Source organism: Microvirga sesbaniae (genome assembly GCF_025460805.1).
GTDB classification, from domain to species: Bacteria; Pseudomonadota; Alphaproteobacteria; order Rhizobiales; family Beijerinckiaceae; genus Microvirga; species Microvirga sesbaniae.
Genome location: NZ_JAMXFJ010000031.1, coordinates 1 through 44070, shown reverse-complemented (window position 1 = coordinate 44070; position 44070 = coordinate 1). Strand labels below are relative to the sequence as shown.

36 protein-coding genes and 1 pseudogene are annotated in these 44070 nt (G+C 68.0%); 20 read left to right on the top strand and 17 right to left on the bottom strand.

What is annotated here, in order from left to right:
* The 6 genes and pseudogenes from OCW50_RS26280 to hutI all read right to left on the bottom strand — a co-directional run.
* Positions 1-111, bottom strand: a pseudogene (locus OCW50_RS26280) (IS5/IS1182 family transposase); the annotation flags it as partial.
* 68 nt (positions 112-179) lie between these two features.
* Positions 180-758 carry a HutD/Ves family protein gene (locus OCW50_RS26275; RefSeq protein WP_262299608.1) on the bottom strand — a complete coding sequence of 193 codons (579 nt, stop codon included), beginning with the start codon at positions 756-758 and terminating at the stop codon, positions 180-182.
* Entirely contained in the window at positions 758-2422 is a 1665-nt protein-coding gene (gene hutU / locus OCW50_RS26270; protein WP_262299607.1) for a urocanate hydratase, read from the bottom strand. The genes OCW50_RS26275 and hutU overlap by 1 nt, the downstream gene beginning before the upstream one ends.
* 16 nt (positions 2423-2438) lie before the next feature.
* On the bottom strand, positions 2439-3269 hold the full coding sequence (gene hutG, locus OCW50_RS26265) for an N-formylglutamate deformylase (protein ID WP_262299606.1): 831 nt from the start codon (positions 3267-3269) through the stop codon (positions 2439-2441).
* The gene (hutH, locus tag OCW50_RS26260; protein WP_262299612.1) at positions 3266-4801 is read right to left on the bottom strand and encodes a histidine ammonia-lyase; all 1536 of its coding nucleotides are present in this window, start codon (positions 4799-4801) and stop codon (positions 3266-3268) included. The genes hutG and hutH overlap by 4 nt, the downstream gene beginning before the upstream one ends.
* An 11-nt stretch (positions 4802-4812) precedes the next feature.
* Entirely contained in the window at positions 4813-6015 is a 1203-nt protein-coding gene (hutI, locus tag OCW50_RS26255; RefSeq protein WP_262299605.1) for an imidazolonepropionase, read from the bottom strand.
* Between the two features lie 149 nt (positions 6016-6164).
* On the opposite strand from hutI, the gene OCW50_RS26250 reads away from it, so the two are divergent.
* Complete coding sequence (locus OCW50_RS26250) at positions 6165-7523, top strand: formimidoylglutamate deiminase (protein WP_262299604.1); 1359 nt, start codon at positions 6165-6167, stop codon at positions 7521-7523.
* A 7-nt stretch (positions 7524-7530) separates the two neighbouring features.
* Complete coding sequence (hutC, locus tag OCW50_RS26245) at positions 7531-8235, top strand: histidine utilization transcriptional repressor HutC (RefSeq protein ID WP_262268579.1); 705 nt, start codon at positions 7531-7533, stop codon at positions 8233-8235.
* 241 nt (positions 8236-8476) lie between these two features.
* On the opposite strand, the gene OCW50_RS26240 is transcribed toward hutC, so the two are convergent.
* The 4 genes from OCW50_RS26240 to OCW50_RS26215 all read right to left on the bottom strand — a co-directional run bounded on the left by OCW50_RS26240 (position 8477) and on the right by OCW50_RS26215 (position 15989).
* Positions 8477-9637: a cystathionine gamma-synthase gene (locus tag OCW50_RS26240; RefSeq protein ID WP_262299603.1), complete on the bottom strand. Its 1161-nt coding sequence runs from the start codon at positions 9635-9637 to the stop codon at positions 8477-8479.
* On the bottom strand, positions 9637-11010 hold the full coding sequence (locus tag OCW50_RS26235) for a pyridoxal-phosphate dependent enzyme (protein ID WP_262299602.1): 1374 nt from the start codon (positions 11008-11010) through the stop codon (positions 9637-9639). The genes OCW50_RS26240 and OCW50_RS26235 overlap by 1 nt, the downstream gene beginning before the upstream one ends.
* Before the next feature lie 448 nt (positions 11011-11458).
* Entirely contained in the window at positions 11459-15214 is a 3756-nt protein-coding gene (locus OCW50_RS33260) for a hypothetical protein (RefSeq protein WP_315974480.1), read from the bottom strand.
* Between the two features lie 469 nt (positions 15215-15683).
* A complete protein-coding gene (locus OCW50_RS26215) occupies positions 15684-15989 on the bottom strand; it encodes a hypothetical protein (RefSeq protein ID WP_262299601.1) in 306 nt (101 codons plus the stop codon).
* 114 nt (positions 15990-16103) lie between these two features.
* On the opposite strand from OCW50_RS26215, the gene galE reads away from it, so the two are divergent.
* The 5 genes from galE (at position 16104) to tyrS (ending at position 21990) form a co-directional block, all read left to right on the top strand.
* Positions 16104-17096: a UDP-glucose 4-epimerase GalE gene (gene galE / locus OCW50_RS26210; protein ID WP_262299600.1), complete on the top strand. Its 993-nt coding sequence runs from the start codon at positions 16104-16106 to the stop codon at positions 17094-17096.
* Positions 17097-17213: 117 nt separating this feature from the next.
* Positions 17214-17780: a DoxX family protein gene (locus OCW50_RS26205; protein WP_262299599.1), complete on the top strand. Its 567-nt coding sequence runs from the start codon at positions 17214-17216 to the stop codon at positions 17778-17780.
* A gap of 162 nt (positions 17781-17942) precedes the next feature.
* On the top strand, positions 17943-19070 hold the full coding sequence (locus OCW50_RS26200; protein ID WP_262299598.1) for an outer-membrane lipoprotein carrier protein LolA: 1128 nt from the start codon (positions 17943-17945) through the stop codon (positions 19068-19070).
* A 484-nt stretch (positions 19071-19554) separates the two neighbouring features.
* On the top strand, positions 19555-20529 hold the full coding sequence (locus OCW50_RS26195) for a phosphoribosylaminoimidazolesuccinocarboxamide synthase (protein WP_262299597.1): 975 nt from the start codon (positions 19555-19557) through the stop codon (positions 20527-20529).
* Positions 20530-20736: 207 nt separating this feature from the next.
* Positions 20737-21990: a tyrosine--tRNA ligase gene (tyrS, locus tag OCW50_RS26190; protein WP_262299596.1), complete on the top strand. Its 1254-nt coding sequence runs from the start codon at positions 20737-20739 to the stop codon at positions 21988-21990.
* Positions 21991-22215: 225 nt separating this feature from the next.
* Here the strand turns inward: tyrS and OCW50_RS26185 are convergent, their stop codons facing one another.
* The 3 genes from OCW50_RS26185 to OCW50_RS26175 all read right to left on the bottom strand — a co-directional run bounded on the left by OCW50_RS26185 (position 22216) and on the right by OCW50_RS26175 (position 24500).
* Entirely contained in the window at positions 22216-22908 is a 693-nt protein-coding gene (locus tag OCW50_RS26185) for an EAL domain-containing protein (RefSeq protein ID WP_262299610.1), read from the bottom strand.
* A gap of 279 nt (positions 22909-23187) precedes the next feature.
* The gene (locus tag OCW50_RS26180) at positions 23188-23571 is read right to left on the bottom strand and encodes a DUF1622 domain-containing protein (protein ID WP_262268569.1); all 384 of its coding nucleotides are present in this window, start codon (positions 23569-23571) and stop codon (positions 23188-23190) included.
* Positions 23572-23801: 230 nt separating this feature from the next.
* Positions 23802-24500 (bottom strand): L,D-transpeptidase, encoded by a 699-nt coding sequence (locus OCW50_RS26175; protein WP_262268568.1) that lies wholly within the window; start codon positions 24498-24500, stop codon positions 23802-23804.
* A gap of 292 nt (positions 24501-24792) precedes the next feature.
* Between OCW50_RS26175 and OCW50_RS26170 the strand changes: the two genes are divergently transcribed.
* Positions 24793-25371 (top strand): tyrosine phosphatase family protein, encoded by a 579-nt coding sequence (locus OCW50_RS26170; RefSeq protein ID WP_262299595.1) that lies wholly within the window; start codon positions 24793-24795, stop codon positions 25369-25371.
* Between the two features lie 257 nt (positions 25372-25628).
* On the opposite strand, the gene cueR is transcribed toward OCW50_RS26170, so the two are convergent.
* Positions 25629-26084: a Cu(I)-responsive transcriptional regulator gene (gene cueR / locus OCW50_RS26165; RefSeq protein WP_262299594.1), complete on the bottom strand. Its 456-nt coding sequence runs from the start codon at positions 26082-26084 to the stop codon at positions 25629-25631.
* Positions 26081-28402: a heavy metal translocating P-type ATPase gene (locus tag OCW50_RS26160; protein WP_262299593.1), complete on the bottom strand. Its 2322-nt coding sequence runs from the start codon at positions 28400-28402 to the stop codon at positions 26081-26083. Before OCW50_RS26160 ends, cueR begins: the two co-directional genes overlap by 4 nt.
* A 276-nt stretch (positions 28403-28678) precedes the next feature.
* On the opposite strand from OCW50_RS26160, the gene OCW50_RS26155 reads away from it, so the two are divergent.
* A complete protein-coding gene (locus OCW50_RS26155) occupies positions 28679-29488 on the top strand; it encodes an endonuclease/exonuclease/phosphatase family protein (protein ID WP_262299592.1) in 810 nt (269 codons plus the stop codon).
* Positions 29489-29591: 103 nt separating this feature from the next.
* Positions 29592-30389 carry a glycosyltransferase family 2 protein gene (locus OCW50_RS26150; RefSeq protein WP_262299591.1) on the top strand — a complete coding sequence of 266 codons (798 nt, stop codon included), beginning with the start codon at positions 29592-29594 and terminating at the stop codon, positions 30387-30389.
* Positions 30390-30402: 13 nt separating this feature from the next.
* Here OCW50_RS26150 and OCW50_RS26145 read toward each other — a convergent pair whose 3' ends face one another.
* Positions 30403-30756 (bottom strand): RidA family protein, encoded by a 354-nt coding sequence (locus OCW50_RS26145; protein ID WP_262299590.1) that lies wholly within the window; start codon positions 30754-30756, stop codon positions 30403-30405.
* Between the two features lie 434 nt (positions 30757-31190).
* Positions 31191-32249 carry a LacI family DNA-binding transcriptional regulator gene (locus tag OCW50_RS26140; RefSeq protein ID WP_262299589.1) on the bottom strand — a complete coding sequence of 353 codons (1059 nt, stop codon included), beginning with the start codon at positions 32247-32249 and terminating at the stop codon, positions 31191-31193.
* Between the two features lie 288 nt (positions 32250-32537).
* On the opposite strand from OCW50_RS26140, the gene OCW50_RS26135 reads away from it, so the two are divergent.
* The 10 genes from OCW50_RS26135 to OCW50_RS26090 all read left to right on the top strand — a co-directional run bounded on the left by OCW50_RS26135 (position 32538) and on the right by OCW50_RS26090 (position 43938).
* The gene (locus tag OCW50_RS26135; protein WP_262299588.1) at positions 32538-33611 is read left to right on the top strand and encodes an ABC transporter ATP-binding protein; all 1074 of its coding nucleotides are present in this window, start codon (positions 32538-32540) and stop codon (positions 33609-33611) included.
* 68 nt (positions 33612-33679) lie between these two features.
* The gene (locus OCW50_RS26130) at positions 33680-34936 is read left to right on the top strand and encodes an ABC transporter substrate-binding protein (protein ID WP_262299609.1); all 1257 of its coding nucleotides are present in this window, start codon (positions 33680-33682) and stop codon (positions 34934-34936) included.
* Between the two features lie 186 nt (positions 34937-35122).
* A complete protein-coding gene (locus OCW50_RS26125; protein WP_262268559.1) occupies positions 35123-36061 on the top strand; it encodes a carbohydrate ABC transporter permease in 939 nt (312 codons plus the stop codon).
* Positions 36062-36066: 5 nt separating this feature from the next.
* On the top strand, positions 36067-36918 hold the full coding sequence (locus OCW50_RS26120; protein WP_262268558.1) for a carbohydrate ABC transporter permease: 852 nt from the start codon (positions 36067-36069) through the stop codon (positions 36916-36918).
* 6 nt (positions 36919-36924) lie between these two features.
* Entirely contained in the window at positions 36925-38664 is a 1740-nt protein-coding gene (gene araD, locus OCW50_RS26115; RefSeq protein ID WP_262299587.1) for an L-arabinonate dehydratase, read from the top strand.
* A 9-nt stretch (positions 38665-38673) separates the two neighbouring features.
* Positions 38674-39480, top strand: coding sequence for an HpcH/HpaI aldolase family protein (locus OCW50_RS26110; protein ID WP_262268556.1), 807 nt, complete (start codon positions 38674-38676; stop codon positions 39478-39480).
* Between the two features lie 11 nt (positions 39481-39491).
* Entirely contained in the window at positions 39492-40373 is an 882-nt protein-coding gene (locus tag OCW50_RS26105; RefSeq protein ID WP_262299586.1) for an SMP-30/gluconolactonase/LRE family protein, read from the top strand.
* A gap of 12 nt (positions 40374-40385) precedes the next feature.
* The gene (locus tag OCW50_RS26100) at positions 40386-41150 is read left to right on the top strand and encodes an SDR family NAD(P)-dependent oxidoreductase (protein WP_262299585.1); all 765 of its coding nucleotides are present in this window, start codon (positions 40386-40388) and stop codon (positions 41148-41150) included.
* 10 nt (positions 41151-41160) lie between these two features.
* The gene (locus OCW50_RS26095; RefSeq protein ID WP_262299584.1) at positions 41161-43164 is read left to right on the top strand and encodes an alpha-glucosidase; all 2004 of its coding nucleotides are present in this window, start codon (positions 41161-41163) and stop codon (positions 43162-43164) included.
* 3 nt (positions 43165-43167) lie between these two features.
* The gene (locus tag OCW50_RS26090; RefSeq protein ID WP_262299583.1) at positions 43168-43938 is read left to right on the top strand and encodes a sulfite exporter TauE/SafE family protein; all 771 of its coding nucleotides are present in this window, start codon (positions 43168-43170) and stop codon (positions 43936-43938) included.
* Positions 43939-44070 lie beyond the last annotated feature (132 nt).

Below are 44070 nucleotides of genomic sequence, written 5' to 3'. Positions count from 1 at the left end.
CATCCGATTGTCCCGGCCCGTCGAGCCTTTCTGATCCGGGCGCCCGATGATCAGCGGCGCAATCCGCTCCCACTGAGCATCGCTCAGCACCAAACGATCCAACACGCCCAAGACCGCCTCCCAAAAACAGTCTTGAATCACGTCCTGACGCAAAAGGGAATCCTAAGAGTCCACAGAGCCTAGGGCAGGTCGGGGGCGATCTCCACGAGGATCGCGCGGCCGGTCCCGGACAGGGCGATGAGATCCTGCGTCCCGTCGAGCCTCAGGGCGTCGAGCACCCCGAGCGAATGGATCGCCGAATCGACCGTGATGTCGAAGGAGCCGTCGAGCGGGACGATGAAGGCCACGTCCGTGTCCTCCGACAGCAGGGCGACCCCGGATTCCGCGAACCGGGTGCGGTGCCGGAACTGCCCGCGGCGCGTCATCACGTTGAGGTCGCGGATCGGCCCGGACAGGAGGCGCCCGGCGGTGACGTCGTCGCCCGGGAACGAGAGCGTCGGCGTGTCCCGGTCCAAAAGGTACGACACGCCCTCCAGGTCGAGCGCGATGCCCTCGCCCTCGACCACGATCAGGGTGCGGTCGATCCCGGGAAAGAGCGAGAACGGCCCGTCGGACGCCACATCCGCCATGCTGACGCGCCAGCCGAAGGTCTCGAAGCCCGAGCCGTCCGGAAACGCCGCGACCTCCGCGGTGGTGCCGCCCCCGTTCTTCCACGGAACGCGGACGAGATCGTGATGGCGGATGACGCGCGCGGCCATCAGGGCAGGCTCGGCAGGTTGAGGCCGTGCTCCCGGGCGCAGTCGACCGCGATGTCGTAGCCCGCATCGGCGTGGCGCATCACGCCCGTCGCCGGATCGTTCCACAGCACGCGCTCGATGCGCCGGGCCGCCTCCGGGGTGCCGTCGCAGACGATCACCATGCCGGAATGCTGCGAGAACCCCATGCCGACGCCGCCGCCGTGGTGCAGCGACACCCAGGTGGCCCCGGACGCGCAGTTGAGGAGCGCGTTGAGGAGCGGCCAGTCGGACACGGCGTCCGAGCCGTCCTTCATGGACTCGGTCTCGCGGTTCGGGCTCGCGACCGAGCCGGAATCGAGATGGTCGCGGCCGATCACGACCGGCGCCTTCAGCTCGCCCTTCGCCACCATCTCGTTGAAGGCGAGGCCGAGGCGATGCCGGTCGCCGAGGCCGACCCAGCAGATGCGGGCCGGCAGGCCCTGGAACTGGATGCGCTCCCGGGCCATGTCGAGCCAGTTGTGCAGGTGCTTGTTGTCGGGCAGCAGCTCCTTCACCCGGGCGTCGGTCCTGAAGATGTCCTCGGGATCGCCGGAGAGCGCCGCCCAGCGGAACGGCCCGATGCCGCGGCAGAAGAGCGGCCGGATATAGGCCGGCACGAAGCCCGGGAAGTCGAAGGCGTCGTCGACCCCTTCCTCCTTGGCCATCTGGCGGATGTTGTTGCCGTAATCGAGGGTCGGCACGCCGGCCTTGTGGAAGTCGAGCATGGCGCGCACGTGCTCGGCCATGGATCGCCTGGCGGCATGCTCCACCGCCTTGGGGTCGGTCTCGCGCCGGGCCTCCCACTCGGCGAGGGTCCAGCCCTTCGGCAGGTAGCCGTTGATCGGGTCGTGCGCGGAGGTCTGGTCCGTGACCGCGTCGGGACGGATCCCGCGCCGGTAGATTTCCGGGAAGATCTCGGCCGCGTTGCCGAGGAGGCCGACCGACACGGGCTTCCCGTCGCGGCGGGCCTGCTCGATGATCGCCAGGGCCTCGTCGAGGGTGTCGGCGCGCCGGTCGAGATAGCCGGTGCGCAGGCGCATCTCGATGCGGCTCAGCTGGCATTCGACCGCCAGGCACGAGGCGCCCGCCATGGTGGCGGCGAGCGGCTGCGCGCCGCCCATGCCGCCGAGGCCGCCCGTGAGGATCCAGCGGCCGGAGAGATCGCCGCCGTAATGCTGGCGGCCCACCTCCACGAAGGTCTCGTAGGTGCCCTGCACGATGCCCTGCGTGCCGATATAGATCCAGGAGCCGGCCGTCATCTGGCCGTACATCATCAGCCCCTTGCGATCGAGCTCGTGGAACTTGTCCCAGGTGGCCCAGTGCGGCACCAGATTGGAATTGGCGATCAGCACGCGCGGCGCATCCGCATGGGTGCGGAACACGCCGACCGGCTTGCCTGACTGCACGAGGAGCGTCTCGTCGGCCTCCAGGGTCTTCAGGGCCGCGACGATCCGGTCGAAGCTCTCCCAGTCGCGCGCCGCGCGGCCGATGCCGCCATAGACCACGAGCTCGCCGGGCTTCTCGGCGACGTTGGGATCGAGGTTGTTCATCAGCATGCGCAGGGGCGCTTCCGTCAGCCAGCTCTTGGCCGACAGGTCGGTGCCGTGGGGAGCGCGGATCACGCGGGCGTTGTCGATGCGGGTCATGGGACGGGTCCTCGGATCAGGCTTTGGACGGGGTGAAGGTGAGGCAGGCTTGAAGGATGCGGGTGAGCGCGGCCCGCATGGGCGCCGCATGATCCTCGTCATACGGCGTCGGCCATTCGCCGTCCGTGACGGGGCCGAGGGGTTCCTTCATGTAGCCGCGGCAGGCGAGCTCCATCTGGACAGCATGGACGCCGGTCTCCGGGCGTCCGAGGCTGCGCGTGATGAAGCCGCCCTTGAAGCGGCCATTGACCACGTGGGTGAAGCCGCTGCCGGCGCAGATCGCCGCGATGGCGTCGCTCAGGGCCGGCGCGCAGGTGCGTCCGCCATCGGTGCCGATGTTGAAGTGGGGCAGGGTGCCGTCGAAGAGACGGGGAATGACCGAGCGGATCGAGTGGCAATCGTAGACCACCACATGGTCATGTCGGGAGCGCAGACGCTCGATCTCGCCGCGAAGCGTCGCGTGATAGGGATCGAAGAAGCGGGCGCGGCGCTCGGCGATCTCCGCTTTGGTCGGCTCGGCGCCCGGCTCGTAGAGCGGCTCGCCGTCGAAGGTGGTGGTCGGGCACAGCTCGGTGGTCGCCTGTCCCGGATAGAGCGAGACGCCGGAGGGGTCGCGGTTCACGTCGATCACCGTGCGGGAGATCGCGGTGCGGATCACGGTGGCGCCGAGCCCGGCGGAAAAACCGTAGAGCCGCTCGATCCACCAATCCGCGTCCTTGCGCGCCAGCCAGGGCGACACGAGGCCGCGTTCGTACGCGGCGGGAATTTCGGTGCCCGTATGCGGCAGGCTCACCACGAGAGGCGCATCGCCGCGAACCACCGTGAGCCAGTCCGGATATGCGCTCATGCCCGGACCTCATCCGTCACGAGGGGCAGCACGTCGGCACCGGCGGCATCCGCGAGCGCGCCCGAGACGACGAGCGCCGTCGCCTGCGCCATGTCGGGCGCCATGTGCCGGTCGTCGTCGAGATGCGGCACCGCCCCGCGCAGCAGGGCGCGGGCCCGCTCCAGGCGCTCGCTCGACCGCATGGGCGCATGGAAGTCGCAGCCCTGGACGGCCGCGAGCAGCTCGATGCCGATCACGTTCGCGGCATTCGCCGCCATGGGGAGCAGGCGCCGCGCCCCGTGCGTGGCCATGGACACATGGTCCTCCTGGTTGGCGGAGGTCGGGATCGAATCCACGCTCGCCGGATAGGCGCGCTGCTTGTTCTCCGAGACGAGCGCGGCCGCCGTCACCTGCGGGATCATGAAGCCGGAATTCAGGCCCGGCTTCGGGGTGAGGAAGGCCGGCAGGCCCGACAGGGCGGGGTCGACCAGCATGGCGATGCGCCGCTCCGCGAGCGAGCCGATCTCGCACAGGGCCATGGCGATCATGTCGGCCGCGAAGGCCACCGGCTCCGCATGGAAGTTGCCGCCCGAGATGACCTCGCCGGTCTCCGAGAAGACGAGCGGGTTGTCCGAGACGCCGTTCGCCTCCGTGCCGAGCGTCCCGCCGGCCTGCCGCAGCAGGTCGAGCACCGCGCCCATCACCTGCGGCTGGCAGCGCAGGCAGTACGGGTCCTGGACGCGGTCGTCGTTGGTGAGGTGGGAGGCGCGAATGGCGCTCCCCTGCATCAGCGCGCGCAAGGACGCGGCGACCTCGATCTGCCCGCGATGGCGCCGCAGCGTCTGGATGCGCGCGTCGAACGGCCCGTCCGATCCCTTGGCGGCGTCGGTGGCGAGCGCTCCCGTCACGAGGCCCGCCTGGAACACGCGCTCGGCCTCGAACAATCCGGCGAGCGCCAGGGCGGTCGAGACCTGGGTGCCGTTGAGAAGCGCCAGACCCTCCTTGGGCCCGAGCGTCAGGGGCGTGAGGCCCGTCCGGCTCAGCGCCTCCTGGGCCGGCAGGCGGCTGCCGTCGACGAAGAACTCGCCGACGCCCATGAGGGCCGCCGTCATGTGGGCCAGGGGGGCGAGATCGCCCGACGCGCCCACGGACCCCTGACCGGGAACGACCGGAACGAGATCCGCCCGGAGGCAGGCGGCCAGGTGCTCGATGGTCGACCAGCGCACCCCGGAGGCGCCCTGGGCGAGGCTCGCGAGCTTGAGGGCCATGACGAGCCGCACCACCGCGGGCGGCAGCGGCTCGCCGGTCCCGGCCGCATGCGACAGCACGATGTTGCGCTGGAGCGTCGCCAGATCCGCCGCGCCGATGCGCACGCTCGCGAGCTTCCCGAAGCCCGTGTTGATGCCGTAGACCGGTTCGCCCTTGGCGACGATCGCCTCGATGGTCCGGGCGCCGGCCTCGATGGCGGCGCGGCAATCCTGATCGAGCGCCACCGCGGCGCCGAAATAGACCAGGCGCCAATCGGCGAGCGCGACGGAGCCGGGCTGAAGCATGATGGTCTGTGTCACTGTCCCCTCCAGACACGGGCGTGAAGCGGGTTGAAGCCGATGCGGTAGACGAGCTCCGCCGGCCGTTCGATGGTCCAGATCGCGAGATCGCAGGACTTGCCGATCTCGAGCGTGCCGATCTCGTCGAGCCGTCCGAGGGCCCGGGCCGCCTCGCGGGTGACGCCCGCGATGCATTCCTCCACGGTCATGCGGAACAGGGTCGCGCCCATGTTCATGGTGAGCAGGAGCGAGGTCAGGGGCGACGTGCCCGGGTTGCAATCGGTCGCCAGCGCCATGCGCGTGCCGGCCTCGCGGAAGGCGGCGATCGGCGGAACTTTCGTCTCGCGCAGCATGTAGAAGGCGCCCGGCAGCAGCACCGCGACGGTGCCGGCCTTCGCCATCGCGGCGGCGCCCTCCCGGTCCGTGTATTCGAGATGATCGGCCGAGAGCGCGCCGTATTCGGCCGCGAGCTTCGCGCCGTGCAGGTTCGAGAGCTGGTCGGCGTGCAGCTTGACGGCGAGCCCCTGCGCCCGGGCGGCGTCGAACACGCGGGCGGTCTGCTCGGGCGAGAACGCGATGCCCTCGCAGAAGGCGTCGACCGCATCGGCCAGACCTTCGCGGGCGAGCGCCGGCAGCATCTCGCGGCACAATGTGTCGATGAAAGCGTCCTTGTCGCCGTTCGCCTCCGGCGGCAGGGCATGGGCGCCGAGGAACGTGGTCACGATGGAGACGGGGCGCTCCCCGGCGAGGCGCCGCGCGGCGCGCAGGGAACGCACCTCGGTGTCGAGGTCGAGCCCGTAGCCGGACTTGATCTCGACCGTGGTGCAGCCCTCGGCGATGAGGTGATCGAGGCGGGGCAGGGCGCTCGCCACCAGGTCGTCCTCGCTCGCGGCGCGGGTCGCCTTCACGGTGGACAGGATGCCGCCGCCCGCGCGGGCGATCTCCTCGTAGCTCGCGCCCTTCAGGCGCAGCTCGAACTCGTGCGCCCGGTCGCCGCCATGAACCAGGTGCGTGTGACAATCGACGAGGCCGGGGGTGATCCAGCGGCCCTCGCAATCGATCCGCTCGGCAAAATCCCAGCCGGCGGGCAGCGCGTCCGCCGGCCCGGCGAAGGCGATCCGGCCGTCCTTCGCGGCGACGGCGCCGCTCTCGACGATCCCGAGACCGTCCCCTGTGAGCGTGGCGAGGCGGGCGTTGAACCAGACCCGGTCGAAGCGCATGGTCCTGCTCCGGTGAGGTTGCGATAATGTCTATACATAATCGCGGTTCGCGGGTATTGTCTAGACTTATTCGATCGGTTCCGATGGTCCGGCCCCGGCGTGGCCTTTTGGCGGCGGCGTCCCGGGGCATCGACAGCGAAGGTGTCAGCATGCGCAGGCTCATTCTCGATCACGCCCTGCTGCCGGAAGGCTGGGCGCAGCAGGTGGGGGTCGATATCGACGGCGGGACGATCATGGCCGTCCGGCCGCATGATGCGCCCGAAGGTCGCGAGCGCGTCGCCGGGATCACGCTGCCCGGCCTGCCGAACCTGCACTCCCACACGTTCCAGCGCGGCATGGCGGGACTGGCCGAAACGAGAGGGCCGGAAGGGGACAGCTTCTGGACCTGGCGGCAGGTGATGTACCGGTTCCTCGGCTCGCTGACGCCCGACGACGTGGAGGCCATCGCGGCCTTCGCCATGATGGAGATGCTGGAGGGCGGCTTCACGGCCCTCGCCGAGTTCCACTACCTGCACCACGACGCGGACGGACGCCCCTATGCCGACATGGCGGAGCTCTCCGGCCGCATCGCGGCCGCCGCTCGGGAGACCGGCATGGGCCTGACGCTGCTGCCGGTGTTCTACGCCCAGGGCGGTTTCGGCGGCCTGGCGCCCGGCGAGGGCCAGCGGCGCTTCATCACCGATCCGGAGAGCTATTCCCGCCTGCTCGACGGGGCGCGCCGCGCCGTGGCCGGTCTCGACGACGCGGTCGTCGGCATCGCGCCGCACAGCCTGCGGGCCGTCACGCCGGACAGCCTGCGCGAGGTCCTGACCCTCGCCGGCGAGGGGCCGGTCCACATCCACATCGCCGAGCAGGTGAAGGAGGTCGAGGACTGCCTCGCCTGGTCGGGACGGCGCCCCGTCGCCTGGCTGCTCGACCATGCGCCCGTGGATGGTCGCTGGTGCCTCATCCACGCGACCCATCTCGATGCGCGCGAGGTCGAAGGAATCGCCGGACGCGACGCGGTGGCGGGCCTGTGCCCCATCACGGAGGCCAATCTCGGCGACGGCCTCTTCGAGGGCGTCGATTTCCTCGCGGCCGGCGGCCGGTTCGGGGTCGGGTCCGATTCGAACATCGAGATCTCCGCTCCGGGAGAGCTCAAGCAGTTCGAATACAGCCAGCGCCTCAAGCACCGGGCCCGCAACGTGCTGGCCGCACGCGAGGGCCGGTCGACCGGGCGCAGCCTCTACGACGCGGCGCTGGCGGGCGGCGCCCGGGCCCTGGGCCGCCGCATCGGGGCGATCGCCGCCGGGCATCGCGCCGATCTCGTGGCGCTCGACGCCGGCCATCCGGATCTCGCCGCCGTCTCGGGGGATCGCTGGATCGATGCCTACGTGTTCGTGGCCGGCAAGGCGGCGATCGACACGGTGGTGGTCGCGGGGCGGGACAGGGTCAGGAACGGCCGGCACGTGGACCGGGAGGCGATCCGCGCCCGCTATGCGCGCGCCCTGGCGCATCTTGTGGCATGAGCGACCCATGAAGCATCTGCACCAGCGCATCCGGGACGACATCGAGGCCAGGATCATGTCCGGCGAATGGCCGCCGGGTCACCGCATTCCCTTCGAGCACGAGCTGATGGCCACATACGGCTGCTCGCGCATGACCGTGAACAAGGTGCTCTCCACCCTCGCGGCCAACGGCCTCATCACGCGCCGGCGCCGCGCCGGCACGGTGGTGGCGGAGCCGAGCAGCCAGCAGGCCGTGCTGCAGATCCAGGATTTCGCCCTCGAGGCGGCCCGGGCCGGAATCGACTACCGGTTCAAGATCCTGCATCGCGCCGTCGAGCCCATCGACGCCGCGGCCGCGCAGCGCACGGGGCTGCCGGCCGGCACGACGATGCTCTGCCTGTCCACCCTTCACGTGATGGACGACGTGCCGCAGGCCTTCGAGCAGCGCCTGATCAACCTCGCCACCGTGCCCGAGGCGGACGGGGAGACGTTCCAGGACGATCCGCCGGGCACCTGGCTGCTGCGGCGCGTGCCGTGGACGGATGCGGAGCATATCGTGCGCGCCGTCAGCGCCGACAGCGCCATGGCGAAGCGGCTGCGGGTCCAGACCGGTGCCGCCTGCCTGGTGCTGGAGCGGCGCACCTGGCAGGCCGGCGCGTTCGTCACCGAGGCGCGCATCACCTATCCGGGCGACCGGCATCAGCTCGTGGGACGGTTCTCGCCGGTGGCGTGACCGGATTGTGCCGGCCCGGGCGGTCGCGAGACCCGAGGGATACCCACCGCCCTCTCACGTCATGGCACCCTCCGCCCGTCCCGCCACCCTCCGCCCGTCCCGCCACCCTCCCACGTCATGGCCGGCCTTGTGCCGGCCATCCCGATCGGAAGGGCGCGGCGCTTCACAGAAGCGGGATCACCGGCACAAGGCCGGTGATGACGTGGAGAGGGACGGGGCGAGGGGCGGACCCGCGGGCGTTCTACGACAGGGCCGACCGCAGGTCCTCGATCAGGTCGTCGGCGTCCTCGATGCCGACCGACAGGCGCACGAGGCCGTCGTCGATTCCGAGCTCGGCGCGCACCTCCGCCGGCACGGAGGCGTGGGTCATGATCGCCGGATGCTCGATCAGGCTCTCGACGCCCCCGAGGCTTTCCGCCAGCGTGAAGAGCTGGCAGCGTTCGAGGAAGCGCGTCGCGCCCTCGAGGCCGCCCGCGATGCGGGCCGTGATGATGCCGCCGAAGCCGCGCATCTGGCGCCGGGCCAGCTCGTGCTGCGGGTGCGAGGCCAGGCCCGGATAGATCACCCCGTCCACGCCGGGATGGGTCTCCAGGAACTGGGCGATCCTGAGCGCCGAGGCGCAGTGCCGCTCCATGCGCAGGGACAGGGTCTTCAGGCCGCGCAGGGCCAGGAAGCTGTCGAAGGGGCCGGACACGGACCCGACGGCGTTCTGCAGGAACGCGATCTTCTCGCGGATCTCCTGGTTCTGGCCCACGATCACCACGCCGCCGACCATGTCGGAATGGCCGTTGAGGTACTTGGTGGTGGAATGCACCACGATGTCGAAGCCGAATTCGAGCGGGCGCTGCACCCACGGGCTCGCGAAGGTGTTGTCGGCGACGAGCCAGGTCCCGTGGCCCCGGGCGGCGGCCGCGATGGCCTCGAGATCGGCGAGCTTCAGGAGCGGATTGGTGGGCGTCTCGACCCAGACCAGCCTGGTGTTGGGGCGCAGGGCCGCCTTCACGGCATCCGGGTTCCCGAGATCCACATAGGTGATGTCGAGACCGGCGGACTTCCGGCGCACCCGCTCGAAGAGGCGGCGCGTGCCGCCGTAGAGGTCGTCCGAGGCGACGATGTGCGAGCCGTGCTCCAGCATGTCGAGCACGGTGGCGCTCGCGGCGAGGCCCGACGAGAACGCGAAGGCCGCGGCGCCGCCCTCCAGGTCCGCGATGCAGCGCTCGAACGCCATGCGGGTCGGGTTCTGCGAGCGGGCGTATTCGAAGCCCTTGTGAACGCCGGGGCTGTCCTGTGCGAAGGTGGATGTGGCGTAGATCGGCATCATCACCGCGCCCGTGGTGGGATCCGGCGACTGGCCGGCATGGATGCAGCGGGTGGCGAAATCGAGCTGGTTGCGAGCGGTCATCAGGGGTGGATCCGGAAATAGTTGATGAGGTCGATGCGGGTGGCGAGGCCGACGAAGGACTCGCCGTCCATGATCACCGGAACGAGGCCGGCGGCGAAGAGCGGCAGAAGCTCCCTGACCGGCGCGTCGGCGGCGATCGTCTGGAGGCGCGAGACCATCACGTCCCGCACGGGCCGGGCGAACACGCTCTGGGGGGCGCCCTCGTGGGCGACGAGCGCGTCCAGGATGTCGCTCTCGTCGACCAGGCCGACCACGCGGCCGTCATCGATCACCGGCAGCTGCGAGACGTCCGAGAAGCGCATGCGGGCGAAGGCCGAGCGCAGGGTCTCGCCCGGCGAGACGAAGATGGTGGCGCCTTCGCCGAACGGGTTGATCACCACGTCGCGCGCGGTGCCGGTGGTCCGCCGGTCGAGCCATCCCTCCTGGGCGATGAAGGCATCGTTGAACACCTTCGACAGGTATTTGGCGCCCGTGTCGCACACCAGCGTGACGACGCGCTTGGGCTCCGTCTGCTCGCGGCAATAGCGCAGGGCCGCCGCGAGCAGCGTGCCGGACGAGGAGCCCGCCAGGATGCCCTCCCGGCGCAGCAGATCGCGCGCCGCCGAGAAGCTCTCCTTGTCGCCGATGGAATAGGCCTTCTTCACCAGGGACAGGTCGCAGTTCGGCGGCACGAAGTCCTCGCCGATGCCTTCGACCGCCCAGGAGCCGGCCTCGGTCATCTCTCCGGTCTCGACCAGCGGGGCGAGGATCGACCCGGCCGGATCGGCCAGCACCATGGCGGTCTTGGGCGAGGCCTTCCTCAGATAGCGCCCGACGCCCGACAGGGTGCCGCCGGATCCGACGCCGACCACCACGGCGTCCACGTCGCCGCCCATCCCGTCGAGGATCTCGGGGCCGGTGCTCGCCTCGTGGGCGGCCGGGTTCGCCGGGTTCTCGAACTGGTTGATGTAGACGGCCCCCGGGGTCTTGTCGGTGAGGGCCTGGGCGAGGTCCTGGTAATAGTCCGGGTGGCCCTTGCCCACGTCCGAGCGGGTGATCACCACCTCGGCCCCGAGCGCCTTGGCGTGCAGGACCTTCTCACGGCTCATCTTGTCCGGCACCACCAGGAGGGTGCGATAGCCCTTGCTGGCGCCCACCAGGGCCAGCCCGACGCCGGTATTGCCGGCCGTCGCCTCGATGATGGTGCCGCCCGGCTTCAGGCGCCCGTCGGCTTCCGCCGCCTCGATCATAGCGCGGGCCGGCCGGTCCTTGATCGAGCCGCTCGGGTTGGCGCTCTCGAGCTTGAGGAAGAGCGTGCAGGGACCGGTATCCAGTCTCGTGACCTCGACCAGGGGGGTCTTTCCGATCAGGTCCAGGGCTCCGTGAGCGACCATTTCGCATCTTTCCGATGTAGAATAGAATATTTGTTTCTTTTTATACGTGAAACAGAGTGGTTCTTATAGCTCCCCTTCCGGGTTGTCACCTGCCGTATCACCGGGACGAGCCCGGCACTGCCACCCGCCACGTCATGGCCGGGCCTGTCCCGGCCATCCCGATTGTCTTGAGCGCGGCGCCTCTCGGAAGCGGGATCACCGGGACAAGCCCGGTGATAACGTGGAGAAGGTGGTAAGGGCCGGCACTGCCACCCTCCACGTCATGGCCGGGCCTGTCCCGGCCATCCCGATAAGGTGAAGCGCAACGCCTCCCGGAAGCGGGATCACCGGGACGAGCCCGGTGATGACGTCGAGGGGGTGTGAGCGGGTGATGCCGGGGGGAGGGATCCGGCCCGCTCTCGTCCGCACGAGGCGCGGGCCGGCCGGGACCCCTGATCCAGGCCTGCCGTCAGACGACGAAGAAGTCCTGGAAGGTCAGCTTCAGGTTCTTCGAGAGCTGCGCGATCTCCACCGCCGCCTTGGAGCCCGACCCGTCGGCATCGTAGCTGAGGATTCCCGTCTTCCTGTTGTAGATCAGGTAATCGTCCCTTTCCTTGGCCTTGGTGCCGGTGACGAAGAACTCCTTGTCGAGTTGCGTCGGGTTCGCCAGGGTGCCGCCGCCGAGCTTCTTGAACACGGCGTTGTCGAGCCAGAGGCTGTCCGCCTGGACGTTGAAGTCCTTGATCGTGTCGAAGTTGACCTTGCGGTTGGTGCTGGCGCTGCCGATCTTGTCGGCGAACACGAAGGCATCGCTGCCGGCATTGCCGAAGAGAACGTCGTTGCCGTCGTCGCCGTCGATCACGTCGTCGCCCGCGCCGCCATAGACCGTGTCGTGGCCGCCGCCGCCATAGACATGGTCGTTGCCGGCGTCGCCGAGGACCTTGTCGTTGCCGGAGCCGCCATAGACATGGTCGTCGCCGGCGCCGCCGTAGACCGTGTCGTTGCCGCTGTCGCCATAGACGTAGTCGTCGCCGGCATCGCCGTAGACCTTGTCGTGCCCGGCGCCGCCATGGAGCCTGTCATCCGCGCCCAGACCGCGGATCACGTCGTTGCCGCCGCGCCCGTCCATGATGTTGATGTTGTCGTTGCCGGTGAGGATGTTCGCCTTCTGGCTGCCGTTCCGAACCTCCGTCGGGACCGCCGGAACTCCTGGATCGACCGGGTTGCTGGGCGTTCCCGGAGTGACGGGCGTGCCCGGATTGCTCGGCGTCCCGGGATCGGCCGGTGTCCCGGGGTTGGAGGGTGTGCCGGGATTGCTCGGCGTCCCGGGATTGCCGGGCGTGCCGGGAGTGCCAGAGTCCACGGGTTTGGCTTCCCACACGCCGTTGAAGTAACGACCGTCCGAGAACTGCACGATCTCGATGCCTCTCAGGGTATCGGTGCCCACGTCCGGTCCGATCACCTTCCATTCGTCGATCTTCATCGTGACGGTGTAATCCGACTTCTTCCCCCCGTAGATCGCCGTATCCGTACCGATCCCTCCATCCAGGGTGTCGTTGCCCAGACCGCCGATGAGCGTGTCATCGCCTTCGAGCCCGTACAGCTTGTTGTCCTGATCGTTGCCGGTGATGACGTTGTTGAGGGCGTTTCCGGTGCCCTGGAGCGCAGGCTTGGTCGGATCGGCCGGAGCGATCAGGGTCAGGTTCTCGACATTGGCCGCCAGCGGCCGGTCGAGGGAGACGGAGATCGAGCTGATCACCGTGTCGGTTCCGGCGCCGGCGTCCTCGTTGACGACGTCGCCGGTATGATTGACCGTGTAGGTGTCGTTGCCCGCTCCGCCGTTCATGGTGTCGGCTCCGGCGGTGCCGGCGATCACGTTGTCGCCCGCATTGCCGTTCCAGACCGGGCCGGCCGCCGAGATCAGATTATGATCGCCGGCGCTGATCTTCGCTCCGCCGGAGACACGGAAGCTTTCCGAATAGCTCCCGTCGACAACCATCCAGACGCCGCCGCCGAGCGAGGTCAGGGTCGCCTGGCTGGAGAAGCCCACGAACTCGATCCGGTCGCCGCCCCCGACCGCGCTGCCGGTGAAATCGGCGACCGTGTCGTCCTGGAGCTCGCCCTTGCGCAGGACGAACACATCGTTTCCGGCGCCGCCCGTCAGCGAGTCGGCGCCCGCGCCGCCATCGAGGGTATCGTTCCCGTCGAGGCCATACAGCTTGTTGACCTGGCCGTTGCCGATGATCAGGTTGTCGAGCCCGTTGCCGGCGCCATCGGCGGCAGCCCCGACCAGCACCAGGTTCTCCACATTGGCCGCAAGGCCCTTCACGCTGGAGATCGAGATCGAGCTGAACACCGTGTCGATGCCGGCGCCGGCGGCCTCGATCACCACGTCGCCGCTGTGATCGACAGAGTAGGTGTCGTTGCCCAATCCGCCGCTCATCGTGTCGGCCCCGCCCTGGCCGTCGAGGATGTTGTCGCCGGCATTGCCGTTCAGGACGTTGGCGCCCGCGTTGCCGGTGGCGTTCAGGTTGGCCGTTCCCGTCAGCGTCAGTTCCTCCACCTGGGACGAGAGGGTGTAGCTGACCGAGCTGAACACGCGATCGTAGCCGCCGAGGCCGAGGCTGTCCTTCTCGACGATCACATCCCCCACATTGTCGACGAAGTAGGTATCGTGGCCGTTGCCGCCGTCGAGATTGTCCGCGCCGGCGCCGCCGTCGAGGGTATCGTTGCCGTCACCGCCCTTCAGCGTGTTGGCGGCCTCATTGCCGGTGAGCCCGTTGTCGAGTTCGTTGCCATAGCCGTTGATGGCGCCCGTGCCCGTCAGCGTCAGATTTTCCACGTTGGACGTCAGGGTATAGGTGATCGATGAATTGACCTGGTCCGTCCCCTCGCCGGCATTCTCGGTGACCACGTCGCCCGAATGGTTGACCGTGTAGGTGTCGTTGCCCGCTCCGCCGGCCATGGTATCGGCCCCGCTCGTGCCGTCGATAGCGTTGTTGCCCGGGTCGCCGGTCCAGACGTAGCCGGGAACCGAGACGCTGCCCGAATCCATGCCGCTGATGGTATTCCCCGATACGGAGGTGTTGGTCGGGCCGGCGTCGTCGTTGGTCGGCTCCTCGCGGATGCCGTAGCGTGAATTCACGTCTCCGGTCGAGGAGATGACGTTGTTCACGACCTGCGTGTTGTGCGAGTAGTAGGTGTTCTGCGAATAGTCGTCGTCGAAGCGCTCGCGGATGTTGATCTCGTCGTACTTGCCGTCGAATTCCTGCGAGTTGTTCGAGATGCGGCTGTTCTGGACCGTGACATTGTCAGATCCTTCGATCTTCACGCCCTGGCGCTGATTGCCGTAGATGTCGACATCCGTGATGGTGATCTGCTCGGACAGCTTGACCAGGATGCCTTCCTTGCCGTTGTCGTGATAGGAGCCGCCGATGATCTCGATGCCGGACACCCAGGGAATCTCAGTCTCGCCTGCCGGGGGAATGTTGCCGCGCTGGATGGTGAGGCCGGCGCCCCCGGCGAGGGTGCCCTGATACATGTAGAGGTAGCCGTTGCCGAAGGCTTCGTTGTCCTTCAGGACGAGGTCCTTCGACTCGTTCTGGATGTTGAAGCCATGGCGATCGTTGTTGTAGGCGACGTTGCCCTCATAGAGTCCGCCCACGACCGCATCGGCCACGAAGCCGTCGAGGCCATTGTCGTGGGACACGGAATTCGTGATGGTCAGATCGTATGTGACCTCGTGGGGGTTGATCCCGTAGGCCGTGCATTCCTTCACCTCGATGTTGTCGATGGTGATGTCGGACTGGGTGCGCCCGGTTCCGTCTTCCTTGATGCCGCAGATGAATCCGGCCTGATGGCTGCCCGCGGCTTGATTGTCGCGATTGCCGTCGATGACCAGATTGGCGATCTTGACGTTCTCGACGGTGTCCAGCTCCGTCCGGACGATGCCGTTGATGCGCCCGTTGAAATTGTCGACGAGCTTGATGGTGGAATCGCGGTCGCCGGTTCCAACGAGCGCGACACCCGACATGAGTTCCACCGCGCCCTTGGAGGGGTTCGTCGGATCGCCGCTCACCATGTACGTTCCGGCTGCGAGCTGAACGGTGACCTGACCTTCCGACTTATGAGCGTTGTAGTAGTCGTTTGCGGCTTTGATGGCGTTATTGATGGCCGCCATATCCAGCGCGGCATTGCCGGTGGGCGCATCGACATTGATGATCATGGTCAAATCCCTGCTTATTCAAGTGTCTGGGTCAGGCCAACCGCGAGCGTCATCGTCACCGGAATCCCTCCAGTGCGCGCAGCGCGAAAGCCGATCGTTGTGGGAGATGGCAGCCGGCTAAGCGGCGGCGTTCAGGTCTGCGTTTCCGACGATTCGATGAAACGGCGCTGCCGCTGACGGCAGGTGACCCATGCGGGCCTTCGAGGCGGAATCGGTCTCCGTCTCGCTGGACGTAATGAGCATCTGGACGTGTTCCTCTACAGTATCGGCCTGATTACCCATGATTAAATAGGCAGATCCTGCGAAGTGAAATGGCTCTATTTCATACGCCTGGAGCAATTCCGAGTTAACCGACGGACAGGCATGAAGAGGTGTAATGCCGTCGAAGTATAAGCCTACCTCGGATGGGATGAAGCCTTTTTGATAGGGGTGGCTATCCCTATGGATCACAGGGCGGCGGAACTTTTGATCATTTGATGAGATCGAAAAGATCTCCCGAGCACTGGGCGACCAGGATCAGCAGCAGGATGCCGATGAACCAGAGCCAGGAGCCGCGCCGCCGAGGCTCGGCGGGCGCCGCTTGCGGCGCCTGGGGCTTGATGACGGGGCGCGGAGGGGCGGGCAGGCGCTCGAGCAGTTCGGCCGAGGAGGCCGCGATGGTGCCGGCCCTGCCGATGAACCGGAAGCCCACCGGAATGCCGCCGACGAAATCGACCTCCGCGGGCTGCACCGCGGCCTCGTGATGAACCCACCAGTATTCCTTGCGATCGTCCATGCTGCACCCCTTTAGAAACGGCCCGGTAGCCTTCCCCCGGAATCGGATTGATCTAGAATTCCAGAACCGATAATGCCAGCAGGCGAAGAGTCGAGCAGGTTTCCAGGAGATTTCATGAACGTTCTCGTGACAGGCGGGGCAGGGTACATCGGCGGCCACATGGTTCTGGCGCTGCTCGATGCCGGGCACAACCCGATCGTCTTCGACAACCTCTCGACGGGCTTCCGCTGGTCGGTTCCGGAGGGTGTCCCGCTCGTGGTCGGCGACGTGGGCGATTACGAGCTCGTCCTCCGCACGCTGCAGCAGCACCGGATCGACGCCATCGCGCATTTCGCCGCCAAGCTCATCGTGCCGGAATCCGTCACCGATCCGCTGGGCTATTACCTGAACAACACGGTCAAGAGCCGCTCCCTCATGGCGGCCGCGGTCGCCGCAGGGGTCAAGACCTTCGTGTTCTCGTCCACGGCCGCCGTCTACGGCGACACCTCCGACAAGCCGATCGGCGAGGATGCGCCCCTGGGGCCCCTGTCGCCCTACGGCAGTTCCAAGCGGCTGACGGAGATCATGCTGCACGACGTCGCGGCCGCTCACGGCATGCGCTACGTGGTCCTTCGCTACTTCAACGTGGCGGGCGCCGATCCGCTGATGCGCCACGGCCAGTCGACGGCGAACGCCACCCACCTGATCAAGGTGGCGGTCCAGACGGCGCTCGGCATGCGGTCCCACATGGAGATCTACGGCACGGATTATCCCACGCCGGACGGGACGTGCATCCGCGACTACATCCATGTGAGCGACCTGATCGCCGCGCACGTGCAGGCCCTGACCCATCTCAAGCAGGGCGGCGAGAGCCTCATCATGAATTGCGGCTACGGACACGGCTTTTCCGTCTCCGAGGTGATCGAGACCGTGCGCCGGGTGTCCGGAAAGCCCGTGGAAGCCAGGATCGGGCCGCGCCGCGCGGGCGACCCGTCGACGATCGTGGCGGACCCGACCCGCATCCGGGCCGAGCTGGGATGGGAGCCCCGCCTCGACGATCTCGCCACCATCGTGGACCACTCCATGCGCTGGGAGGCCATGCTCCGGGAGCGCAACCTGAAGCTCTGACCGGCGGTGGATGGCCGGCCGGCGATAACAGCCGATTAAGAACCTCTGCCTCAAATGCTCCTCAGGCGCCGGGCCGATTCCCGGCGCCGCCGGACCAGGCGAGGGGAGGACGAGGGCATGGGTTGGGGCATCGGTGGGGGCATGGGCGAGGACAGGGGATCGGGCGTCAACGGGGTTCTGCTGCTGAACCGCCTGCTGCTGGCGGGCTGCTTCCTGCCGGTGGCCATCGGGCGCCTCTCGAACATCTCCGGGCTGGCCGCCGCCCTGACCCTGAAGGGCATGCCCTACGGCGACGTGGTGGCGACCCTGATCGTGCTCGCCGAGGTGTTCGGGCCCCTGGCCCTCATCGTCGGCGTCGCGCCGCGGCTGAGCGCCTCCGTGCTCATCGCCGCCCTGGTGGTGACGACCGGCACCCAGCACCGCTTCTGGGACTATGCCGGCCTCAACCGCCAGGCGGAGCAGGCGGTGTTCCTCTCCCATCTCGGGGTTCTGGCGGCTCTCCTGTTCTACGCTCTCGTGGGACCGGGAGCCTGGAGCTGGCAGGGCTGGTGGCGCGGCCTGAACGGCAAGGCCAAGCCGGCGAAGGGCAAGAAGAAGCACCCGTCCCGCCCACGCGCGCCCAAGCCGCGTCCCGCGCCCGCGCGGCCTGCGGCCGAGGACGAGGAACTGGCGGACGCCGCGTGAGGGACGCAGGGGAATCGAAGCGCGATCGCGGGCCCCTGGACCGACTCGCTCCCGTCTGCGAGGCTCATGCCTTCATTCAGCCTCTTATCCGGGCCATAAAGCATTGCCGCGCCGTGCTTTTGCGCACGGGCAACGGTGATTTTCCAGGTTAGCAGTCGCGTCATGCTTCACTCGTCCGTGCGTCGTCTCCTCGCTCGTGGTCTCCTCTCTCTTGCCGTCGCATTCGCGTGCGCGTCTCCGGCCGCGGCGCAGCAATCCGCCGATCCCCTGACCCGCTTCCTCGACGGCCTCTTCAGGAAGCCGCAGGCCGCCGGGAGCGCCTCCCAGCCGGCGGCTCCGCAGGCGGCCCCCCAGCAGCCGGCCCCTGCGCGGCCGCAGGCCGGGAATCAGCCGCCGGCCGCCAGGCCGAACCCGACGGCCCAGAAGCCGCAGAGCCCGGCCCAGCGGACCGCCCAGCCCCAGCCCAACTCCAAGCCCCAGCCCGGCCCCAAGCCCCAGCCCGCGCCGCAGACGGCCGCGAAGCCCGAGCCGCCGCGTCCGGCCGAGAAAGCCGAGGCGAAGCCCGGCCCCGCGGCGAAGCCCGGCCCCGAGGCGCAGAAGCCGGCCCCCGAGCCCCCGGTTCAGGCGGCCGAGCCGGCCAAGCCCGCGCCGCCGCCGGCCAAGGTGGCGGAGCCGCCGAAGCCCGCCCGGGCGACGCCCGCCCAGACCGTGTCCGCGCCGACCTCCGTGGCCGCGCCGTCCACCGCTCCGACGCCCACATCGCCGCCCGGGCCCCGCACGCCCGAGGAAGGGCTCGAGCGGGTCAACGCCTATTTCAACAGCCTCGACGTGATGTCGGCCTATTTCGTCCAGAAGAACCCCAACGGCCAGCAGGCGGAGGGCACGCTCTCCATGCGCCGCCCGGGCCAGTTCCACTTCGCCTACGCCCCGCCCAGCACCCTCGAGGTGATCTCGGACGGACGCAACGTGGCGATTCGCGACAAGAAGCTCGGCACCAACGACGTCTACCCGGTCGGGCAGACGCCCCTGAAATTCCTCGTCCAGGACAATATCGACCTCTCGCGGGACACCAAGGTGCGCGACGTGCAGGTGGGACGCGACGGCATCGTGACGGTCCGGTTCGACGACAGCGCGACCCTCGGGGGCACCTCGAAGATCACCCTGCGCTACGACAGCCGCGCCAATGCCCTCAAGCAATGGACCATCATCGACGCCCAGGGCTACGAGACCTCCGTGACCCTCTCGGGCGTCAACGCCACCTACCGTCGGGACGCGCGGGCCGGGCAGTAGAGGGCACCCTCTCCCACGTCATGGCCGGCCTTGTGCCGGCCATCCCGATAAGGTGAAGCGCCGCGCCTCTCGTATCGGGATCACCGGGACAAGCCCGGTGATGACGTGGAGAAGGTGGTCAGGGCCGGTGACAACACCCTCCGGCGTCATGGCACCCTCCGCCCTTCCTGCCACCCACCCACGTCATGGCCGGCCTTGTGCCGGCCATCCCGATCCTTTGAAGCGCGGCGCCCTACGGAAGCGGGATCACCGGGACGAGCCCGGTGATGACGTGGAGGGTGGCATGAGGCGGTGATGACACCCTCTCACGTCATGGCCGGCCCTGTGCCGGCCATCCCGATCGGAAAAGCGCGGCGCTCTACGGAAGTGGGATCACCGGGACGAGCCCGGTGATGACAGTGGGAGTTACGATTCCCGCTAGTTTTGCTCTAGCGCGCCGGGAATTTCGGTTTAGAACACGTCCGAACAATCCTGGCAGGTGAGCATGGTGGATCGAGCGGCCCTTGGAGCCTATGCCGGTTACGTCCTCGAGGACGCGACCATCCCGGAACTGCCGAACCACTACCGCGGCAAGGTGCGCGACAATTACGACCTGCCCGACGGGCGGCGCATCATCGTCGCGTCGGACCGCATCAGCGCCTTCGACCGCAACCTCGCGGCGATTCCGCTGAAAGGGCAGGTGCTGACGCAGACGGCCCGGTTCTGGTTCGAGGCGACGGCGGACCTCTGCCCCAACCACGTGATCGAATATCCCGACCCGAACGTGCTGGTCGGCCGCAGGCTCACCATCCTGCCGGTGGAGATCGTGGTGCGCGACTATCTCGCCGGGACCACCGGCACGTCGATCCTGTCCCTCTACAGGAAGGGCGAGCGCGCGATGTACGGCATCCGCCTGCCGGACGGCATGCGCGACAACGAGAAGCTGCCCGAGACCATCATCACGCCGACGAGCAAGGCCTTTCATGGTGGGCACGACGAACCGCTCACCCCGGCCGAGATCGTCGGCCAGGGGCTCCTGAACGAGGAGCAATGGCGCATGGTGTCCGACTACGCCCTCGCGCTCTTCGCCAGGGGCAGGGAGATGGCGCGCCAGCGCGGGCTGATCCTCGTCGACACCAAATACGAGTTCGGCATCGACGAGACCGGCACGATCATGATCGCCGACGAGATCCACACGCCGGATTCGAGCCGCTACTGGTTCCTGGACAGCTACCAAAGCCGCTTCGAGGCCGGCGAGCGGCCCGAGAGCTTCGACAAGGACTTCATCCGCACCTGGGTGGCGGCCCGCTGCGATCCGTACAAGGACGAGATCCCGGAGATCCCGCAGGACGTGGTGCTCGAGACCGCCCGCGTCTACATCGACGCCTTCGAGCGCATCACCGGCCAGGCCTTCGCCCTGCCGGACCCGGCCGTTCCGGTGCTGGAGCGGGTGAGGGAGAACCTGAAGGGCTTCTTCTGAGGCCGGTTGACGATCCGGCGCGGCGCCCGTATCCTGCGCCCCATGATCACCGGTCGCACCAGCTTCGTGAACTATTTTACGCCGTCCCCATAGGGCGGCTCCGTTCGGTTGCGACCAGACGTTCGATGCCGCCGCTCTCCGGCGGCATCTTCATGTGGTGATCAGGTCTCCGGGCAGCGGCTTCCGCCAATCCCAGGAGACGACACGATGACGACCCCCAAATCCGAATTCCTGAAGACGCTCGCCGAGCGCGGCTTCATCCACCAATGCACCGATGTGGAGGCCCTCGACGCGCGCCTCGCCGCCGGGCCCGTGGCCGCGTACATCGGTTTCGACGCCACCGCGGACAGCCTGCACGTGGGCAGCCTCGTGCAGATCATGGCCCTGCGCTGGCTGCAGACATGCGGCCACAGGCCGGTCGTGCTCATCGGCGGCGGCACCACGCGGATCGGCGATCCGAGCTTCCGCGACGGGAGCAGGCCCCTGCTCGACGACCGGCAGATCGCCCGCAACGCCGCCGGCCTGAAGCAGGTCTTCTCCCGCTACCTCGCCTTCGGCGACGGGCCGACCGACGCCGTGATGGTGGACAACGCCGCCTGGCTCGATCCCCTGCGCTACCTGCCGTTCCTGCGCGAGTTCGGCGCCCATTTCACCATCAACCGGATGCTGAGCTTCGACAGCGTGCGCCTGCGGCTCGAGCGCGAGCAGCCGCTCACCCTGCTCGAGTTCAACTACATGGTGCTCCAGGCCTTCGACTTCCTCGAGCTGTCGCGCCATCATGCCTGCGCATTGCAGATGGGCGGCTCGGACCAGTGGGGCAACATCGTCAACGGCATCGAGCTCGCCCGGCGGATCGACCAGCGCCAGCTCTTCGGGCTGACGACGCCGCTGCTCACCACCACGGCCGGGGCCAAGATGGGCAAGACCGCGACGGGCGCCGTCTGGCTCAACGCCGATAAGCTCGGCCCCTACGCGTTCTGGCAGTTCTGGCGCAACACGGAGGACGACGACGTCGCCCGCTTCCTGCGCCTCTTCACGGAGCTGCCCCTCGACGAGGTGCATCGTCTGGGGCGGCTGAAGGGCTCCGAGATCAACGAGGCGAAGCGGATCCTGGCCAACGAGGCGACCCGTCTCGCGCACGGGGACGCCGCCGCGCGGGACGCGGCCGAGACGGCGCGCCGCGCCTTCGAGGAGGGCGAGACCGCATCCGGGCTGCCGAGCATCGGCCTCTCCCGGTCCGCGCTCGAGGCCGGCGTCACGGTCGCGCAGCTTCTCGTGCTGGCCGGGTTGTCCGGCTCCAGGAGCGAGGCGCGCCGCCTAGTCGGCAACAGCGGCGCGCGGCTCAACGGCGTGGTCGTGCAGGACGCCGACGCCCCCGTCGCTCCGGCGGATCTCGCCGGCGGATCCCTGAAGCTCACGGCGGGCAGGAAGCGGCATGTGCGGGTCGAGGTGAGCGGGTGAGAGGCGGGGGATCGGCACCCTCCGCCCTTCCTACCACCCACCCACGTCATGGCCGGCCTTGTGCCGGCCATCCCGATGCGGTGAGGCGCGGCGCCTCGAACAATCGAGATCACCGGGACAAGCCCGGTGATGACGTGAGAGGGTGGTGTGACCCGGTGATGACGCCCTCCACACGTCATGGCCGGGCTTGTCCCGGCCATCCCGATGCGGTGAGGCGCGGCGCCGTCACGCACCGAGCGAAACGGCCGGGAGGCTTTCGACGGCCGGCCTGGCGAAGAGGAAGCCCTGGAACAGGCCGATGCCCGCATCCCGCAGGGTGGCGAGTTCCGCGTCCGTTTCGATGCCCTCGGCGATCACCGTGATGTCGAGGGCGCGGGCCATCACCAGGATGCCCGCGACGATCGCCTGCCGGGCGGTCGAGTCCGTGATCCCGCGGATGATCTCCATGTCGATCTTGATGAGGTCGGTCTGGAAGTTGGCGAGGAGGTTCAGGCCCGCATGTCCGGCGCCGAAATCGTCGATGGCCGTGATGAATCCGAGACGTTTGTACTCCGCGATGATCCGGGCCACGTGCTTCGTGTCCGCCATCCGCTCGTTCTCGGTGAACTCGAACATGATCCGCCGGGTGTCGAAGCCCACGCGGCGGGCCGATTCCAGAGACGTTCGGATGCAGGCCGCGGGTTCGTAGACCGCGTTCGGCATGAAGTTGATGGACAGCCGCGTTTCCTCGGTCCGCGGGAAGAGGCGGCCCGCCAGCTCGATGGCCTTGACCCGGCAGGCCTGATCGAATTTGTACTGCAGGTGCTCATCGACCTGGCTCAGGATCTGCCCGGCGGATTGCCCCTGCGTTCCCCTGACCAGCGCCTCGTAGCCCCAGATGACGCCGCGGTCGAGATCCACGATCGGGTGGAACGCCATGGTGAAGTCGAACGGAAGCGGTTCGCTGTTCCGGCAGCCCTGGCATCCGACCTTCGTATCCACTGACAGTTCCGTTCCGACCATTTCAGAATTCCACACCGGACTATGGGAGAAAGATCTTGCGATTGCGCTAACGCATCGGACGTGAAAAGTGGACTTGCACTTTTGGGATCCATCCGATGCGTTCTTCTTGAATGAGAGCATCGGTCGGTGCTCGGGGGATGCTGCGGCACGGATCGCCGGCATCGCGCGGCGATCCGCGCGGCCTGCCGTCCCGTGTCAGGCCGCGCCGTCCGAGGAGAGCTCCCGGTCGGCCCTGTGCCGGGCCCAGGGCCAGCGGCCCTCGATTTCGACCTCGAGGGAGAAGCTGAGGAAGGTCCGGATCAGCACGATGCCGCCGAGGATGAGAAGGCTCTGAAGGGTCGGCTCGATCGCCACCGTGTTGATGATGTCGGCCGCGACGAGAAATTCGAGGCCGAGCAGGATCGCCCGGCCCACATTCGACCGGTAAAGGGCGAAGGCCTCCGATCCCGGGCGCCCGCGCAGGACCTGCCAGAGGGCCGCGAGGCTCGCGCCGAGAATGCCCAGGACGATGATGGCGATCCCGCCGACCTCGATGGCGCGGGTGGTCAGTCTCAGCGCGGCGAAAAACCATTCGTCCATGAACGATCCCTGGAACGATCCTCGAGCCTCATGGACATGGATTCATAGGACAGTCCGGCGAGGCCTCCAGGGGGGAGGGCGTCATCACCGGCCCTGACCATCTTCTCCACGTCATCACCGGGCTTGTCCCGGTGATCCCGCTTGTTCGAGGCGCGGCGCTTTTCCGCATCGGGATGGCCGGCACAAGGCCGGCCATGACGTGGGGAGGGTGTTGTCACCGGCCCGAGACCTCAATAGGCGGAGGAGACCCGCGTATCGTCCTCCACGTCGAACAGGCGCTGGCCCTGCAGCACGACCACGGGCGAGCCGACCGGCACCCGGCTGTAGAGGTCGATGATGTCCTGGTTGAACAGGCGGATGCAGCCGCTCGACACGGACTGGCCGATCGACCACGGCTCGGTGGTGCCGTGGAGCCGGTACATGGTATCGACGCCGTTGTTGTAGAGGTAGAGCGCGCGTGCGCCGAGAGGGTTGCTCAGGCCGCCCTCCATGCCGCCGGCCCAGCGGGCATTGCGCTCGGGCTCGCGGCGGATCATGGCGGCGGTGGGAGTCCAGCGCGGCCACGTGGCCTTGCGGCCGATCCGGGCGCGGCCGCTCCAGGCCAGGCCTTCCTTGCCGACGCCGATGCCGTAGCGGATGGCCCGGCCGCCCTCGCGGACGAGATAGAGATGGCGCGCCTCGGTGTCGACCACGATGGTGCCGGGTTCCTCGCGGCCGTAATAGGCCACTTCGCGGCGCAGGAAGCGCGGGTCGACTTCGGAGATGTCGGTGGCCGGCAGCGGGTGCGGCTCGTCCGGGCGGGGTCCGTACATGGCCGCGTAAGCGGGATCGATACGGCGCACGGCTTGCTGCGGAGGCGCTTGCGTGGTGACGCAGGCCGCCAGGGCCATCGGAAGGAGAACCGCGGCGAAGCGGAACGCGTTTTTCATCGGTGACGGGCGCGAAGCCAAGGCAGCAAACATCAGTGGGGTGACCTGCAGTTTCTGTTTTTGGGATTCGTCTGCCGACATTCGGGAGCGGCAGCATGACTCATGATGAGACATAGCCTGGCCGGTGACGACAAGGTGGATCTCACATGGCGCAAATGTGGCAAAGGTCCAGTGTTGTTTGCAAGACACAGTCTTTTGAACGCGCCGATTGCTCTCCGTCGCAAGGGGTTAACTCTTTCGTGAGGGCCGTTAAGGTTCTTGTCCCCATTCAGCCAGCGAGCGAGCGTCGATCATGCACCGAACTCCCATTCAGATGCTCACGGTCTGCGGCATCGCGGAACTGCCGGACCAGCGCGAACGCTCCGTGACCCATGTCCTGTCCATTCTCGACCCGGATCATCCCGACCCGGAGGCCTTCGAGGCCTACGATCCGCATCACAGGACGATCCTGCGCTTCCACGACATCATCCTGCCCATCCCGGGCATGATCCTGCCTGCGCGAACGGACGTGGAGGCGATTCTCCGCTTCGGGGACGAGGTGGGCGAGGGGCGGGCCGGCCACGCCGAGGGTCACCTGCTGGTCCATTGCCACATGGGCGTCTCGCGCTCGACCGCCGCGATGCTGACCCTCATGGCCCAGGCCGACCCGGACGAAAGCGAGGACGCGTTGTTCGAGCGCCTGGTGGAGATCCGGCCCCAGGCCTGGCCGAATTCCCTCATGGTCGGTTTCGCCGACGGGCTTCTGTCGCGCGACGGGCGGCTCACCGAGGCCCTGCGGCGGCACTACGGACGCCAGATCCGGCGGCGGCCGGACTACGTGCAGCTGATGCAGGATCTCGGCCGCGGCCGCGAGGTCGAGATGGCCGCCTGAGGGGACGGGATGACGCACCGACCGTCGTCATGCGGGTGATCCGCCGGATCGGGATGGCCATCTCTCCCACCCTCTCACGTCATCACCGGGCTTGTCCCGGTGATCCCGCTTGTTTGAGGCACGGCGCTTCTCCGGATCGGGATGGCCGGGACAGGCCCGGCCATGACGTGGGGAGGGTGTTCGCACCGCCTCACACCACCCCCGACGTCGTCACCGGGACAAGCCCGGTGATGACGTGGCGGGTGGGGGAGGCCGGTTCACCGCCCGGGCCCTTTCCCCAAGGCGCCGAACTTCGCGTCCGGCTTCCCCGGGAGCGGCGCGGCCCCGTCGTTCGCCAGCTCCTCGATGATCGGGCAATGCGGGCGCGCGTCCCCGTGGCAGTGGGCGGCGAGATGCTTCAGGGTCGAGGCCATCTCCTGCAGCTCCCGGATCTTGCGCTCGAGCACGCCCACATGGTCGAGCGCGATGGCCTTCACGTCCTTGCTCGCCCGGTCGCGGTCCTGCCAGAGGGACACGAGGTCGGCGATCTGCTCGACCGAGAAGCCGAGATCGCGCGAGCGCCGGATGAAGCGCAGGGTGTGCACGTCATGGTCGGAATAGACCCGGTAGCCGGATTCCGTGCGCGCCGTCTTCGGGATCAGCCCGATGGATTCGTAATAGCGGATCATCTTGGCCGAAACGCCGGACGCCGCGGCGACCTGCCCGATATTCATGCGACGCCTTCCACGGCTCGAGAGGGGGGAACGGCCCGCCCCGACGCGGCCGGCGCCCTGAAGCCGCGCAGGCGCAGGGCGTTGCCGAGAACGAAGACGCTGGACAGCGCCATGGCGCCGGCCGCGATGACCGGCGACAGCAGGGTGCCGTCGACCGGATAGAGCACGCCGGCCGCCACCGGGATCAGCAGGACGTTGTAGGCGAAGGCCCAGAACAGGTTCTGCCGGATGTTGCGGATCGTCGCCTTCGACAGCGCGATGGCGTTGACCACGCCGCGGACGTCGCCCGACATGAGCACCACGTCGGCGCTCTCGATGGCGATGTCCGTGCCGGTCCCGATGGCGATGCCGATATCGGCCTCCGCGAGGGCGGGCGCATCGTTGATGCCGTCGCCCACGAAGGCGATCCGCCCGTGCTGACGGCGCAGGCGCTTCACCGCCTCGACCTTGCCGTCGGGCAGCACTTCGGCCTCCACCTCGTCGATCCCGATCCGAGACGCGATGGCTTCGGCGGTCCTGCGGTTGTCGCCGGTGATCATGGCGACCTTGAGCCCGAGCGCGTGGAGCGCCGCGACCGCTTCGCGGCTCGAGGGCTTGATCGGGTCCGCGACCGCCGCGATGGCCGCGAGCCGGCCGTCGATGGCGGCATAGAGCGGGCTCTTGCCCTCCGCGCCCAGGCGCGCCGCGATGGCCCCGAAGGCGGCGACGCTCAGCCCGAGCCTCGTCATGAAGCGGTCCGCGCCCACGGCCACGCTCCGCCCGTCGACCGACGCCGAGACGCCGAAGCCCGGTTCGGCCCCAAAACCCTCCGGGGGCGGCAGGGCGAGCCCCCGCCGCGCGGCGGCCGCCACGATGGCCTGCGCGACCGGGTGCTCGGAGCGGCTCTCCACGGCGGCGACCAGCCGCAGCGCCTCGGCGTCGGAGACCCCGGGCGCGCACACGAAGTCGGTCAGCTCGGGGCGCCCTTCGGTCAGGGTGCCGGTCTTGTCGAGGGCCACGACCCCGACCTCCTTGAGGCTCTGGAGGGCCTCGCCCTGGCGGAACAGCACGCCGAGCTCCGCCGCCCGTCCCGTGCCGACCATGATGGAGGTGGGCGTGGCCAACCCCATGGCGCACGGGCAGGCGATGATCAGCACGGCCACCGCATTCACCAGCGCGTAGGTGAGCGCCGGTTCGGGGCCGACGAGGAGCCAGACCAGGAAGGTCAGGGCGGCGGCCGCCATGACGGCGGGAACGAACCAGGCGGTCACCCGGTCGACGAGGGCCTGGATCGGCAGCTTCGACCCTTGAGCCTGCTCGACCATCCGGATGATCTGGGCCAGGACCGTGTCGGCGCCGATCCGGGTGGCCCGGAAGGCGAAGCTGCCGGTCCGGTTGATGGTGCCGCCCACCACTTCGCTCCCAGGCGTCTTCTCGACGGGAACGGGCTCGCCCGTGATCATGGATTCGTCCACGAAGGACGATCCTTCCACCACCTCGCCATCGACCGGGATCCTCTCGCCGGGGCGGACCTGGACGAGAGCGCCGCTCACGACCCGGTCGAGAGGAACGTCCAGCGCCTCGACGTCCCGGACCACCCGGGCCGTCTTCGCCTGGAGGCCCATGAGGCGCTTGATCGCCTCCGAGGTGCGGCCCTTGGCCTTGGCTTCGAGGAAGCGGCCCAGCAGGATCAGGGTCACGATGACGGCGGCCGCCTCGAAATAGACGTTCTCCATGGGGGCCGGCAGGAACCCGGGCAGGAATGTCGCCACCACCGAATAGGCATAGGCGGCGCTCGTGCCGAGGGCGACGAGCGAGTTCATGTCCGGGGCCCCCCGCAGGAGGGCCGGGACGCCCTTTCGAAAGAAGCGCAGTCCGGGACCGAACAGGACCAGGGTGGTCAGGGCGAATTGCAGGGACCAGCTGTTGCGGTGCCCGAGCGTTCCCATGACCCAGTCATGGACGGCCGGGGTGAGGTGGGACCCCATCTCGAGCGCGAAGACCGGCAGGGTAAGGGCCGCGGCGACCAGCAGGGAGCGCCGGAGGCCGGCGATCTCCGCCTCCCGGGCCTCCCGCTCGCGGTCGGCCCGCCCGCCGTCCGGCCGGATTGCCGTGGCCCCGTAGCCGGCCTCCGCGACGGCGCCGATCAGCCGTCCCTCGATCTCCGGCGCGCCGATATGGCGGATCGTCGCCCGCTCGGTCGCCAGGTTGACGGAGGCGTCCGTGACCCCCGGGACGCGCCTGAGCGCCTTCTCGACCCGGTTGACGCAGGACGCGCAGGTCATGCCCTGGATGGAAATGTCGATGCTGTCGATCGGGGCGGTCTTGCCGGCGGCCATGGCGGGTCTCCTGGTCCTCATATGGGACGAGGGTGTAATCCTTCCAATCATGGTAAGGTCAAGAGGTCGAGAGACGTTCCAAGAAGATCCGGACCCGGCGCGTGCCGCGGCCCGGCCATCCGCAGGCCAGCCATCCGCCGGCCGACCCTGGGAACCAGGGTCGAGCTTGTGTCATTGATCCGACACGTTTGCCGCTTAGGCGGCAGGTGAAGTCCTGCTTGTGCCGAATGACCCGGTGCATTGACCTGTCACGAACGATTGAGCCGGTGCCGACCTTTGAAGCATAGCGACAAACAGGGGCGAACCCTTCGGATCCTCACCTACAACGTCCATCGCTGGCTCGGCACGGACAGGCAGATCTCCCCACAGCGGATCGCGGAGGTCATCGCGTCCTGCGATCCGGACATCGTGGCCTTGCAGGAGGTTCGCGTCGGCCGGGTGCGGTCCGGGGAGATCGATCAGGCGGCCGCCGTGGCCTCCCGCCTCGGGATGGACCTGCATTTTCAGCCGACGATCCGCATCCTGGGCGAGCAATACGGCATCGCGGTGCTGACCCGTCATGCCTCGAGGATCGTCAAGGCGGGGCGTCTGCCCACGCAATCGACCCGACCGTCCTTCGAGAAGCGCAGCGCCCTCTGGGTCGCCGTCGAGGTGGACGGCCAGGCCTTTCATGTGGTCAATGCCCATCTGTCGCTGCGGTCCGGGGAGCGGCGGACGCAGGCGGCCGCCCTGATCGGGGCGGATTGGATCGGCCACCCGGATTGCGGCGACCCGGCCGTGCTGCTGGGCGACTTCAATGCGCCCCCATACTCGCGGTCCTATCGGCTGATCGCCAACCGGATGCGCGACGCCCAGCTGTCCAACTCCTTCGGGGAGCCGCAGCCGACCTTCCACACCCGGGCGCCGGTCCTGCGCCTCGACCATGTCTTCGTGACGAAATCGATCGAGGTGATCGATGCCGGACCGGTCCGCAACCCGCTGACCCGGGTCGCATCGGACCATTTCCCGCTCCTGGCCGAACTGCGCGTGCGCAAGCGCCAGGGAGCGTCCGCCGCGAGCCAGGCCCGTGAGGGCGAGCTTCTCTGACGGTTCAAGACTCTCGCCCAAAACTCTTGGCCAAAGCTCTTGCCCAAAACTCTTGCCCAAAGCTCTTGCCACGACACTTCAGGGCGGCTAGGCACCCGGTGCCATGCTTCCCGTTTCCGTTTTCATCATTGCCAAGAACGAGGCCGACCGGATCGGAGCCACGATCCGTGCGGTCCGCGGGCTGACGGACGATATCGTCGTGGTCGATTCCGGCTCGACGGATGGAACCCAGGCGGTGGCGCAGGACCTCGGCGCCCGGGTGATCTTCAACCCCTGGCCGGGCTATGGCCTCCAGAAGCGCTTCGCGGAGGACCAGTGCCGGTACGAGTGGCTGTTGAACCTGGACGCGGACGAGGAGGTCTCGCCGGAGCTGCTCGCCGAGCTGCGGGCGCTGTTCGCCCAGGGGGAGCCGGCCCGCCAAGCCTATGGAATCCGCATCGCCGAGACCTATCCGGGCGAGAGCGCTCCCCATCCGCTGGCGTACCGGATCGCCCCGGTCCGGCTCTATCGGCGGGATGCCGGGCGGTATTCGACCTCCCTCGTCCATGATCGGGTCGACCTGAAGCCCGGCACCAGGGTCGGCAAGCTGAAGGGCCTCGTGCATCACCGGTCCGTGCGCTCCCTGGGGGACCAGCTCGCCAAGCTCAACAGCTACGCCGATCAGCAGGCGGTCGATCTCGAGGTGAGGGGGGTGTCGATCCCCACCTGGCGGGTCTATTTCGAGTTTCCGGCCGCGTTCCTGAAGGCCTATTTCGGGCGGCTGCACTTCCTGCGCGGCACCTACGGGTTCCTGATCTCCATGAACTACGCCACGTGGCGCCACCTGCGCCTGGCGAAGCACTACGAGCGCAAGCGCCTGGGCGCGCTCGCGAAGTCGGGCGCGCGGGCCGAGCGGGCCTGAGCGGGACCAGGGGTCAGAGGGCGGCCACGACCTGGATCTCGAGCGTGTAGTCCGGGTTGGCCAGCCGTGCTTCCACGCACGCGCGGGCCGGAGCCTGACCGGGGACGATCCAGGCATCCCAGACGGCGTTCATCGCGTCATAGTCGGCCATGTCGGCCAGCCAGATCGTGGCCTGCAGGAGCCTGGCCTTGTCGCTGCCGATCTCCGCGAGCGATTGCTCGATCTGCCCGAGGACGTCCCGCGTCTGCTCGGAGACCGAAAGCCCCAGGGTGGTCTCGGGCACATAGCCCGAAAAACGGGCCGTTCCCTCGTGGATCACGAGGTCGCTGTAGCGTGCGGCAACGCCGATCCGGCGGATCTCTGTCACGGTTCTGCTCTCCCTTGGCTGGCGCACCGTCGAGGGCGAAAAACCGGGTCCTACCACAAGCGGGGAACGGGCGACAGCCGCGACCGTCGGGTCACCTCCGCCGGTCATGGCCGGGCTCGTCCCGGCCATCCCGATCCGGTGAAGCGCGGCGCCTCTCGCATCGGGATCACCGGCACAAGGCCGGTGATGACGTGAGAGGGTGGGACGAGCCCGGTGATGACACCCTCCCGCGTCACGGCACCCTCCGCCCTTCCCGCTACCCACCCACGTCATGGCCGGCCCTGTGCCGGCCATCCCGATACTGTGGGGCGCGGCGCTTTACAGAAGCGGGATCACCGGGACAAGCCCGGTGATGACGTGGAGGGTGGTGTGAGCGGGTGATGACGGGGAGGGGGTGTGAGCGGGTGATGACACCCTCAACGTCATGGCCGTCGTCACGTGCTCCGCCGCTCGATCAGCACATGGCCCGTATCGATGATCCGCGAGGTCCCTTCCGGGCGGTCGCCCTGGATGCTGCCGAGGATCAGCCGGGCGACCTCCCGTCCGATCAGATCGCCCGAGGGGCGGATGGTGGTGAGGGAGGGGATGCACGAGGCGCTGAAGTCGAGATCGCCGAAGCCGACGACCGCAATGGCGTCCGGAACGGCGATTCCCCGGCGCTGGCATTCGAACAGGGCCCCGAGGGCGATCAGATCGTTCGAGCAGGCGATGCCGTCCAGGTTCGGGATCCGCTCGAGGGCACGGGTCAGAAGAAGGGCGCCGGCCTCGACCGTTGCCGCTCCGGGATGATTGATGATCTCGTGCGAGAGCCCGTCCCCCAGGCGGGCCGTCTCGGCAAAGCCGCTCGCGCGCGTCTCGGCGCGATGGTCCTCCTGCATGCGCGCGCCCAGGAAGGCGAGGGCCCGGCGGCCCTTCGACAGGAGATGTCGCGCCGCGGATGCGCCCACCTGCGGGTGCGAGAAGCCGACCGCCATGTCGATGGGTGTCCCGCCGAGCTCCCACATCTCGACCACGGGAACGCCGCTCGCCCGCAGGAGCTTGCGGGTCCCGGCGCTGTGGGCCAGCCCGGTCAGGACCACGGCGGCCGGCGCCCAGGAGAGCGCCGTCCGGACCAGGGCCTCCTCCTGATCCTCGCCGTATTCGCTGTGGCCGAGGAGCACCTGAAGGCCCTCGGCGGCCAGTTCCGACTGGAGGGTCGAGACGGTCTCGGCGAAGAAGGCGTTGCGAATGGAAGGAACGATGATGCTGACGACCTTGGAGGAGGCGGCGGCCAGTCCGCCGGCCACCAGATTGGGAACGTAGCCCAGAGCCGAGATGGCGCGGGCGATCTCCTGCCCGGCCGCGGGCGAGACGGCGGCCGGTTTGCGGAGGTAGAGCGAGACCGTGGACGGGGACACCTGGGCGAGCTTGGCCACGTCCATCATCGTGACACGCTGCATCTTGCGCCGTTTCCGGGTGCTCCGGGTCTGCAGGCGGCTGCTGTCGGCGTCCATCCTCTTCCCTTTTTCGTAGCGCTTCGATGGATGAAGCTCATCCGAATATAGGGCAGAACGGCGCGACAGCAAACAGAAAAGCTGCTTTGCGCTTGATTTTTCTGGATATTTTCAGACAGGATGACGTGCCGGCGAGGGCTTTCGTATCCCGCAAGGCGCCTCAAGACGCCTCTTGCATGCCGATCATCGTAGCGCTATGATGCATTCATAATCCAAATCGACCTGAGATCATCACAGGGGCGCAGGCGGGCCGGCTCGGAGCGCGGCGCAAAGCAACAGGGAGGGAGCATGTCGTCCGTCAGCTTCCGGAAGCTTGAGAAGAGTTACGGGGCCCTTCGGATCGTGAAGGGCATCGACCTGGAGATCGCCGACCGTGAATTCGTCGTGCTGGTCGGCCCGTCCGGCTGCGGCAAGTCGACCACCTTGCGCATGCTCGCCGGTCTCGAGAGCATCAGCGACGGCGAGATCCGCATCGGCGACAGGGTGGTGAACAGGCTGCCGCCCCGCGAGCGCGACATCGCCATGGTGTTCCAGGACTACGCGCTCTACCCGCACAAGACCGTCTACGAGAACATGGCCTTCAGCCTGAAGGTCCGCGGCGTCCCGGCGGCCGAGATCAAGCCCCGCATCGCTCAGGCGGCCGAGATGCTGGGCATCTCCCAGCTCCTCGACCGCAAGCCGAGCCAGCTCTCGGGCGGGCAGCGCCAGCGCGTCGCCATGGGGCGGGCCATCGTGCGCCGGCCCCAGGTCTTCCTCTTCGACGAGCCGCTCTCGAACCTCGACGCCAAGCTGCGCGGGCAGGTGCGCACCGAGATCAAGCGCCTGCATCAGGCCATCGGCACCACGATCATCTACGTGACCCACGACCAGGTCGAGGCGATGACCCTCGCGGACCGCATCGTGATCCTCAAGGGCGGCGAGATCGAGCAGGTCGGCACGCCCGACGAGGTCTACAACACCCCGGCGAGCGTCTTCGTCGGCGGGTTCATCGGATCCCCGGCGATGAACTTCGCCAAGGGCAGGATCCAGGGTGGGGCCGTGGCGTTCGATGGCGGTTCCAGCATTCCGCTCCAGAGCCGCTCGGCCGGACCGGCGGGCGCGCTCGAGGGGCGCGACGTCATCGTGGGCATCCGTCCCGAGCATTTCCTGCCGCCCGGCGAGGGCCAGCCCCTGACGGGCAGGGTGCAGGTGGTGGAGCCCCTGGGCTCCGATACCTTGATCCATTTCGCCCTCGGTCCGTCGACGCTGACCGCGCGCGTGGCGCCTGAGATGCGGCCGATCCCGGGGGACACTCTCTCCATCGGTGTCGATCCCACCCGGATCCACCTGTTCGATGCGGCGACGGAACGGGCCCTCGTCTGAGGGACCCCTTCAACGAAAGGGGCCGGCAAGGCACCGGCTCCGACAAGAACCCCAAGGAGGAAACGATGATGTCGAAGAAGACCATGAAGCTGCTTCTGGCCGGCGCGGCCCTGACGCTGACGGCGTCCGCCGCCATGGCCCAGACCAATCTGCGCGTGTTCGTGTCCAGCCAGCATCGTCCGGATGTCTGGCGCAAGGCCTTCGACATGTACGAGGCCAAGAATCCGAACGTGAAGGTGACCATCGAGACCGGCGGCAACACCTCCGAGGCGCAGGCGCAGTATCTCAACACGGTCATGACCGCGAAGGATTCGTCCCTCGACGTCATGATCCTCGACGTGATCCGCCCGGCGCAGTACGCGGCTGCCGGCTGGACCGTGCCGTTCAACGACGTTCTCGGCGCCGACGCCGATTCTTACATGAAGCGCTACTTGCCGGCCTATGCCGAAGCGAACACCGTCGACGGCAAGGTCGTGGCGCTGCCGGCCTTCGCCGATGCCATGTTCCTCTACTACCGCAAGGATCTTCTCGAGAAGCACGGGATCCAGCCGCCGCAGACCTGGGACGAGCTCGCGGTCGCGGCCAAGAAGGTGACCGAGTCCGAGAAGGATCCGAACCTCCAGGGGCTTTCCTTCCAGGGCAAGGCGATCGAGGGCGCGGTCTGCACCTTCCTGCTGCCGTACTGGAGCATGGGCAGGCAGCTGGTCTCCAACGGCAAGCTCTCCTTCGACAAGGAAGCGGCCGTGAAGTCCCTGAAGCTGTGGAAGGACTTCGTCGACCAGGGCGTCGCCAAGAAGAACATCGCGGAGGTCGCCACCGACGATACCCGCAAGGAGTTCCAGGCCGGCAACGTGCTGTTCGCCGTCAACTGGTCGTATGCCTGGGGACAGTTCCAGGGCGCCGAGTCCGCCGTGAAGGACAAGGTCGGCGTCGTGAAGCTTCCCGCCGTGCAGGGCGGCCAGCCGGCCTCCTGCCTGGGCGGCTGGGAATGGGGCGTGTCCGCCTATTCCAACAACAAGACCGAGGCGCAGAAATTCGTCCAGTATCTGTCGAGCCCCGAAACGTCCGAGTTCATGGCGATCAACGCCGCCCTGCTTCCGCAATTCCCCGATGTCTATACGGACGCGGACGTGACCAAGGCGGTTCCGTGGTTCGCCAACGCCCGTCCGGTGGTCGAGACCGCGAAGGCCCGGCCGGTGACGCCCCGCTACAACGAGGTGAGCGACATCATCCGGACCACGGTCAACGCCGTTCTGGCCGGACAGTCGACGCCCGAGGACGGCGCCACGCAGATGGAAGGCCGCTTGCGCCGCGTTCTGCGCTAGAGCATCGGGCCCAAAAGTGGGTCCACTTTTGGGATCGAATCCGATGCTCCACTCTAGGCTGGCGCATCGTTGACTCCGAAAAACCGGCTCCACTTTTTCGCACGATGCGCTGACCCGCATCCCCACCGCCGGATGGATGCCCTCGGGCATCCATCCCCAACCTCGCACCCGGGCAGGATCATGACGATGGCAACGGCGAGCGAAACGACCCTGGTTACGCCGCGCAATGAGAGCGGCACGAAATGGTGGACGCGCTTCCTCGATCCGAGCGAGCGCACCCTCGCCCTGCTGCTGCTGCTTCCGGCGGCGCTGCTGCTGGCGCTCATCATCGTCTACCCGGTCTGCCGCCTGGTCTGGACCAGCTTCCAGAACCTGTCGCTGACATCGGGCGCGCCGGCGGCCTTCGCCGGGCTCGAGAACTACGCGCTCATGCTGGACGATCCCGTGTTTTGGGAGACGACCTGGAACACGGTGCTCATCACCCTGATCACGGTCCCGGGCGCCTTGCTCGTCGGCCTCGCTCTCGCCCTGATGGCGAACCTGCCGTTCAAGCGGAAATGGCCAGTCCGGCTCTCGCTCCTGATCCCATGGGCGCTGCCGCTCTCGTTCGCCGGCCTCATCTTCGCGTGGTTCTTCCATTCGGAATACGGCGTCGTGAACGACGTGCTCGGCCGCCTCGGATTCGAGGGCGTGATCTGGTTCAACTCCGCCCGTTGGGCCTTCGCGGCGATCTGCCTGACGATCATCTGGAAGACGTCGTCCTTCATGGCGCTCATCATCCTGGCGGGCCTCCAGACCATTCCGCGCTCCCTCTACGAGGCGGCGGAGGTGGACGGGGCAGGGCGCCTGAGGCAGTTCTTCGAGATCACCCTGCCGCTGCTCAAGGCCTCCATCGTGGTGGCGCTGATCTTCCGCACCATCACGGCGCTGCAGACGTTCGACATCCCCTTCACCATGACGCGGGGCGGTCCCGGAACCTCCACGGCGACCCTTGCCATGTACATCCACCAGAACACGGTCGACTTCCTCGATCTCGGCTACGGCTCCGCGCTCGCGGTGGTCATGTTCGCGCTCTCCATGGGCGTGACGGCCGTCTACCTGCGCATGATCCGGGCCAAGGGGTGACAGCCATGAGCCATGATACGCCTGCCAACCGCTCGCTCTTTTCCGGCAAGCCGCTGCGCATCCTGATCGGGTTCGTCCTGGTGATGAACGGGATGTTTCCGGCCCTGTGGATCCTGTTCACGTCGCTCAAGACCGAGACCGAGCTGACCCTCAAGCCGATCACGTGGCTGCCTCATGCCCCGACGATCGCCAATTACCTGCGCGCCTTCACGGATCAGCCGCTGCTCCTGTTCCTCTTCAACAGCTTCATGGTGGCGCTTCTCTCGACGGCCCTGACGCTCTTCGTGTCGGTGCTCGCCGCCTACGCCCTGGCCCGGCTTCACATCCGCGGCCGGGACCTGATCCTCTCGGCCATCATCGCGGTCTCGACCTTCCCGCTGGTGACGCTGCTGGTCCCGCTGTTCGAGATCATGCGGGCGCTCAACCTCCTCAACACCTGGATCGCCCTGATCCTGCCCTACACGGTGCTGAGCCTGCCGGTCTGCACGCTGATCCTGGTTTCGTTCTTCGAAGGCATCCCGCGCGATCTCGAGAACTCGGCCATGATCGACGGCTGCACGCGCCTGGGCGCCCTGTTCAAGGTCGTGGTGCCGCTCGCCGCGCCGGGCGTGTTCACGGCGGGCATCCTGGCCTTCGTGAATTCCTGGGACGAGTTCCTGCTCGCGCTCTCCTTCAACTCCAACCCGATGCTGCGCACGCTTCCGGTCGGCATCACCCTCTATCAGGGCGAGTTCGCGTTCCCCTGGCCGGTGATTTCGGCCGCGCTCGTGGTGGGCATCGTGCCGGTGGCGGTCCTGATCGTGATCTTCCAGGAGCGTGTCGTGTCCGGGCTGACCTCCGGCGGCATCAAGGGATAAAGGATGATGGCCATGACACGCCGACCCATCGGGGAGCTGCGGAGCCAGCGCTGGTTCGCCTCCGACGACATGCGCGGCTTCGCGCACCGCCAGCGCACCCAGCAGATGGGCCTGCGCCGGGAGGAATTCCTCGGCAAGCCCGTGGTAGCCATCGTCAACACCTGGAGCGACCTGAGCCCCTGCCATTCGCATCTGCGCGACCGGGCGGAGGCCGTGAAGCGCGGCGTCTGGCAGGCGGGCGGCTATCCGGTCGAGCTGCCGGCCCTTTCCGTCGGCGAGGTCATGGTGAAGCCCACCACCATGCTCTATCGCAACTTCCTGGCCATGGAGGTGGAGGAGCTCCTGCGCTCGCACCCGATCGACGGGGCCGTGCTGCTGGGCGGCTGCGACAAGTCCACGCCCGGGCTCCTCATGGGGGCGATCAGCATGGACATCCCGGTGATCTACTGCCCGGCCGGTCCAATGTCGAACGGGCAGTGGCGCGGCCAGAAGACCGGAGCCGGGACCCACACCAAGAAGTACTGGGACGAGCTGCGGGCCGGCAACATCACGCAAGGAGACTGGGTCGACCTCGAAAGCCGCATGACCCGTTCCATCGGCACCTGCAACACCATGGGAACGGCCTCCACCATGACGTCCATCGTGGACGCCATGGGCCTGACGCTCCCCGGGGCCTCCTCGATCCCGGCCGCCGACAGCGGTCATCCGCGCATGGCCTCCCTGTGCGGCGAGCGCATCGTCGAGATGATCTGGCAGGATTGGAAGCCCTCCCGCTTCCTCGATGCGAGGGGCTTCCGCAACGGTCTCGTCACCTACATGGCCCTCGGCGGCTCGACCAACGCCGCCGTGCACCTGATCGCCATGGCGCGCCGCGCCGGCGTCGATCTGACCCTCGACGACATGGCCGACATGGCCGCAAAGGTGCCGGTCTGCGCCAATCTCTTCCCGTCCGGCGAGTACCTGATGGAGGACTTCTATTTCGCCGGCGGCCTGCTCGCGCTGCTCAAGAAGCTCGAGGGGCACCTCGACCGGGACGCCATGACGGTGAACGGCAGGACGCTCGGCGAGAACATCGCCGGAGCCGAGTGCTGGAACGACGATGTCATCCGCGGGGAAGACGATCCGATCGTGCCGCTCTCGCGCGGCAAGACGCTGGCGCTGCTGCGGGGCAACCTCGCCCCGAACGGCGCCGTCATGAAATCCTCCGCGGCGAACCCGAAATTCCTCAAGCATGTCGGGCCGGCCCTCGTGTTCGACAGCCCGGCCGAGATGAACCGGATGATCGACGATCCCGATCTCGACATCACGGAGGACACGGTTCTCGTGCTGCGCAACGCCGGCCCGGTCGGAGCGCCGGGCATGCCGGAATGGGGCAACCTGCCGATCCCGAAGAAGCTCCTCAAGCAGGGCGTGCGCGACATGGTGCGCATCTGCGACGGGCGGATGAGCGGCACCCATTACGGCACCTGCATCCTGCACGTGGCCCCGGAGGCGGCCGTGGGCGGCCCCCTGGGGCTTCTCCGGACCGGCGATCTCGTGGCGCTCGACGTGGAGGCCGGGCGCCTCGACATGAAGGTCGAGGAGGCGGAGCTGGAGCGCCGCCGCGCCGCGTGGAAGCCCACCGCGCATGTCTATGGCCGCTCGTTCGCGGCGCTCTATCAGCGCCATGTCTCGCAGGCCGACCAGGGCTGCGACTTCGATTTCCTCAGCGCGCCCGGCCCGGTGGCCGAGCCGTCCATCTTCTAGGGGCACGTCATGATCGACATCGAGAACCGCTTCAAGGGCTGGCTCAAGGGCGAGGGGCCGCGCCCGCCGCTCGGCACCTGGCTCATGGCGGCCGCGCCCGCCACCGCCGAGGCGATGGGCTACAGCGGCTTCGACTTCCTGGTCGTCGACATGGAGCACGTGCCGATCGAAGTGGCCGACCTGGCCCATATCCTGCGCGCCATCGGCTGCACGCCGGCCGATGCGGTCGTGCGCCTGGCCTGGAACGACCAGGTGCTCGTCAAGCGCGTCCTCGACGCCGGCGCCCAGACGATCATGGTGCCGTTCGTCCAGACCGCCGAGGAGGCCCGGCAGGCGGTCTCGTTCGCCAAGTATCCGCCGGAAGGAATTCGCGGCGTGGCGGCGGTTCATCGCGGTTCACGGTTCGGCCGCGCGGCGGATTATCTCAAGCGCGCCAACGACCAGGTGGCCGTGATCGTCCAGCTCGAGACCCCCGAGGCGATCGAGCGGCTGCCCGAGATCGCGGCCGTTCCCGGCATCGACGCATTGTTCGTCGGGCCGGGCGATCTCGCGGCCGCCATGGGGCATATCGGCAATATCGCGCATCCGGACGTCCAGGCGCTGATCGAGAAGGCGGCCAGGATGGCCCGTGAGGCGGGCAAGCCGGTCGGCATCGTGGGCCCCAACCCGGACATGGTGCGCCGCTTCATCGCCTATGGCTACGGCTACGTGGCGGTGGCGTCCGACATCGCCATGATGACGAGCCGCGCCTCGGAATGGCTCGGCGCCCTTCGCGATCAGCCGGTGGCGTCGAACGCTCCGGCCGCGGCCTATTGAGGTTGCGTGCGATGCCGCTGACCGTCGCTCTCGATGTTCGCGCGCAACTGGGCGAGTGCCCGGTCTGGGACGTCGACGGGCAGGCGCTGTTTTTCGTCGACATCACGGGCAGGGCGCTTCATCGGTTCCACCCCGCGTCCGGCGCGCACGCCGTCATGACGATGCCGGAGGAGATCGGCTGCATCGGGTTGCGGAAGGGCGGCGGCTTCATCGCGGGCTTCCGCTCCGGCCTCTGGCTTCTGGATCCCGAGGGGCGCCGCGAGACGAGGCTGGCGGACAATCCGGAGGACCAGCGCGCCAGCCGCTTCAACGATGGCCGCGTCGATCCGGCCGGGCGCTTCCTGGCCGGGACCATCGACGAGCCGAAGGACGGCGGCAGGGCGCATCTCTACCGCTACGACCGGCGAGGGCTCGCGGAGCTCGCCGGCGGCCTCCTCACGTCGAACGGCGTCGCCTTCTCACCGGACGGGCGCACGCTCTACCATTCCGACACGCCGACCTTCACGATCTGGCGCTATGCCTATGATCCCGCGACCGGCGAGGCCACGGACAAGACCCTGTTCGCGCGCCTCCAGCCGTCCGAGACGGACCGCGGACGGCCCGATGGCGCCGCGGTGGATGCGCAAGGCTGCTACTGGACCGCTCTCTTCGAGGGTGGACGCATCCGGCGCTATGCGCCCGACGGGCGATTGCTGGCGGAGCATCCCGTCCCGGCCCGGTGCCCCACGATGGTCTGCTTCGGCGGCGCCGGCTTGAGGACGCTCTACGTGACCTCCGCGCGCCATGGTCGATCCGAGGCCGAGCTCGAGGCCTTTCCGCAATCGGGAAGCCTGTTCTCCATGCCGGTCGACGTGCCGGGACTGCCTGAAAACCGTTTCGATCCTTCCGTTTGAGGCCGCGCCACCATGGCATTCGACTACACAACCGTCCAATATCGCTCCCTTCAGGACCGCTCGGTCGTCATCACGGGCGGGGCGTCCGGGATCGGCGAGGAGATGGTGAAGGCTTTCGCCGCCCAGGGCGCGCGGGTGTCGTTCATCGATATCGCCGAGGAGCCGGGACGCGCCCTGGCGAGCGCGACGGGCGCCAGCTTCCATGCCTGCGACGTCACCGACATTCCGGCGCTCCGCGAGGTGCTCGCCCGGATCGAGAACGAACGCGGCGGCGTCGACGTTCTCGTGAACAATGCGGGCAAGGACGACCGGCACGACATGGCCGAGGTGGAGCCGGAATACTGGCGGCGAGCCCTCGCCCTGAACCTCGACCATCAGTTCTTCGCCACCCAGGCGGTGGCGAAAGGCATGGCGGCGCGGGGCGCGGGCTCCATCGTGATGCTCGGCTCGATCTCGTGGATGCGCGGACGTCCCGGCATGGTCGGCTACACGACCGCGAAGGCGGCGATCAACGGCATGACCCGCACGCTGGCCCGCGAGCTGGGTCCGTCGAATATCCGCGTCAACTGCATCGTGCCGGGGGCGATCCTGACGGAGCGCCAGAAGCAGCTCTGGCTGACGCCCGACCTGAACCAGCAGTTCCTCGACCTGCAGGCGTTGAAGTTCCGGCTCGACGCCAGCCACGTGGCCAGGATGGCCCTGTTCCTCGGCTCCGACGAGAGCGGCGGCTGCACGGGCGCGAACTTCGTCGTCGATGCCGGCCTGACCCAGAACTGAAGAGCATCCCATGCAGATCCACACGACCGCCGACGGCTTCGACCTCATTCTCGACGGAAGGCCGATCCTGCGCCACCGCGGCGACGCGCCATGCCTGTTCGTCGGGCAGGGCGACGCGCGCATGGACATGTACCGCGGCAACTTCGACATCGAGGATTACGTGATCGAGCGGACGCCGCTCGCCCATGCGGTCGTGTCCGGGGCCGCCATCGCGTTCTCGGCGGCTCCCGGGCAGCCGGTCCGGGTGACCCTCGAGCTGTCAGGAGACGACCGGACCGGCGCCATCGCGTTCCGCGCCGAGGATGCCGCCCTCAACCGGATCTGGCTGCGCGTTCAGGCCGAGCCGGGCGAGCACGTCTGGGGTGGCGGGGAGCAGATGTCGTATTTCGACATGCGCGGGCGCCGCTTTCCTCTCTGGACCTCGGAGCCCGGCGTCGGGCGCGACAAGACGACCGAGATCACCTTCAAGGCGGACGTGACCGGCCGATCGGGCGGCGACTACTGGAACACCAATTATCCGCAGCCGACCTTCCTCTCGTCCCGGCGTTACGCGCTGCACGTGGAGACGACGGCCTATTCGGCCTTCGATTTCCGCCGCGGCGACTTCCACGAGATCGAGATCTGGGCCGTTCCCGAACGGATCGAGCTCACGGCGCGTCCGACGTTCGCCGCTCTCGTCGAGGCCATGGCCGAGCGCTTCGGGCGCCAGCCGCCGCTGCCCGAATGGGTCTATGGCGGGGCGATCATCGGGCTCAAGGATGGGGCGAACTCGTTCGAGCGGCTGGACACCATCATGGCGGCCGGCACGAAGGTGTCCGGGCTCTGGTGCGAGGATTGGGTGGGGCTCCGCCACACGTCGTTCGGCGCCCGCCTGTTCTGGGACTGGAAGGCCGACGACGATCGCTACCCGGGCCTGCGCCAGCGCATCGCCGAGCTGGAGGATCGGGGCGTCCGATTCCTCGGATACGTGAATCCCTATCTCGCCGTCGACGGGTCGCTCTTCCCCGAAGCGGATGCGGCGGGCTACTTCGCCAAGGACGCGAGCGGACGGACCGCGCTGGTCGATTTCGGCGAGTTCGATTGCGGCGTCGTCGATTTCACCAACCCGGAGGCGGCCGCCTGGTTCGCCGAGCGGGTGATCGGGCAGAACATGCTCGATTTCGGCCTGTCGGGCTGGATGGCCGATTTCGGCGAGTATCTGCCGATCGACGTGACGCTCGCCAACGGGGTCGACGCGACGCTGATGCACAACGCCTGGCCGACGCTCTGGGCCGAGGTGAACGCGCGCGCGGTGGCGAGCCGCGGCAGGACCGGCGAGGCCCTGTTCTTCATGCGCGCCGGCTTCACCGGGGTGCAGAAGCATTGCCCGCTGCTGTGGGGCGGAGACCAGTCGGTCGACTTCACCCGCCACGACGGGCTCGTGACGGTGATGTCGGGCGCGCTGTCGTCGGGCCTGCTCGGCAACGCCTATCACCATTCCGACATCGGCGGCTATACGAGCCTCTTCGGCAATGTGCGCACGGCGGAACTCGTCATGCGCTGGGCCGAGATGGCGGCGTTCACGCCCGTGATGCGCACCCATGAGGGCAACCGCCCGCGCGACAACCTGCAGATCGACCAGGATCCGGACGTCCTCGCGCATTTCGCCCGGATGACCAGGGTCTACGTGCACCTCGTGCCCTATCTCAGATCCCTGGTGGCCGAAGCCTCGACCCGGGGACTGCCGGCGCAGCGTCCGCTGTTCCTCCATTTCGAGGACGATGCCCGCACCTACGCGATCCAGGACGCCTATCTCTACGGACCCGACCTGCTCGTCGCGCCCGTCTGGCGGGCCGGGAAGACGGAATGGAGCACCTATCTTCCGGAGGGCGCCGCGTGGGTCCATGCATGGTCCGGCAAAACCTTCATGGGCGGGCAGGAGGCCAATGTGGCGGCGCCCTTCGGCGAGCCGCCCGTGTTCTCCCGGGCCGGCTCGGCGTTCTCGGGGTTGTTCGCGGGCTTGAGGGATCTCTGAGCCATGTCGGTTGCGGAGCTCATCGGCTTTCTCGTGCTGACGGGCGCCGCCGCCTACGCGCAGACCCTGACGGGCTTCGCCTTCGGGCTCATCACCATGGGCGGGGTGGGCCTGACGGGGCTGCTGTCGCTGCCCGACGCCGCCATGATCGTGAGCGTGCTGACGCTCGTGAACGCCACGCAGATGCTGCTGAAAGGGTGGCGCGATGTGGCATGGCGGAAATTCGGCCTCGTCATGGCGGCCAGCATTCCCCTGCTCTTCGTCGGGTACTGGCTGCTGGAATGGCTCGCCGGAACGCAGGCGGATGTCCTGCGCCTGATCCTGGGGCTCGTGATCATCGTGTCCAGCCTGCAGCTGGCGCGAAAGCCCGAGCCGCTGGCGAAGCCGTCCCGTGACGGCTCGTTCGCCTTCTTCGGCGGCATCGCCGGATTGATGGGCGGGATGTTCTCGACGGCCGGCCCGCCGCTCGTCTATCATTTCTACAGCCAGCCCATGCCGCTCGCCACGGTGCGGGAAACGCTCGTCACGGTCTTCGCGCTCAATGCCGTGTTCCGGATCGGCCTCGTGGTGCTGTCGGGCAATCTGCCGTCCGGCTCCACGCTCACGGGGCTTCTCGCCATTCCGGGCGTCATGGGGGCGACCTACGCGGCGCGCCGCTGGCCGCCGCCCGTCTCTCCGGGCACGATGCGGCGTATCGTGTTCATTCTGCTTTTCCTCTCAGGCGTGTCGCTCGGAGCGCCTGCCGTCACTCATCTTCTGGGAGCCTCGAAATGACCGCTCATGCGAAACCTGTCGACCGTCGCGTTGTTGATCTGAAGGACCCGTCGCTGCTGGTGAGCCGGGCCTATGTGGCGGGCGAGTGGGTGGACGCTCCGGACGGCCGGACCATTCCCGTGACCGACCCCT

Excerpts from the sequence above, each read along its gene's own strand:
- OCW50_RS26275 (WP_262299608.1), bottom strand. The coding sequence starts at position 758 with ATGGCCGCGCGCGTCATCCGCCATCACGATCTCGTCCGCGTTCCGTGG.
- hutU (WP_262299607.1), bottom strand. The coding sequence starts at position 2,422 with ATGACCCGCATCGACAACGCCCGCGTGATCCGCGCTCCCCACGGCACC.
- hutG (WP_262299606.1), bottom strand. The coding sequence starts at position 3,269 with ATGAGCGCATATCCGGACTGGCTCACGGTGGTTCGCGGCGATGCGCCT.
- hutH (WP_262299612.1), bottom strand. The coding sequence starts at position 4,801 with ATGCTTCAGCCCGGCTCCGTCGCGCTCGCCGATTGGCGCCTGGTCTAT.
- hutI (WP_262299605.1), bottom strand. The coding sequence starts at position 6,015 with ATGCGCTTCGACCGGGTCTGGTTCAACGCCCGCCTCGCCACGCTCACA.
- OCW50_RS26250 (WP_262299604.1), top strand. The coding sequence starts at position 6,165 with ATGCGCAGGCTCATTCTCGATCACGCCCTGCTGCCGGAAGGCTGGGCG.
- hutC (WP_262268579.1), top strand. The coding sequence starts at position 7,531 with ATGAAGCATCTGCACCAGCGCATCCGGGACGACATCGAGGCCAGGATC.
- OCW50_RS26240 (WP_262299603.1), bottom strand. The coding sequence starts at position 9,637 with ATGACCGCTCGCAACCAGCTCGATTTCGCCACCCGCTGCATCCATGCC.
- OCW50_RS26235 (WP_262299602.1), bottom strand. The coding sequence starts at position 11,010 with ATGGTCGCTCACGGAGCCCTGGACCTGATCGGAAAGACCCCCCTGGTC.
- OCW50_RS33260 (WP_315974480.1), bottom strand. The coding sequence starts at position 15,214 with ATGATCATCAATGTCGATGCGCCCACCGGCAATGCCGCGCTGGATATG.
- OCW50_RS26215 (WP_262299601.1), bottom strand. The coding sequence starts at position 15,989 with ATGGACGATCGCAAGGAATACTGGTGGGTTCATCACGAGGCCGCGGTG.
- galE (WP_262299600.1), top strand. The coding sequence starts at position 16,104 with ATGAACGTTCTCGTGACAGGCGGGGCAGGGTACATCGGCGGCCACATG.
- OCW50_RS26205 (WP_262299599.1), top strand. The coding sequence starts at position 17,214 with ATGGGTTGGGGCATCGGTGGGGGCATGGGCGAGGACAGGGGATCGGGC.
- OCW50_RS26200 (WP_262299598.1), top strand. The coding sequence starts at position 17,943 with ATGCTTCACTCGTCCGTGCGTCGTCTCCTCGCTCGTGGTCTCCTCTCT.
- OCW50_RS26195 (WP_262299597.1), top strand. The coding sequence starts at position 19,555 with ATGGTGGATCGAGCGGCCCTTGGAGCCTATGCCGGTTACGTCCTCGAG.
- tyrS (WP_262299596.1), top strand. The coding sequence starts at position 20,737 with ATGACGACCCCCAAATCCGAATTCCTGAAGACGCTCGCCGAGCGCGGC.
- OCW50_RS26185 (WP_262299610.1), bottom strand. The coding sequence starts at position 22,908 with ATGGCGTTCCACCCGATCGTGGATCTCGACCGCGGCGTCATCTGGGGC.
- OCW50_RS26180 (WP_262268569.1), bottom strand. The coding sequence starts at position 23,571 with ATGGACGAATGGTTTTTCGCCGCGCTGAGACTGACCACCCGCGCCATC.
- OCW50_RS26175 (WP_262268568.1), bottom strand. The coding sequence starts at position 24,500 with ATGAAAAACGCGTTCCGCTTCGCCGCGGTTCTCCTTCCGATGGCCCTG.
- OCW50_RS26170 (WP_262299595.1), top strand. The coding sequence starts at position 24,793 with ATGCACCGAACTCCCATTCAGATGCTCACGGTCTGCGGCATCGCGGAA.
- cueR (WP_262299594.1), bottom strand. The coding sequence starts at position 26,084 with ATGAATATCGGGCAGGTCGCCGCGGCGTCCGGCGTTTCGGCCAAGATG.
- OCW50_RS26160 (WP_262299593.1), bottom strand. The coding sequence starts at position 28,402 with ATGGCCGCCGGCAAGACCGCCCCGATCGACAGCATCGACATTTCCATC.
- OCW50_RS26150 (WP_262299591.1), top strand. The coding sequence starts at position 29,592 with ATGCTTCCCGTTTCCGTTTTCATCATTGCCAAGAACGAGGCCGACCGG.
- OCW50_RS26140 (WP_262299589.1), bottom strand. The coding sequence starts at position 32,249 with ATGGACGCCGACAGCAGCCGCCTGCAGACCCGGAGCACCCGGAAACGG.
- OCW50_RS26135 (WP_262299588.1), top strand. The coding sequence starts at position 32,538 with ATGTCGTCCGTCAGCTTCCGGAAGCTTGAGAAGAGTTACGGGGCCCTT.
- OCW50_RS26130 (WP_262299609.1), top strand. The coding sequence starts at position 33,680 with ATGTCGAAGAAGACCATGAAGCTGCTTCTGGCCGGCGCGGCCCTGACG.
- OCW50_RS26125 (WP_262268559.1), top strand. The coding sequence starts at position 35,123 with ATGGCAACGGCGAGCGAAACGACCCTGGTTACGCCGCGCAATGAGAGC.
- OCW50_RS26120 (WP_262268558.1), top strand. The coding sequence starts at position 36,067 with ATGAGCCATGATACGCCTGCCAACCGCTCGCTCTTTTCCGGCAAGCCG.
- araD (WP_262299587.1), top strand. The coding sequence starts at position 36,925 with ATGGCCATGACACGCCGACCCATCGGGGAGCTGCGGAGCCAGCGCTGG.
- OCW50_RS26110 (WP_262268556.1), top strand. The coding sequence starts at position 38,674 with ATGATCGACATCGAGAACCGCTTCAAGGGCTGGCTCAAGGGCGAGGGG.
- OCW50_RS26105 (WP_262299586.1), top strand. The coding sequence starts at position 39,492 with ATGCCGCTGACCGTCGCTCTCGATGTTCGCGCGCAACTGGGCGAGTGC.
- OCW50_RS26100 (WP_262299585.1), top strand. The coding sequence starts at position 40,386 with ATGGCATTCGACTACACAACCGTCCAATATCGCTCCCTTCAGGACCGC.
- OCW50_RS26095 (WP_262299584.1), top strand. The coding sequence starts at position 41,161 with ATGCAGATCCACACGACCGCCGACGGCTTCGACCTCATTCTCGACGGA.
- OCW50_RS26090 (WP_262299583.1), top strand. The coding sequence starts at position 43,168 with ATGTCGGTTGCGGAGCTCATCGGCTTTCTCGTGCTGACGGGCGCCGCC.